Below are 57,671 nucleotides of genomic sequence, written 5' to 3' on the forward strand. Positions count from 1 at the left end.
CAGAGCAGTCTTCCTGTCCGAAGGACTCGGCCACGCCATCTTGTCCCTGGAGGACAACTCGACCGTCATGTACCTGTGCAGCCTCGAGTACACCCCGGCCTTGGACCGCGACATCAACCCCCTCGACCCCGCGCTGGGCATCGACTGGCCCACCACCGCACGCGACGGCACACCCCTGACCTACGAGCTCTCCGACAAGGACACAGCCGCCCCCACCCTCGCCGAAGCCCTCGAACGCGGAGACCTGCCGAACTTCTCATGAGCGGCGGGACGAGGCGGCGACGCCAGATCCGGGCAAACGCGCGCGACTCGGAGGCTCAGCGGATCTTGAAGATCACGAACCGCTGCACGAGGAAGTTGATGACCGTAGCCGTGCCCTGCGCGATGACGAAGGCCACGTTCGCGTACCAGAAGCCGTCGGGAAGGGCCTGGTAGAGCCAGGTGTAGATGCCCACCTGGACGGCGAAGGTAACTCCGTACAGCGCGACGACGGCAAAGAACCGCGCCCGTGACGGGGCCGCGTTGAACGTCCATCGACGATTGATCAGGTAGGCCGTCGTGGTTCCGAGGACGAAGCCGATGGCCTTGGCCAGGGTCACCCCCACGCCGAACACGAAATGCAGGATCAGGTTGACGCCCTGGTCGACGATGGCCGACAGCACACCCGTCGCCAAGAAGCGCAGCACCTGCGTCTTGAGATCGAGGGCCGCGTCGGCGATGTTCTCGGTCAGCGGCAGCTCGACGGGGAGCGGGACGTGATGCTGCAACTCGTCGTCCTCGGGCGACCAGTCGTCGCCCGTGGAGCCTTCTTCTGCGGAGCGGTCGGGGGTGGACACGAGGACTGACACTAGCCGCTGCTGCGGTGCGGGTACCCTCTTGAGCGATGTCCACGACAGCCGACGACGCACTCTTCCCCCTGGAACCACAGGCCGGGAACACTGCGCCGCTACCCACGCAGACCCGCACACTCACCGGTTGGGGCCGCACTGCGCCCTCCACTGGAGAGGTGCTCTCGACCTCCGACCCCGAGCTCATCGCGAACGCGGTCAAGCAGGTCGCCGAGCAGAACGACTCCAAGCCGGCCCACCTCCGACGCGGCGTCATCGCCCGCGGCCTCGGCCGCTCCTACGGTGACAACGCGCAGAACTCCGGCGGCCTCGTCATCGACATGAACGCCTTGAACGGCATTCACAGCATCGACGCATCGACGCGGATCGTCGACGTCGACGGTGGCGTCAACCTCGACCAGCTGATGCGTGCCGCGCTGCCGTTCGGCCTGTGGGTACCGGTGTTGCCGGGCACGCGCCAGGTCACCATCGGCGGTGCCATCGGAACGGACATCCACGGTAAGAACCATCACAGCGCAGGTAGCTTCGGCAACCACGTCCGCTCGATGGAACTGCTCACCGCGGACGGCCAGGTCCGCCACCTGACGCCGTCGGGCAAGAACGCCAAGCTCTTCTGGGCGACGGTCGGCGGCAACGGCCTGACCGGCATCATCCTGCGCGCGACGATCGAGATGACGCCGACGGAGACGGCCTATTTCATCGCCGACGGCGACGTCACAACGACCCTCGACGAGACCATCGCCCTGCACAGCGATGGCAGCGAGAACAACTACGACTACTCGAGCGCGTGGTTCGACGCGGTTGCTCCGCCGCCCAAGCTCGGCCGCGCGGCCCTCTCCCGCGGATCGCTCGCGACGTTGGACCAGTTGCCGGCCAAACTCCAGAAGGACCCGCTGCGGTTCAACGCCAAGCCGTTGGTGACGTTCCCGGACGTCTTCCCGAACGGTCTCGCGAACAAGTACACATTCTCCGCCGTCGGCGAGGTCTGGTATCGCAAGGCCGGCAACTACCGGAACAAGGTCCAGAGCCTGACGGCGTTCTATCACCCGCTGGACATGTTCGGTGAGTGGAACCGTGCCTACGGCTCCAAGGGATTCCTGCAGTACCAGTTCGTTGTGCCGCCGGAGGCCGTCGACGAGTTCAAGAAGATCATCGTCGACATCCAGAAGTCCGGGCACTACTCGTTCCTCAACGTGTTCAAGCTGTTCGGGCCCGGAAACAAAGCGCCACTGAGCTTTCCGATTCCGGGTTGGAACATCTGCGTCGACTTCCCGATCAAGCCGGGCCTGAACGAGTTCGTCCGTGAACTCGACAAGCGCGTGCTCGAATTCGGTGGCCGTCTCTACACCGCGAAGGACTCGCGCACCGATGCCGAGACCTTCCACTCGATGTACCCGCGGATCGACGAGTGGATCAAGGTCCGTCGATCTGTAGACCCCACAGGCGTTTTCGCCTCCGATATGGCTAGAAGGCTGGAACTGCTGTGACGATAGACGCCGTAGGTAACCCCCAGACGATTCTCGTTCTGGGTGGCACCAGCGAGATCGGTCTCGCGATCACCGAGGAGTACCTGTCGAAGTCCCCGGCACGTGTCATCCTCGCCGCGCTGCCGAACGACCCGCTGCGCGAGAGCGCCGTCGCCCAGCTGAACGCCAAGGGCGCGAAGTCCGTCGACGTCATCGACTTCGACGCACTCGACACCGCGTCGCACCCGAAGGTCATCGACGCGGCCTGGGCCAAGGGTGACGTCGACGTCGCCATCGTCGCCTTCGCCGTCGACTTCGATGCCGAGCAACTCTGGCAGGACCAGCGCAAGGCCGTCCTCGCCGCGAACATCAACTACACCGCGTCCGTGTCGGTCGGCGTGCTGCTGGGCGAGAAGATGAAGGCGCAGGCCTACGGCCGCATCATCGTCATGTCCTCGGTGGCGGGCGAGCGGGTACGTCGTTCCAACTTCGTCTACGGCTCCACCAAGGCCGGACTCGACGGGTTCTACCTCGGACTCGGAGAAGCGCTGCGCGAGTTCGGACCTCGGGTCACCGTCGTTCGCCCGGGCATGGTGCGCACCAAGTTCAGCGCGCACGTCAAGGAAGCCCCGATGACGGTCGACAAGGAGGTCATCGCGAAGCTCGCGGTGAACGCGTCACGCAAGGGCACTCCGCTCATCTGGACTCCCGCTCCCTGGCGTCTGGTGATGATGGTCCTGCGGCACGTACCGCGGCCCATCTTCCGCAAGCTGCCCATCTGATCTCGATGACACTTCTGCATTCGTGACAACGGGGCTCATGACACAGCAGGTTGCACCGGCTCGCAGGACCGCCTCTGCCGTCGGGGAAATCGTTCTCGGTGTGCTCGTTGCAGTCGTCGTGGCGACGGTCGGGTTGTACGCCTTCTCACTGGTTCAGTGGCCTGCGTTCAACTCGTCCAACGTCACCCGCGCCATCACGACGCTCGGTCAGGTGGTTGCGGCAGCACTGTTCGCCGTGTCGATCTACTTGTACCGGATTCACAAGTGGCCGTGGATCGCTCGGCTCGCGGCGTGGATCGGGCTGAGCGGATTCGTCACCGTCACCCTCGGGATGCCGCTGGCCGCAACCAAGCTCTACCTGTTCGGCATCTCCGTCGACCAGGAGTTCCGCACGGAATACCTGACTCGCCTGACCGATTCGGCGTCGTTGCGCGACATGACGTACGCCGACATTCCGCCGTTCTACCCCGCAGGCTGGTTCTGGCTCGGCGGACGCGTCGGCAACCTCCTGGGCATGGACGGCTGGGAAGTGTTCAAGCCCTACGCAATCGGGCTGCTCGCCGTGACTGCCGTCGTGTCGTTCGTACTGTGGAAGGCGTTGATCCGAGCCGACTGGGCCGTCGCTGTCAGCGCCGTCACCACCGCACTCGTCGTCGCCCACGCCTCCCCCGAGGCATACAGCGCCGTGATCGTGATGCTCTTCGCTCCCGCACTGGTCCTCGCCTGGGGTGCGCTGCACCGCTCCGCATCGGGCGGGTGGGGAGCGGTGGTCGGCACCGGACTCTTCCTCGGCTTGGCCGCGACGTTCTACACCCTGTATCTCGGTCTGGCGGCCTTCACCGTCGTACTCATGGCGTTGTTCGCCGCCGTCCTCGCATATCGCGAGCGGAAGTCCTGGAACGTACTGGTTCCCATCGCGATCAAGGTCGCCTCGATCGCCGCGATCTCGGGCCTCATCGCCGCGACCGTGTGGCTGCCGTACCTGATCGAGTTCTTGCGCGGCGCGCCGTCCACGTCGGGCACAGCGTTGCACTATCTACCGGAAGCCGGTGCGACACTTCCCTTCCCGATGTTCGAGTTCTCCCTGATGGGCGTGCTCTGTCTCATCGGCACCGTGTGGGTGGCTGTGCGGTTTTCGTCCTCACGCCGGGCACAGGCACTGGGCGTCGGCGTCGTCTCCATCTATCTGTGGACGCTGCTGTCCATGGCCGCCACGGCGGCGGGCACCACCCTGCTCTCGTTCCGCCTCGAAGCGGTGCTGATCGTATTACTGGGCAGCGCAGGCGTTTTCGGCTTTCTCGAAGGCAGTCACGCGATCTACCAGGCCATCAACGAGCCACCGAAGTTCCGTATCGCCGCTGTCGTCGTAGCGGCCATCGGTGCCATGACCTACGCGCAGAACATCCCCCAGGTACTGCAGACCGAGATCACCGTCGCGTACTCCGATACCGACGGCGACGGCAACCGCGCCGACATGCGTCCGCCGAGCGCGGTGTCGTACTACCGCGAGGTCGACGACGCACTCACCGAGCAGACCCAGCGTCCGCGCGACGAAACCGTCGTGCTGACGGCGGATACCTCGTTCCTCAGCTACTACCCGTACTTCGGCTTCCAAGGACTGACCTCGCACTACGCCAACCCACTGGCGCAGTTCGATCAGCGAGCCGACGCCATCGAGCAGTGGACCGAGCTCGAGACTCCCGATCAGTTGGTGGACGCGCTCGACAACAGCCAGTGGCGCGCGCCGGATGCGTTCCTGTTCCGCCGCGGTGCAGACGGCTACACCCTGCGCCTGGCCGAGGACGTCTACCCCAACGACCCGAACGTGCGCCGCTACACCGTCACCTTCCCCGAGGCACTGTTCGAGGATCCACGCTTCACCGTCACCGACATCGGACCCTTCGCACTGGTGGTGCGTACCGCTTAGCGAATTGGGTTGCCTTCCAGCCCGATTCGACTCACGCTCACGGGAACCGAAAGCGGCGCGCACCGTAGCTGCGCCACCGTGCGATCGGTCGGCCAGTGCACCGGATGGGTCGGTGTCGAATTGTTGTTTCGGCGGGTCAGGCGGGGAAATCCGCGCTACGAGAGAGCGTTTCGTTCGACCGAATGTCGCCCAGGTTCTGCTCCAGCGCATCGATCACGGCGTCGTATCCGTTGTTGCCCAGGATCAGCCGACGCGGCGGCGGGTCCTGGGCCATCGCTGCGATCACCGCACGGGCACCGCGATGCGGATCGCCCGGTTGCACCCCGTTCATGTCGATGAAAGCGGCACGGACCTCTTTCAGCATGTCGTGGTATTCCGGAATCGTCTCCGAGACGGTCTCGTCGGCGAATCCGGCGTATGCGTTCGTGCGGAAAGCCCCCGGTTCGACCGCCAACACGGATACGCCGTGCTCGGCAACTTCGTGGCGCAGAGCGTCGGTGACGGCCTCGATCGCGTATTTCGTGGCGCTGTAGTAACCGAATCCGACCGCCGCCAGAAGCCCGGCCACCGAGGACACGTTGACGATCCACCCGCTTCCGCGGGCGCGCATACCCGGCAGCACTGCGCGCGTGACGGTCAGTACGGCAAAGAAATTCAGCTCGAACATCGACCGTATCGAGGTCTCGTTCATTCCCTCGATCGATCCGTACCAGCCGCGGCCGGCGTTGTTGACCAGTACGTCGATACCGCCGAAGTGCTCCTCGGCTGTTCGTACCGCCTGCAGTACCTGCGCCGCGTCGGTGACATCCATGGGCACGACGAGAACGCGGTCACCGTATTTATCGACCCACGACGCCAGTTCCCCCGGACGCCTTGCCGTGAGTACCACGCGGTCCCCCGCCTCCAGCGCCACCTCGGCGTACGCCATGCCGAAGCCGCCGGGTGTGCCACCGGTGATGAACCATCGCTTGCTCATGGCTCGATCACCAACCGGTCGATCAGCGCGCCGTCCAGCGTGAAGCGGTAGTGCAGGTCGGCGACTCCCCCGGGGAAGTCGCCTTCCAAGTGCTGCTCGACGTCGACGGTCGTGCCGGTCGTGGTCGCTCCGGTGAACTCTGTTGTGTAGGTGTACTCGCTCTCACTGACCGAGGCGGCCAGCCAGGCCTCGATCTCGTCACGGCCCGAATGGTCGTGGCCCTCATCGGTCACCACGGCATCCGCGGTGAATACGGTGAGCGCTCGAGCGCCCTGTCGGGCGTCGAGTGCGGTCATGAACTTCTTCACGGTGTCCGGGAGTCCATCCCATTCTGTGGTCATGACCCCACCGTGATCCTTCCCCCAAGGGGAGTGTCAACACTCGGCCGAGATCGAGCCCCTCGGCACCGAAATCCGCCGGCCGGTGTGACCCAGGTCGTTCGAGTTTTCGCCCATCGTGATCTTTCTGTAACCTCGACGCGATGACCACCCACGACCAGAGAGTTCTCGAGCGGCAGCCGCTTACGGCACCGGCTCGACACTCCGGCGTCGGGCGTGGCGACGTCGTGGCGGCCGTCGGATTTCTGATCGCCGCCGTGTACGTCCTGCAGGGTCAGTGGCGCAATCCGAACGGCGGCTACCTCTACAACAGCGGCCAGGACCAGACGATGTGGGAGTGGTTCTTCTCCGTCGCCGCCCATTCTGTCGCGCATCTGGACAACCCACTGTGGAGTGACCTGCAGAATTACCCGCTCGGGGTGAATCTGATGGCGAACACGGCAATGTTCGGGATCTCCATTCCGCTTGCGCCGATCACCTTGCTCTTCGGACCCACCGTGACCTGGGCTATTGCCCTCACCGCAGGCCTGGCCGGCACCGCGTTCGCGTGGTTCTGGCTGTTCTCCCGCCAGCTCAACGCGTCCAAGGGTGCCGCTGCAATGGGCGGCGCGTTGTGCGGCTTCGCGCCCGGCGTGATTTCCCACGCCAACGGCCACCCCAACTTCGTGGTGCTGTTCCTGCTTCCGGTCATCGCCATGCTGGTCACCCGCAGCGCACGTGGCGGCGGGACCAAGAAGAACACCGTCGGACTCGGGTTGATCGTCGCGCTGCAGATTTTGCTCGGCGAAGAGCCGCTGCTGATCTTCGCGATGTCGTTCGCCATCTTCGCCGTCGTCTACTACGTGTCTCGGCCGCGGTCACTGTGGCCTGCCGTCCGCAACGCCGTTCCCCGACTCGCGGTGTCCGCCGGTATCGCGTTGACGCTCGTGGCATTTCCGCTGTGGTGGCAGTTCTTCGGCCCGCAGTCGTACTCGTTCCTCGAACACGGCGCGATGGGCAACGACGCCAAAGCACTGTTCCAATTCCCGACGCAATCGCTCGGCGGCGAGGCGACGCCGGGGCAAAACGTCCGCATCAACGCCACCGAGGAGAACGCGTACTTCGGCTGGCCGCTGCTGGTGCTGTGCCTCGTGGCAGCGGTCTGGATGTGGCGCGTCGCCTGCGCCCGCGCCGCCGCCGCGACCGCCATCGTCATGAGCGTGCTCTCGCTCGGTGCGACGCTGGTGATCGGCAAGGACGACACCGGCATCACGCTGCCGTGGACGAAGCTCGCCGAGTACCCCCTCGTCGAATCCGTGCTCGAGACCCGCTTCGCGTTGGGCGCGGTACCTGCCCTGGCACTGCTGCTCGTACTGGCCACCGATCGCACGTTCCGTAACGGGCTTCGCCCATTACCTGCGTTCTGGATCGCCGGCCTCGCCCTCGCTCTCGTACCGCTGATCCCCACGCCGCTGGTGACCGTCGACAAGTCCCCGACCCCGGAATTCTTCGCCGACGGTGAGTGGGAGAACTACGTCGACGACGGTTCCGTCGTCACCGTTCCCCTCCCACGGCCCGAGGACGCGCGCCCGCTGCGCTGGCAGATGGACGCCGACATGGGCTTCGAGCTGGCCGCCGGATACTTCGTGGGACCGAGCGACAAAGAAGAGAAGGTCGCCAAGTACGGAGCCGTCGACCGTCCGACGGCATTGCTGCTCGGCTCGGTCTACGACTCGGGCACCGTCCCCGAGATCACCGACGATCAGCGCAGCCAGGCTGCCGAGGACATGGCGTTCTGGGAGGCCGACGTCGTCGTCCTTCCGCCGGGCAAGAACACCCTCGCCCTGCGCACCACCGTCACCGACCTCGTCGGCGTCGAGCCTCGATACACCGGTGGCGTGTGGGTGTGGGACGTGCGGACGCTCGTCCCATAGCATCGTCGGCGTGCCCGAGACCGCTCCGAACATCGCGACCGCCCGGCTGATAGCGATCGTCACCGGCATCATCGGTGCCGTCCTGGCCATCGCCACGCCCCTGCTTCCGGTCCAGCAGGACGTCGCGACGCTGTCGTGGCCGCAGAGCTCGTTCGGCAGCGTCAACGCCCCGCTGGTGAGTTACTCGCCCGTCGACCTCGAGGCAACCGTTCCGTGCAGCGCAGCCACTGCTCTCACCGACGGCGGCACTCTGGTCTCCACCGCACCCATCGCGGCTGCGAAAACCGAGCAGAAGGCACTGATCGTGCGGGTCGACGACGGCCGACTGCAGGTGCTGCTGCGTGATCGCGTCCTCGCCGAGGCTCCCGTGTCCGAGCTGTCCGAAGACTGCGCACTGACGGTCTCCTCGAACGCCACCAGCACGGTCGTCGACCTCGACGGCGAGGCGAACACCGTGGACGGCGACATCCGGCCGCAGGTCGTCGGCATCTACACCGACCTCACCGCACCCGTCGACGGCCTGAACGTGCGTGCCGACATCGACTCGCGCTACTCCTCGAGCCCCACCACGTTCAAGTTGCTGGCCATGATCGTCGGCGCACTCGCCGTGATCGCCTCCCTGTTCGCGCTGCATCGCCTCGACAGCATGGACGGTCGACGCCACCGCCGATTCCTCCCCTCGCGCTGGAAGTCCATCACCGGCGTCGACGCCGTCGTGGTCGGCGTGCTGGTGCTGTGGCACTTCATCGGCGCGAACACTTCCGACGACGGCTACCTGCTCAACATGGCCCGGGTCTCCGAGAACGCCGGGTACATGGCCAACTACTTCCGCTGGTTCGGCGTCCCCGAGGCACCGTTCGGCATGCCGTACTACGACATGCTCGCCGCCCTCGCCAAGGTCAGCACCGCCAGCATCTGGATGCGCCTGCCCGCCACCATCGCGGCGTTGCTGTGCTGGCTGGTCATCAGCCGAGAAGTGATCCCCCGCCTCGGTCGCGCGGTCCTCACCAACCGTGTCGCACTGTGGACCGCCGGATTCGTGTTCCTCGCCTTCTGGCTGCCCTACGACAACGGACTGCGCCCCGAACCGATCATCGCCCTCGGCGCACTGCTCACGTGGTGCTCGATCGAACGCGCCATCGCCACCGGACGACTACTGCCCGCCGCCATCGGCACCCTGATCGCCGCGTTCTCCCTCGCCGCCGGACCCACCGGACTGATCGCCGTCGCCGCCCTGCTCGCCGGGCTGCGCCCGCTGGTGATGATCGTCGTCAAGCGGGCTCGCCAGGTGGGACTGCTCGCCGTTCTCGCGCCGCTGGTCGCGTCGGGACTGGCGGTGTTGATCGCGATCTTCGCCGACCAGACTCTGAGCACCGTGCTCGAAGCCACCCGGGTGCGCTCGGCCATCGGACCGAACGTGCCGTGGTTCGAAGAACGCGTCCGCTGGGACGCGCTGATGACCATCTCGCCCGACGGCTCGCTCGCCCGACGATTCGGCATGTTCGCGATGCTGCTGTGCATCGTCGTGTGCATCGCGGTGATGCTCCGCAAGAACGGACGCATCCCCGGTACGGCCACCGGCCCGTCGCGTCGGATCCTCGGAATCATCCTGGGCGCACTGGCTTTGATGATGTTCACCCCCACCAAGTGGACCCACCACTTCGGCGTGTACGCCGGTCTCGCGGCATCGTTGGCCGCGCTAACTGCCGTTGCCGTCACCGCTGCGACCGTCCGATCTCCGCGCAACAGAACACTGTTCACCGCCGCCGTGCTGTTCCTGACGGCGGTGGCGTTCACCAGCTCCAACGGCTGGTGGTACGTCTCTAGCTACGGGATTCCGTGGTTCGACAAGCCGCCGTCCGTTGCCGGCAAGGGCTTTTCGACGATCCTGCTCGGACTGACCGTTCTGACGCTGCTCTACGCCGCCTACCAACACGTCCGATTGCCCTATCGCAGAAAAGAACCCACCACGCGTCGTAGATTCGCGCCGTCCGCGCTGACCATCGTCGCCGGCGGTGTCGTCGCCTTCGAGGTGCTGTCCTTCGCCAAAGGCGCTGTGGCGCAATACCCGGCGTACTCCATCGCCCGCTCGAACTTCTCTGCCCTCGCCGGAAACTCGTGCGGACTCGCCGGCGACGTACAGGTGGAGACCGACGTCAACGGCTCGGTCCTGCAACCGATCGAACCCGGCGCGGACGCACTCGGAGCGGGTGGCAGCACCGGATTCACCCCCGACGGCGTTGCACAAGACCTGACGGCCGACTCCGAGGACACCGCACAGGGCAGCGCGAACTCCATCCGCCCCGAGGACTCCGAACAGAGCGCGGCCGCCACCTCGTCGAACTCCGCGGGCACCTCCGGTGGAACCAACGAGAACGTCGGAGTCAACGGCAGCACGGTCGCTCTGCCGTTCGGACTCGATCCGAGCATCACACCGGTACTCGGCAGCTTCGGGGCCACCGAGCCTGCGTCCCTGACCTCGGGTTGGTATTCGCTGCCTGAAGAGGGCGACCTCATCACCATCGCCGCCGCCGGCCGCATCCGATCGGTGGACAAGGACGGAATCGTCACCGAAGGCCAACGCGTCGAACTGGAATACGGTCGCCGCGACGGCGGTGACGTTCTCGCGCTGGGACGGATCACCCCGCTCGACATCGGTCCGTCGCCGTCGTGGCGCAACCTGCGCGTGCCGATGAACGAGCTGCCCGCCGACGCGGACGTCGTGCGCATCGTCGCCGAGGACAACGACCTGGCCGGCGATCAATGGCTCGCCGTCACCCCACCGCGCGTCCCGAAGACGCAGACTCTCAACTCGCTCGTCGGATCGACCGATCCGGTGTTGCTGGACTGGGCCGTCGGGCTGGCGTTTCCGTGCCAGCGTCCGTTCGATCACCGTGACGGCGTCGCCGAGGTGCCGGAGTACCGCATCCTGCCCGACCGCACCGGTGCCGAGTCCACCAATGCCTGGCAGGACTCGATCGGCGGCGGCCCGCTCGGCTGGACCGAACTGCTACTCGGTGCGCAGACGTTGCCGTCGTACCTCGCCGACGACTACGCCCGAGACTGGGGATCGATCGAGAGATACATGCCACTCGATCCCGACGCGGCGACGGCCGAGATCGCCGTCGAGCAGCGGTCTCGGTCCGGATTGGCCAGCGACGGACCGATGAAAACAGACTGATCCCCTGGTTCAGGAACTATTCCGGGGACGGTGCCTGTGTGACCTCTTCGTCACGCTCGCATAACATCGACTCTCGTGCCCGACGTCGTGACAGATTCATCAGCTGGTCCACCCGTTCCCGCTCCACTGCGAGCCTCGGACGAACTTCGTGCTCAGGTACGAATTCCCCGGCTGATCGCCATGGTGGCCGGCGTGCTCGGTGTGCTGTTCGCGCTGATCACTCCGTTCGCACCCGTCACTCAGACCACGGCCACCATCGAATGGCCGCAGAACGGCCTCCTGCAGGACGTGGACGCCCCGCTGGTGTCCCAGGCACCCCTGAGCCTCACTGCGACCCTCCCGTGCTCTGCCGTCGCAGCACTTCCCGCGTCGGGCGGGCTGTTGCTGGCGACTGCGCCCCCGCAGGGCGAAGGCGCGGCACTGAACAGTCTGTTCGTGCGCGTCGGCGAAACGAACGTCGACGTTCTCGACCGCAACGTGGTCGTCGCGACGGCACCTCGCGCCGACGTCGAGAGCACCCGCTGCGCGGCCATCGAGATCACCTCGAACGACCAGTACACCTCCGCGGCCTTCACCGGCCTGACCGATGATGACGGCCAGCCTCTGCAAGGCCGGCTCGACGGCGATCTGCGACCCCAGGTCGTCGGCATCTTCAGCGATCTCAGCGGCGCGGCCCCGGCCGACATGTCCGTCACCGTCGACGTCGACTCGCGGTTCTCGTCGTCGCCGACGTTGCTCAAGTCGCTGATCATGATCCTCGCGATCGCCTGCACCTTGCTGGCCATCGGCGCACTCGGTCGGCTCGACGGCACCGACGGCCGCGCGCACCGCCGCTTCTTCCCCTCCCACTGGTGGAAGTTCACCGGCGTCGACGTCACCGTCCTCGGAGTTCTGGTCGGTTGGCACTTCGTCGGTGCCAACACCTCGGACGATGGCTACCTGCTCACGATGGCCCGCGCCGCCGATCACTCCGGCTACATGGCCAACTACTTCCGCTGGTTCGGCGTACCCGAGGCCCCGTTCGGCTGGTACTACGACGTACTCGCCGTCTTCGCCAAGATCTCGACCGCCAGCCCGTGGATGCGTCTACCCGCCCTCATCGCAGGCGTCCTGTGCTGGATGGTGATCAGCCGTGAGGTGGTGCCACGCCTCGGCCGCGCAGTGCGCAAATCCAACGTCGCTCTGTGGACCGGCGGACTGGTGTTCCTCGCGTTCTGGCTGCCGTACAACAACGGACTGCGTCCCGAGCCGATCGTCGCCCTCGGCGCACTCCTCACCTGGTGCTCGGTGGAACGATCCATCGCCACCGGACGACTGCTCCCCGCAGCCGCAGCATGTCTCATCGGAGCCTTCACCCTGGCCGCAGCGCCGACCGGATTGATGTGTGTGGCAGCACTTCTCGCCGGGGCCCGGCCCATCGCGCGCATCGTCGTCCGACGCCACCGCCAGGTCGGCACCCTCGCGATGCTGGCACCGTTGGCCGCGGCAGGCGTACTGGTTCTCGTGGTCGTGTTTGCCGACCAGACGTACGCGACGGTCATCGAGTCCACCCGAGTCCGCACCATCATCGGCCCCAACGAGGCCTGGTACCAGGACTTCCTGCGCTACTACTACCTCTTCGTCCAGACCGTCGACGGCTCCGTCGCACGCCGCTTCGCGTTCCTGACGATGATCCTGTGCCTGTTCACCACTCTGTTCGTGCTGCTGCGTCGCCGACGCATCCCCGGCATCGCGAACGGGCCGGCCTGGCGGCTCCTCGGCGTCGTGCTCGGCACCATCTTCTTCATGATGTTCAACCCCACCAAGTGGACTCACCACTTCGGTTCCTACGCGGGAATCGCCGGTGGACTCGCCGCACTGACCGCCGTCGCCGTCTCGGCCAGCGCCCTGCGCTCGCGACGCAACCGATCGCTGTTCACCGCCGGACTGATGTTCGTTCTCGCACTGTCGTTCTCGGGCATCAACGGCTACTGGTACGTTTCGAGCTACGGCGTGCCGTGGTTCGACAAGACGGTATCGCTGAGCGGCAACGAATCGGGAACCCTGTTCCTCATCCTCTTCGGACTGGTCCTCGCCGTCGCCGCATTCCAGTACCTACGCGAGGGATACGCTCCCCCACAACCGAAACCGACGTCTGCGCGCGGCAAGCGCATCCGTAAGTTCGCCGCCGCACCGCTGACCGTCATCGCCGGAATCATGGTGCTCTTCGAGGTGCTCTCGCTCGTCAAGGGAGCCGTCTCGCAGTATCCCGCCTACTCGCTGGCACGCTCGAATGTGCAATCGGTTCTGGGCAATTCGTGCGGACTCGCCAACGACGTCCTCGTCGAATCGAACCCCAACGCAGGTGTACTGAGCCCGCTGCCGGAGGAATTCGACCCCGTCGCAGGACCCCTCGGCGGATCGAGCAGCACACTGCGCAACTTCACCGCCAACGGCGTCCCCAGCGACCTCAGCGCCGACGCCGTGGAAGTCAAACCAGGACAAGGCAATACCGACCAGCAGTCCGTCGGACCCGCCTTCGAGGAAGGCCAGAGCTCCGGAACTGCAGGAGGCACCGGCGAAGTGGGCGTCAACGGCTCCTCCGCCGCCCTCCCCTTCGGACTCGACCCGGCCACCACTCCCGTCCTCGGCTCGTACCAGGAAGGCGTCCAGGAGCCCGCGTCGGCCACCTCGAGCTGGTACCAACTGCCCGCCCGCAGCGACGACGCACCGCTGGTCGTCTTCTCCGCAGCCGGACGTATCTGGTCCTACGACGACACCGGAGCCCTCACCTACGGACAGTCGCTGCTGCTCGAATACGGCAAGCGCCAGCCCGACGGTAGCGTCCAGGCCCAGGGCACCTACCTGCCGCGCGACATCGGACCCGCACCCTCGTGGCGCAACCTCCGAATCCCGTTGGCAGACATCGCACCCGACGCCGATGCCGTCCGCATCGTCGCCAACGACCCCAACCTCACCGGCGACCAATGGCTCGCGTTCACCCCACCGCGAGTGCCCGTGATGGAAAACCTCAACACCATGATCGGCAGCGAACAACCCGTGCTGCTCGACTGGGCCGTCGGACTGCAGTTCCCGTGCCAGCGCCCCTTCGACCACCGATACGGCGTGGCCGAGGTACCCGGATACCGCATCCTGCCCGACCGCCCACTCGCCGTCAGCTCTACCGACACCTGGCAATCCGGCGAGAACGGCGGCCCCCTGGGCTGGTCCGAACTGCTCGCCAAGCCCGTCACCGTCCCCACCTACCTCGAGAACGACTGGGCCAGGGACTGGGGATCGTTGGAGCGCTACGAGCAGTACTACCCGAGCGCCGTGCCCGCTGAACTCGACACCGCCGACGTCACCCGATCGGGTTGGTACAAAGACGGAGAACTGCGAGTCTTCGAGGACTGACCGCCCGCCCGCCCCCGCTCCGCGTCAATGGACCCTTGCACACGTCTCGACCGTGCAGGGGTCCATTCACGTTTCGGCACGTCGTGGGTCAATGGACCATTGAATACGTCTGAGCGCGTGGATGGTCCATTCACCCTCCGGTGGGGCACAGACCGCGGACTTCATCGGACTCCATCTGCCGGCCTTATCATTCGAGTCCGACAGCGTCGTCCGGCTCGCGACCGGTAGCAGCCGATCCATCCACAGCCTCGTCGGGTATCCACAGACAATCGACGACAGCGTCTAAATGCGAAAAACGTGTCGGTGCCGAATTCGACTCTTCGGGCATGAAAAGACGACAGTGGAACGCAGGTTCGTTGTTCGACCTGAGCTCGACCGGCGTAGTGACGCGCCGACAGCTTCGCGAAGTGGGCGTGAGTGACGCAGCGATCGACGGCAGATGCGCGGCAGGCGGTCCGTGGCAGCGGTTGCTACCGGGTGTCGTACTGCTGCGCAACGGCCATCCCTCGACCCTCGAGCGCTCAGCCGCGGCGCTCGCGTACGGCGGCCCGACGAGCATGATCACCGGCTGCGTCGGACTCGATTCGTTCGGATACGGGACCAACGGATCCTCCGGGGAGGTTCATCTGCTGCTGCCCGCGGAGATGCGTCGGGCATCGGTGTCTTTCGTCCGAGCAGAGCGGACGTGGCGGCTTCCCGAGCCGATCACCAAGGGCAGCATCCGAGTTGCTCCTCTGGTGCGTTCATTGGTCGACGCCACGCGGGCCGCGAGATCCGAGGCACGGTGCGTCACCTTGCTGACCGAGGTGCTCCAAAGAGGCAGCGCGTCCATCGACGAAATCGCCACCGAATTGGCCGAAGGGCCGCGACGCTACAGCGCGCTCACCCGACGTGTGCTTCTCGAGTTGCGGGACAACGCGCACTCGGTGGCCGAACTCAAGGATCAACGTCTGTACCGAACCAGCGGGCTGCCCACGATGACGCACAACTGCGACATCTACGCCCGAAGCGGAGAGTTCATCGCCAACACGGACGGGTGGATCGACGCCGTGGCACTGGCACGGGAGATCGATTCCGTGACCCATCATCTGTCACCGGCCGACTACCAGCGGACACAAGCCCGACGCAACCGAATGCAGGCCCACGGTCTGATCGTCGTATCCCATTCACCGCAAGACATCCGCGATCGACCGCATCAGGTGCTCGACGACCTACGGATGAACTACCAGCACGCTCTCGCCCGACCTCGACCGGATGTAGTGATGGTTCCGCGTGAATCGACCGCGTGAATGGACCACAGAACACGTCTGACCGGTGCAGTGGTCCATTGACACCGGCCCGCCCGTCGCGTGAATGGACCATTGCATACGTCTGAACGGTGCAGTGGTCCATTGACGCGAACGGGAGCGAAGCGACCCCATGCGAGGGCAGGGGCACCACTTCAATCTCGCTAGATTGGAAGCAACGAGTGCTTACGTGGACTCTTGTGCACTTCCTTGTCCTTCAGGATGTGCAGGGCCTTACGAATTTCGAGGCGCGTCTGGGAGGGCTCGATGACCGCGTCGATGTAGCCACGCTCGGCGGCGATCCAGGGCGTTGCCACGTGTTCGTTGTAGAAGTTGATGAGCTGCTTGCGCAGCGCCGGTGCATTCTCTCCGGCCTCGGCGAGCTGTTTGCGACTCATGATGTTGATGGCACCTTCGGCACCCATGACGGCGATGCGGGCGGTCGGCCAGGCGAGGTTGATGTCGGATCCGAGCTGCTTCGAGCCCATCACCGCGTAGCCGCCGCCGTACGACTTACGAATCACCACAGTCAGTTTCGGCACTGTCGCTTCGACGAACGAGAAGATGAAGCGGCCACCGCGATGGATGACGCCGAGGGTCTCCTGGTCGACGCCGGGCAGGAAGCCGGGTGTGTCGACCAGGAAGATGATCGGAATGTTGTAGGCATCGCTGAGGCGGATGAACCGGGCGCATTTGTCCGCTGCCTTGGCGTCGAGCGCCCCGGACAGGTGCATCGGCTGATTGGCGACGATGCCCACCGGCCGGCCGTCGACGCGGGCGAAGCCGGTGATGACGTTCGGTGCCGTCTGGCCCGACAGCTCGTGGAATTCACCGTCGTCGAAAATACGCAGGATGATGTCGTGCATGTCGTAGCCGGCGTTGTCGGCGTCGGGCATGAACGAATCGAGCTTGCGATCGGAGTCGGTGAGCTCGGGCTCGAGCCCCGGGTTGATCACCGGCGACTCTTCCTGGCAGCTCGACGGCATGTAGCTCAGGTAGTTCCGGATCCACTCGAACGCGGCCTTCTCGTCCGCTGCCACGTGGTGCACGTTGCCGTTGACCGCCTGGACGCGAGCACTGCCCAGTTCGTCGAGGCTGACGTCCTCACCGGTGACGGACTTGATGACGTCCGGGCCGGTGACGAACATGTACGCCTCTTCGGTGGCGACGACGATATCGGTGTTGATGGGCGCGTACACGGCACCACCGGCACACTTGCCGAGGATCAGGGAGATCTGCGGGCACAGACCGGACAGCGCCTCGTGGCGTCGGCCCAGTTCGGCGTACCAGGCCAGCGACGTGACCGCGTCCTGCACACGTGCTCCACCGGAGTCGTTGATGCCGACGACGGGGCAGCCCATCTTGATCGCGAAGTCCATGATGCCGGCGACCTTGCGGCCGAACATCTCGCCGACGGTTCCGCCGAACACCGTCTGATCGTGCGAGAACACAGCGATCGGACGGCCGTCGACGGTTCCGTGACCGGTGACGACGCCGTCACTGTAGAGGGCGCCGGGATCGTTCGGGGCCTTCACCAGTGCGCCGATCTCGACGAAGCTACCGGGATCGAGCAACGAGTTCACGCGATCGCGGGCGCTGGGGATGCCCTTCTTCGCACGCTTCGCTACGCCGATGTCGCCGGCCGGCTCCTTGGCCTGTTCGAGCTTCGCCCGTAGTTCGGCCAGCTTCTCCGCAGTGGTGCCACTCAAGATCTACGCTCCGGTTCTTGCAGACTCGATGTTCTCGAGCGTCTTCGACAAATGGGCCGCAATTTTTCCAATGTACGGCTCGTCGACGACGGCGAGATGGTCGCCTCCGACGTACACGATCTCGAGGTCCTCGACCACAGGTCCCCAGCCACCGTGCTCTTCACGGCTGGCGTACGCGGGCTCGAGGGCGATGGCGTCGTCGTGGTACTTGTCGGCCATGTACAGCGTCACGTGTCCGCCGTACTTCTTGAGCTCGGCCGTCTGGATCGCCCGGTTGTCGAGCCACGACGTGCGCTGGTGCTCGATGATGCCGCCGGGGATCTTCGCGCCACTGAGCTTCACCAGATCGGTGATGATGCGGATCTGCCCCTCGTCGTCCGATTCGACCAACTTGTCGTACGGAATCGGGTAGTCGACGTTGTAGGTCTTCTTCGCGAAGGCCGCGTACCGCTCCCAGCGCTTGCGCACCTCGTCCTTGGTGTCCGGGATCTGCGTACCGGGCATGACGGTGTCGAGCAGCCCGACGTACGCCACCTCGATGCCCTCTTCCTCCATCTGACGCGCCACCTCGTAGGCGAGGATGCCGCCCAGCGACCAGCCGACGAACACGTACGGTCCTTCGGGCTGGATCGCCTTGATCAGCGGCACGTATTCCGCGGCTCGTACGGCGATGGGCCCTTCGACGCGTTCGAGTCCGTACATCGGCGTGCCTGCAGGCAGCTTCCGCAGCAGCGGCTCGTAGGCGACGGTGGAGCTACCGGCCGAGTGGAACGCGAACACCGGTGTGGCGGTGGAGCCTTCGGGGCGGGCACGCAGGTTGCGTACGACGCCGTCGATCTCACCGTCTTCGAGGTGCGGGCGTACCTTGTCGGCGAGCTGCTCGATGGTCTCCGAGTCCAGGACGTCGTCGAAAGTGATCTCGCCGCCTGCCCGCTCGGTCAGACGAGCGGCCAACTTCTCGGCCGTCTCGTCGTCGAGGATGGGCAGGGTGTTGAAGATGCCCTTGGCCGATTCCTTCGTCACCACAGCCCATGTCGCGAACGTCATCCGCTCGGCATTGTCGCGCGGAGGCACGTCGGATCCGGCGGCCTCGGCGAAGGCTTCCTTACCGCCGAGGTCGGTCTGCGCCGCGGCAGCAACAGCCGGGGCAGCCGTCTCGACGGGAGCGACATCCTCGGCAACGGGGGCAGGCTCGACCGGAGCAGGCGCAACAGCAGCCTGCTCGGCCGCCTTCTCCGCCGCCTGCTTGTCTGCGAGGGCCTGCACCTCGTCGCGGTTCTCGATCGCGTAGCGCAGGTACTTTTCCACCTCACGCAGATTCGCGTCGCGCACGGCCTGCAATTGCACTGTGGGGATGTCGAATTCGTACTCCACCCGGTTCTTGATCCGGACGGCGCTGAGCGAATCGAGACCCAGTTCGATCAGCGGAACCTCGGGCGGCAGATCCTCGGGCGCGTAGCCCATGGACTCCGCGACGATGATGGCCAGCCGGTCTTCGAGCTTCTGATTGCCGTTGGGATCCCAGCGATCACCGAACGTCTCGACGACCTCCGGCAGTTCCTCCATGGGAGAAGAGGAACGCTCTTCCAGAGCGACAACGGGTTCCGGACGCACGTCACCGGATGTGACGACGGCCTCGTGCAGCAGGGTGAACGCCGAGCCCTCGTGTGCGTGCACCTGAACCGACGCGCCACCGAGGTGCGAGGTCAGGGTCGTGACGACAGTGCCCACCTTCGGCACGCCGGCATGGGACACCGAAACACCCAGGGCCACATCGGAGAACACCTGCGACGCAGCAGCAGTGACGAGTGCATCGAAACCGTTGACGGCCGAGGCCTGAACTTCCCAGACGTGGCGGCCGTCGGGCAGTGCGACGCGTGCGCCGGGCACCCGCGTGTTACCACTGGAGCTGACCTGCGAGTTGAGCCAGAACTCCTTGCGCAGGTACGCAGTTCGCGGGATCGGCGCGTACGGACCGGACTCGAACAGCGTTGCCAGTTCCAGTGCGTGGCCGTGGACGTACAGCTGCGCGAGAGCGGCGAGGAAGGTCTCGGACTCGTCCTCCTTGCGCTTGAGCGTCGGGATCAGAGTCGAATCGGCGACGCCTGCAGCCCATGCCGTGGCGGCCACCGACATCAACGCGACCGGGTTGGGAGCGAGCTCGACGAACGTCGTGTGACCGTCTCCCACAGCGACATTGACGGCCTGAGTGAACCAGACCGGATGACGCATTCCCTTGGTCCAGTAGTCGACACCGTGGATCGCCGCATGCCCGACGCGATAGTGCGCCTCACGATCGACCGACGAGTAGACCCCGGCGGTGAGCTTGCTCGGTTCGATTCCGGCCAGTTCGGCGGCCAGCTCACCGAGCAGCACGTCGACTGCTGCGGTGTGTCCGGCACCCTTGACGTCGAGCAGGCGGGCCATCTTGCCTGCTGCCTCGGCCATGTCGACGAGAGCCTCGACCTCGGCGCGTGGTCCTCCGACAGTGGTGTGCGTCGGTGCTGCGTAGACGCAGGGTTCGACGTTGGGGAATTGATCGGTGAGGGTCTTGACCTCGTCCGGGGTGTATTCGACGAGAGCCATGGCACCCTGCGATGCAGCTCCGAGTCCGTCCTGCCCCTCGGCCAGCAGTCGCGAACGGGCGTAGATGATGCGCACCGCGTCTTCGAGGTTCAGGCCACCGGCGACGTAGGCGGCGGCGACCTCACCCATCGAGTGGCCGATGACGGCTGCCGGCTCGGCACCGTGCGCGCGAAGCGTTGCCGCCAAGGCGATCTGGATGACGAAGATGCCGACCTGGGAGTTCTCGAACTCGTAGGTCTGCGAGTCGTCGAGGATGATCTCGCGGATGGAGTAGCCGGCCTCGTCGACGAGCAGCTCGTCCACCTTGTCGACCTCGGCCGCGAACACCGCGTTGGTGCGGTACAGCCGCGATGCCATCTTGCGGTGCTGCGAACCGAAGCCGGAGAACACCCACACCGCTCCGTTGGACGCGGGTGAATCCGCGGAGAACACGCCCGGGCCAGGCTTGCCGGCGGCGATGGCGCGCAGGCCCGCGATGGCCTCGGCCGTGGTGGAGGCCAGAACCACTGCGCGCGAACGCCCGTGGTTGCGGCGGGCCAACGTGCGGCCGACGTCGACGAGAGGCGTCGTGCTGCCCTCTTCGGTCTCGAGCCAGTCGGCCAATTCCGATGCAGCCCGCTTACGACGCGACGGCAGGGCGGCGGACACCGCGAGAATCACTGTCTCCGAGCCGGTTTCAGTATCGGACACAGTGGACTCTGCCAGGATGGTCTCGGCCTCGGCGACCGGGCCGGTCGTCTCGGAATCGAGCTGCTCCTCGTAGACGCCCTCCACCACCGCGGCGTCCGGGTCCACGGCCGAGGGGTCGAATGCGCCGTCGGTCTCACCCGGGACGTACTCGCGCACGACGACGTGCGCGTTGGTGCCACCGAATCCGAACCCGGACACGCCCGCGACGGCCTTGCCGGTGTACCGCGGCCAGTCGGTGGCCTCCGGGATCACCTTCAGGTGCGCCTTGTCGAAGTCGATGTACGGGTTGGGGCCCGCGTAGTTCAGCGAGGCGGGCAGCTTGTTCTGCTGCATCGCGAGGACGACCTTGATCAAACCTGCTGCGCCTGCGGCAGATTCGAGGTGGCCGAAGTTCGTCTTCGCCGATCCCAACAGAGCCGGCTTGTCGGCGTCACGGCCACGACCGACCACACGACCGAGAGCGTCGGCCTCGATCGGGTCGCCCAGAATGGTTCCGGTGCCGTGCGCTTCGATGTAGTCCACGCCCGACGGGTTGATACCGGCGTCGCGGTATGCGAACCGAAGCGCATCGGCCTGTGCGTCCGGGCTCGGTGCGAGCAGTCCGTTGGAGCGGCCGTCCTGGTTGATCGCGGATCCGGCGATGACGGCGAGGATGTCGTCCCCGTCGCGTTCGGCGTCCTCGAGTCGCTTGAGCACGACGAGTCCGCCGCCTTCGGAACGGATCATGCCGTTCGCGTCGGAGGAGAAGGCCTTGATTCGGCCGTCGGGCGCAAGCACACCCGTCTGGCCGAATCCGACGGTGATGGGCGGCGCGAGCAGCATGTTGACGCCACCGGCAACGGCCAGATCGGATTCGCCGGTACGCAGACTGCGCACCGCCTGGTGCACGGCGACCAGCGACGACGAGCACGCGGTGTCGACGGCGATCGACGGCCCGCGGAAGTCGTAGAAGTACGACACTCGGTTGGCGACGATGGCGGTGGACGTGCCGGTGAGGGCATACGGGTGCACGGCCGGGTCGCTGACGGCGATGAGCTGGTAGTCGTTGGAGGAGCTGCCGATGAAGACGCCGACTTGGCTGCCCTTGATCGAGCTGGCCGGAATGTGCGCGTGCTCCAACGCTTCCCAGGTCAGTTCCAGCGCGAGCCGCTGCTGCGGATCGACGTTGACGACCTCGTTGGGCGACATCGCGAAGAACTCGGCGTCGAAGGTCTTGACGTCGTCGAGGTAACCGCCCTTGGTCACCGTCGCGGCCACCGCCGCAGCGATGACGGGATCGGAGGTGAATTCCTGCCAGCGGCCGTCGGGCAGATCGGTGATGCCGTCGCGGCCCTCGATCAGCAGCGACCACATCTCTTCCGGAGTGTGTCCGGTGCCAGGGAAGCGGGAGGACAGACCGACGATCGCGACGTCGTGCGCGTCGCCCGACTGGCCACCGCTGGTGTAGAACGCATCGTCGACGGTGCCGACCGGCTCGTCCGGCTCGCCCTCGATGATGATCTTGGCGAGCGAAGCGATGGTGGGGTGCTGATAGACGACGGTGGCGGTCAACGTGACCCCCACGAGTTCCTCGATCTCGCCGCTCAGTGCGACGGCATCGCGAGAGGACAGACCGAATTCCTCCATCGGGCGGTCGTCGGAGATGGCCGACGCCGGTTGCCCGGTCGCGTCCGCAACCCAGTTGCGCAGCCAGTCCCGCAGCTGCGCAACCGTGAGGTCTCCGCCGTCCACGCGCTCGATTTTGTCTGTCTCTAGTTCAGCCATTACTCACCAAGTCGTGTCGGAGGAAAAACGGAAGATGCGTCCGTCAGTCGGGCAGTTCTGCGTCCGGGAAGGCCGTCTGCTGGTAACCGCCACGCAGCGTGCCCTCGATGTACGCCGCCTTGCATGCGCGTCGAGCGATCTTGCCGCTCGACGTACGCGGAATGGAACCGGCCGGTACGAGGAGGACGTCGCGAACCGTGACGCCGTGCCGGGCGGACACTGCGGCACGCACCTCGTCGGCGATCGGAGCCGGGTCTGCCTTGCCGGAGCCGGGTGCGCGCTCGGCGACGATGACGAGCTGCTCGGAGCTGTCGTCGGAGTCCTTGGTCAGGGCTGCGCCACTGAACTCGAACACGACGTCCGGAAGCTGGTTGAGCGGGACGGCGAAGGCCGCGACGAAGCCGGGACGCAGGGCTTTGCTGGCTTCCTGAGCCGAGAACTCGAGGTCCTGCGGGTAGTGATTGCGGCCGTCGACGATGACGAGGTCCTTCACGCGGCCGGTGATGTAGAGCTCGCCGTCGTGGTAGACGCCGAAGTCGCCGGTACGCATCCAGTTGCCACCCTCGGGAGCGCCCTCTGCGTGCGAGCCCTCGGGATTGCGGTGGACGAGCTTGTTGTGGAAGGTCTCCGTGGTCTCGGTTTCGCGGCCCCAGTAGCCCTTGCCGATGTTCTCGCCGTGCAACCAGATCTCACCGACGTGCTCGTCGGCAACCTCGGCGACGGTCTCGGAATCGACGATGGCAGCCCACTGGCTGCGGGCGACGGTTCCGGTGGACACCTGCGGGATGGCACCGGGGGCGTCGGGGGCGACGACGACGAAGTTGCCCGCGTTGAGCTCGACGCGGTCGACGTAGACCACCTTCGCCTCGTCGGCGTGCTTGCTGGTGGAGACGAACAAAGTCGCCTCCGCCATGCCGTAGGACGGCTTGATCGCGGACTTCGGCAGACCGTACGGACCGAACGCCTCGTTGAACTTCTTCATCGACGACGTGGTGACGGGCTCACTGCCGTTGATCAGACCGATGACGTTGGACAGGTCGAGGCTCTCGCCGTTCTTCGGCAGACCGCGCTGGGCGGCGTGCTCGAACGCGAAGTTCGGTGCTGCTGCGAAGGTGCCTGCGCCGTCGGAGACTGCGGCGAGCTCCTTGATCCAGCGCCAGGGCCGCTGCACGAAGGCACGCGGGCTCATGATGGTGATGTACTTGCCGCCGAGCGCCGGGAGGATGACGGTGAGCAGGCCCATGTCGTGGAACATCGGCAGCCAGGTGACGCCGCGGGAGTCGTGGTTGATCTCCATGCTGTCGACCATCTGCAGCGCGTTCACGCCCACTGCCCGGTGCGTGATCTCGACGCCGGCCGGGGTACGCGTCGAGCCGGACGTGTACTGCAGGTAGGCGATGTCGTCGAGCCCGGCCTTGGGCTCGACCCACGTCTCGCCGACGCTGTCCGGGACGGCGTCCACCGCGATGATCCTGGGCCGCTCCGCAGCAGGCAGCGCGCGGAAGAACGCGCGCACGCCTGCAGCCGAATTGCTCGCGGTGAGGATGGCGCTGGGCTTGCAGTCACCGAGGACGGCATGCAGGCGGTCGGTGTGACCGGGCTCGTCGGGATCGAACAGCGGAACCGCGATGGTGCCCGCGTAGATCGCACCGAAGAAGGCGATGACGTACTCGAGTCCCTGCGGGGCCAGGATGGCCACGCGATCACCGGGCTGGGTGACCTGCTGCAGGCGAGCAGCGACAGCTTTGAGGCGAGTACCGAACTCGGCCCAGGTGAGCTCGTGAGCTTCACCGTCACGTTCCCGGGAGTAGTCGACGAACCGGTACGCGAGCGTGTCGGAATTCTCCTGCACGTTCACCTCGACGTGGCGGACGAGTGTCTGCCCTTCGCCGATGGTGATGTGGCCGTTCTCATCGATGAAATCATCGAACGTGTGGCTCATTACTTCAATCTCCTCCGACACGAATCCGCTGCCACACAGCCTGCGTGACCTGGGCCCACACGACCGGCTACGTGCATGCAGACACCGAACAGCGTTTTATGTTACTGACTAGTAGCTCTTACGGTGTCGGTTTGGCACCTGGTTTCGAGGCCAGCTACATCGTACCGACACGCGCCTACGTCACTCGCCTTTCAGCAAGTCGACAACCGGCGCGAATGCTTCCATTTGAGTAGGGAAAACCCCGACATAGGACATCGTCGTTCGCGCGCGAACGTTACGGATCTGATCGGCAATTTCCTCGTATGTCCCGAATGCGAGGTACGGAGACGACAGAATGTCCTCGACGGTGAGCTTGACGTCGACGTCCACGTTCGGTGGGTAGCCGTTGTCGAGTGCCGCCAGCGCCATCTCGGCCATCTGCTCCCGATCGTCGGTGACGACGATCGTGGTGATGGCCCAGTTCAGTTCGATGTCGTCGAACCGATCCCCCGCAGCGCTGCGAATGAGCTCGACTCGCTCGAGGGTCTTCTCGATGGTCATGCCCGAGAGCAACAGCTTGCCCTCCTTCGAGGTGCTCGGCACCACGGAGATGATGTCGGCGTGCTTGGCCGCGAGCGCGAGCATCTTCGGACCGCCACCGCCGATGCAGATCGGAGGACGCGGCCCCTGCCGTGGCCGAGGACTGCCCTTGAGTCCTGCGATCGTGTAGTGCTTGCCCTCGAAGTTGCATTCCTGACCGCGCAACAGGACGTCGAGAATTTCGAGCGTCTCTTCGAGCTTCTCGATGCGCACGCCCGGGCGGTCGTACGTGATACCCGCCTTGTCGTACTCCTCACGCATCCACCCGGCACCAAGACCGAGTTCGAGTCGACCGCCCGACAGCACGTCGATGGTGGCCGCATCCTTGGCCAGCACCGCGGGATGCCGGAAGCCGTTGGCCAGGACAGCAGTGCCGAGCCGAATCTTGTCGGTGGCGACGGCGAGTGCTCCGAGTGCCGCGATCGGACCGACCTGGTTACCCAGGTGGTCGGGAATCATGAAGCTGTCGTAGCCCAGTTCCTCGGCCTGTTGCGCCAGCTTGATGAACTTCCGAGCCCCGCCCTCCTCGGCGTTTCCCTCTCCGCCTGCAGCGAATCGGAATTTGCGCGGCCCTGCGGTCGCGGCCTCGGCGGAACTCATCTATTGCTCTCCTCGGAGTGTGCAGCGGTCTTGTTTCGGGTGGCGAGAGCAGCCCGGCCGAGGCCGATCTGCGCAGGTCCAAGGCGCCACTCTAGCTGCTGACCGGAGTCGATCACACCGGCTGGGGGGTTTCACGGCTCAGGTTTGTGCCTGGCAATAGATCGCCACGCATTGCGTTGTGACGTTTCCGTTATCAAGCGTCATCGCTCACGAATGCGCGGGCGTCGGGGCGTTCTCGATCAGTCCGGCGGCCCACGCAGCGGTCCACTGAGTGGCCGTCGTACCGGATTCGTCGACGACAAAACTGTTGTACGACGCATGAACGGGGTTGCCTGCAGCACCGATCAGAATCTGGATGCTCTGCGGAATGTTGCGGAGCGACAATCCATCCGACGGTGACGAGCAGATCAAGTCGCCGGGAGCGCAGATCTCGTTGGTCCGGTCGTCGAGAGCACCGAAGCCACCTTCTCGACGCCCCGTCATCGTGATGCCGGGCAGGTCGAGTCCGCCCAGAGCGACCTCTGCACCGACGCCGTCGAGCGGGGCCGGAACGTCGGTACCGGAGACGCCGTCGCGTCGACCGTCGGCGATGACGGTGACACCGAGAACCCGATCGGCGGAGATGGGACCGTTGCCCGCTCCGATGTCAGCCGCGATGTCGCCGGCGATGACCGCGCCCTGCGAGAAACCGGTGAGGACGAAGTTGGTCAACGGGCAACGCGCGCTGACATCGGTCATCTTCTGCACGGCGACGGCTTTGCCTTCGGTACGACTGTTGTTGTAGGACTGCTGGCCGTCCGGCGGCAGTGCGATGGGGTTCGAGAACTGAGCCACGTACGGCACGGTGTAGACGTCGGCTCGCGAGCCGGGGAACTGCTCCTGCAGCGGGCGAGTGACGTTGAGCATCAGCGAGGCCGGATTGGCCGTCGGGTTGTACGGATCGTCGGTGGCAGACGACTCCCAGGTACCGGGAATGGCGATGACCTGGACGTCGGGGCAGTCCGCCGGTTGCGACGTCGGCTCCTCGGGACCCGGCGGCACCGGGATACCCGGTTCCTTCGGCAGCCGTCCGGCCAGCAGGTACCACAGAGCGACGATGATCAGACCGATGATCGCCGCAACGGCGATCACCGGAAGAATTCTGCGCTTACGCTTGGCCATCACCGTGGATCTACGGCCTGCAGTAGGTCGCCTGCGCGGCGGCGATGTAGGTCTGGGCTGTTTGCTGAGCCTGCGTCTCGCTCACCTGAGTTCCGGCTGCGCTGGCCTCGACGCCGACGTTCGCAGTGACGAACGTCGAGATCTCCTCCGCCGCGACTCCCTGCGCCTGCGCGGCACAGATGTAATTGGCCGTCGACACCGCGATGTCGCCGTTGCCCGCCGGAGTGATGCCCTGCTTCTTCAACTCGTCCAGGAAACTCGTACCGCGGTCGTCGATCTGGCTTTCCGTCGGCCCCGGGAAATCGTCCGGGACGGGCTGCGGCTGCTCGGGCGGCGCGGTGGCCGCCTCACCCGGGCTTGTGGTGGGCGCAGCAGTGGTGGTCTCGGCAGCCGACGTCGTCGAACTCGCCTCGGTCGTCGTCTGAGCGGCCGAGGTGGTGCTCGTCGGCGCTCCGGTCGCCGTCGAGTCGTCACTCCCGCAGGCCACCAGCATCGCACTCGCCGCCACGGCGAACACGCCGAGCGACAGAGTCCTGGTGAGGGAATTACGCGTCATCGATCGAAATCCTTCGGTCGTCGGGTTCGCAGGCGACAGTACCGCCACGCTCTGAGAGGACTCTGAAGAGTCGTGCACCTCGCTACGGCGCGATCGTGGCAACGCCGTCCTTCAGCGTGATGATGCCGAACTGGAAGTTCTGCTGCTTACCGCCACCGTCGATGTCGAACTGATCGCTGGTGGGGTAACCCAACCGGCCGCCCTCGTAGCCGACCGATCCCCACGCGTCGAAGATCGGACCGTACGGGGTGGACCAGGCTCCGCTCAGAGGGCTCCAGTAGATGTTGCCCGTCTCGAACTGGTTGAAGCGTCCGCCGTCCCTGATCGGGCCCAGCTCGTTGGACTTGGGGAACCCGAGAGCTCCACCCTCCCAACCCAATTCGCCGTACTTGCCCAGAATCATGCCCTGCACCGAGTGCACCCCTGCGTCGGGCGAGGTGTAGATGGCACCGATCTCGAAGCCCTGCACCGATCCGGGCTTGTTCGGCGTCGCGACCTCGTCGAGCACGGGGTAGCCCAGCGGTCCGCCCTCGTAACCCTGGGCGGCCCACTCGTCGAGCACCGCGCCCTTGACCGCGTGCGCGCCGGTCTGCGGCGTGAAGTAGACCATGCCGTTCTGGAAGGCGTTGAACCGTCCACGACCGTCGGGAGTTCCGATCTCGCCGGTCGTCGGGAAGCCGAGAGCGCCCTCGGGGCCCCTGTTGCCCTGATAGATGCCACCGATGGCACCGGCAACGACCTGCGCGCCGGTATCGGGGGTGAAGAAGACCCGACCGAAGGTGAAGTCCTGAGCCCGTCCGCCTGCCACGTTGTATTCGGCGGTCAAGCACGGCCCGAGCCACGAATTGGCACCGCTCGCGTTGCCGATCAGTCCGGCAGCGCTGCACGCGGGCTTGTCCACCTCGACACCGAGTGCGGTGGCGAGCTGCGGCCACAGCTGATGCAGCTCGAACTGCCAATACGGCCACGAGTGCGTGCCCGACGGCCGGTAGTTGACCTGAGCGGGAATCCCGAGCTGATTGAGCTTGGTGGCGAACGTCTGCGAGGTCAGTCGCGACAGGATCTCGAGACCCATGCCGGCGTAGTTGGTGCTCACGCCGGGAATGGGCGACGGCTGATCGTACGGTCCGGCCGAGCCGTTGCCGCTGGAGATGTACAGACTGACGCCCTCGAGCTTGTCGGCCAACATGTACGGATCATGCTGTGCCCACAGCGAATTCGACGGCGGCCCCCACATGGCGCTCGAGTTGAACCCGCCGGCGTCGGTCATCGCGTACTGGATGGCCTGCGGCATGCCGAGCGAGGTGGTGCTCAGGATGCCCGAGAGCGATCCGGCGAACTTGAAGAAACCGGGATTACGCGCCGCGAGGAACATCGCGGACGTGCCGCCCATCGACAGCCCGACGACTCCGCGGTTGTCGGTGCTGCGCCAATCGCGTTCCAGAATGGGCGGAAGTTCCTTGGTCAGGAACGTCTCCCACTGGTAGTTCTTTCCGTTGTCCTGATCGACCCAGTCGGAGTAGAAGCTGGACTGGCCGCCGATGGGCAGGACCACGTTGACGTTCTTGTCGGCGAAGTACGACTCGGCATCGGTCTCGGCCGTCCAGCCGTTCTCCTGATCCGTGGCGCGCAGTCCGTCGAGCATGTACACCTGCGGGAACGTCGCCTGCGGGTTGATGTTCCAGTCACGTGCGAGCAGCAGCTGAACCTGGATGGGCGTGCCCATCGACGGAGATTCGATCCACAGGGCGACGCGACGGTCGGAGAGCCAATCCACCGAGGTCACCGTGGCACCGGACGTCTGCGTGTAGGCAGGCCCGGCAAGTGCGACAGGTGCCGTCCGCGCGACGGGGGCAGCGGAGGCAACGGTCGTCGTCGCGAAGGGGATCATCAGCGCGGAAGCGACGGTCAGCGCTGCTGCCGCTCGCCGAGCCCGTGTGCCGGCCGATGTAGTCCGACCGAACCGAACAAGCTCAGTGCGCATGATGGTGACTCTCTTTCGACGTGACTTTCGAAGGTCTCCTATCGAGACATGCTTCGTATGTCTTTCTACACGTGCCCGATGCCGACGAGCAGCAGACTCGCTGTGACTGGTGGTGCAATTGTGAACTGGGTCGACGGTGGCGATCACGGTCGAGACCGAAAAATGCCGCCCAGCGCACAGACGCGGGGCGGCATTTCTCGAAGAACAACTTGTCGATCGGTGTCAGGCGTTGAGCGCGTCCAGGATCTGGCCGCGAGCCTTCCACAGCTCGGCTCCCCAGTACGGCCATGCGTGAATGCCGTTGGACGGGAAGCTGTAGGTGGCCGGGATGCCGAGGGTGTTCATGCGGATCTGGAATGCACGGGTGTTGGCGAGCGAGAGGGCCTCGAGAGCCATGCCGTTGGCGGTGTTGTAGAAATCGATCGGCGCGGCCGGTCGATCGAACTCGCCGGGCAGACCACTGGCTGCCGAGATGTACAGGGACATGCCCTCCAGCCTCGGTGCGAAGACGAACGGGTCGTTACGCAGCCACGCCGGGTTCCAGGGCGGTCCCCACATGGAGTCGACGTTGAAGCGTCCGGCATCGAGCATGGCGACGCGGATGGCCTCGCGCATGCCGGGTGCCGAGATGTTCAGGTAGCCCGAGAGCGAACCGGCGAACTTGAACTGATCGCGGTGGTACGCGGCGAGCGTCAGAGCGGCCGAACCACCCATCGACAGTCCGAGAACACCGTTGTTGCTGCGCGAGACACCGTAGTTCTCGAGGAACGCAGGCAGTTCCTGGGTCAGGAACGTCTCCCACTTGTAGGTGACTTCCTGGCCGTTGAAGTTCGACGAGGTGTACCAGTCGCTGTAGAAGCTCGACTGACCACCGACGGGCATGACCAGGGTCACGTCGTCGTTTGCGAACTGATCCTGCGCGTTGGTCTCGAACGTCCAGGCGTTGCGGTCGTCGCGTGCGCGCAGTCCGTCGAGCAAGTAGAGAGCAGCGTTTCCGCCGCGGGCCGCCCACTGCACCTGAACCTTGATGGGGCCCATCTCGGACGGGACGATCAGGTCTTCACGGCCACCGGCAGGGGCCTGATGCGCGACAGGAGCGGGCGCTGCAACAGCCACTGCTCCACCGACGACACCGGCTGCGAGGGGAAGGACGAGCGCTGCAGCACCGACGCCGAGCAGGCGCTGACGCCAGCGTGAAGACGCCTTCGGTGTTCTGCTGAGGCCGGCAAATCGCATGAATCGTGCTCTCTCTCATCTACGCGGTCTCCGCGACATGCGGCCCCCGGCAATCGAACAGGGCTTACTGGTGGCCCCTCGAGGCCGAAGGACGACGTGGTCCCGAAAAATCTGAGGTTCTGCTGTGAAAACAGGCGAACCGCTCGATGGAGGTTATTCCATCGAGCGGTTCCAAGGCAAAACTGTGATCAGCGTCCCAGTTTCACCTCGACGTTTCCCTGAAACAGGAGACTATCCTGCCCGGTCCCCGCTGAACAGCCCTGAAAAGTCGTGAAGTTTCACGAAAGGCCGAAAAACGGGCGAAACAACCGAAATGACCGTTGACCGGGTCAGTTACCGATGTTGGCGCTCAGGTCCGGTGCCATGATGCGGATCTGCTCGCCCCAGTAACCCCACTGGTGGGTACCGACGGCCGGGAACGCATACGTGACGTTGTTGGCACCGATGCTGGCCATGCGGATCTGGAACGCACGACTGTTCGCCAGCGCGATGGCCTCGAGGCCCATGCCGTTGGCGGTGTTGTAGTAGTCGATGAAGCTCTGCGGGCGATCGAGTCCGCCGGGCAGACCGCTGCCTGCGAAGACCCACACGCGCGTTCCGTTGTCACGCAGGCGAGGTGCGAAGACGAACGGGTCGTTGCGCAGCCACGCCGGATCCCACGGCGGTCCCCACATCGCGTCGATGTTGTAGCGGCCGGAGTCGAGCAGGGCCAGACGCATCGCTTCACGCATGCCGGGAGCGGAGATGTTCAGGTAGCCGGACAGCGAGCCTGCGTAGCTGAACTGGTCCGGGTGGTACGCGGCGAGCGTCAGAGCAGCCGAGCCACCCATCGAGATGCCGATGACACCGTTGCGGTTCGGGTTGAAGCCCCAGTTCGCACGCAGGTTCTCACGCAGGTTCTGGGTCAGGAAGGTTTCCCACTTGTAGGTGGTCTGCTGCCCGTTGAAGTTCGAGGGTGCGTACCAGTCGGAGTAGAAGCTCGACTGTCCGCCGACCGGCTCGACGACGTTGATGTTCCAGGAGGCCAACACTGCACCGGCGTCGGTCTCGTGCTCCCAGCCGGAGATGTCGTTGGTGGCCCGCAGCCCGTCGAGCAGGTAGACGACACGGTTGGTGTTACCGTCCGCGGCGCGCCAGACGCGGCTCTTGATCGGACCCATGCTCGAGTCCGTCCATACGTCGATGGCATTGCCGTCGAAGGCCGCATTGGCAGTTGCGCCACCACCGGCTACAGCCAATCCCAGTGGTAGGACCACTGCCATCAGCATGGACGTGGCGGCGCGGCGTCCCCAGGACCCACCTCGCTTGTCCTCGGACCGGCTCTTCCTTCTACCCAGCATGCACTCGACCTCTCAGCTGCTTCGTCGTCACATCGGTTACGCAATCAACGCTTGATCTCGCAAGTTCACCATGTCTGTCGTCCGACCACACAGGTCGGACGCATACACATCCTCCGCACTTATCGCGCGAAGGACGACCCCCGTTACATGATCGAGATAGCTCATCTTGGCGTCGAGACCAATTCGGCGCAACCCGGTGACCCTTTCGTGTTCGGACACCTAATTGTCTGCCTTCAATATCGGGGCCGGAAGATCACATCGTTGTATTTCGTACTTCGGCACCCGATCGAACCGATATCCGGCGTAGAAGAGCGAACGCTTGAAATTCCGGACGAACAATTCCTTCGTCAACGGAGCCCGATACGAGGTCAGCAGCTCCTGGGTGTCGGGGCAGGTCAGTGCCACCTGAGCCTCGGTGACCCAGTCCTCGTCCATGTACCAGGGCAGGTACGGATGGACGGCGACGAGCCCGAGATCGGCCACCACCCAGTCCGGATACAGGTTCTTGTCGTGCCCGATCCGACCGTTCTCGAGCCGCTCGGTGTGTGACGCCAACGGGTAGGCCAGCCCCATCTGGTCGATCACCCGCACGTCGAGGCCGACGTTCATGCTGGTCATTCCGAGGTTCAGGAAGAAGACGGTGTGACCGAACCCACCCTCGGGGATGGGCAGCGGTGGTGGCACGACATCCCAGTACGTGAACTGCGCCGACGGCAACAACAGGCCGCCGTCGGGAGTGTCCTCGATCGCCTCGACCATCCCTCGCATCCGCGGGTAGTCGAGGTAGTCCGAGGCCAGGATCGGATGAGCGTGCCCGGTGTTGAGCGAGTAGAACGCTCGCTCGTCGACGATGCCGCTCCGGCCGACGATCGAGCCCTGCGGCATACCCGTCGTATTGGCAGCCACCACGGCCCAGACGACGATGCCACCCCAGACGAAAAGATCGGCGGCGAAAACCGCAGTGGCGCGGTCTGCAGACCAGCGTTCGGGGAGGGCAACCGGCAGCACCGAAATGGGCAACAAAAGCGTGAACAATGCCGGCAACAATGTTCGACCGTGCATGAAATCGCCGCCGACGCGAATCGCGTACAAAGCCAGCAGAAGTCCACTGATCAATACGAAGACGACCACGGCGGTCGGCGTCCGTAGTGCGGCGAGCCAGCCGCCGACGGTGCGGGGCAGGGACAACCGCACTCGGGAGGCCGACAGAACGGCACCGACGACGAGCAGTACGAGCGGCAGCCACAGCAGGTAGGGGCCCACGAGGTTGGACAGGTACTCGAAACCCTGCGACCACTTGGCTCCGCCTGCATCCTTCGAGACGGCGGTGTTGGGGTACGGCAGGCCGTAGTAGCCCATGCGCCAGATCTGATAGAACACCGGCACTGCTCCGGCGAAAACGAAGACTCGGAGCCTGGACAACCAACTCTGCGGGGCCAGGAAGATCATCGCCAGCGCCAGCACCGCCACGATGGACAGTTCCGGACGCACCAGCGGGCCGAGCCCGGCGAAGAAGGCCAGCAGCAGCAGCTCGACGCCACCGGCGCGGCGCTGACCCCACCGAACCATCAGCAGCCACAGCATCGCCAACCAGAAGATGACCAGGCAGGTCTCGAGGCCGGACGTCGCGAAGTCGCGGGCGGGCGGAACCGCGATGTAGACCAGTACACCGGCAGGCAGGAACAGAGTTTTCGTCGCGGTGCGGCCGCGCAGCGCGAACGTGCCGATCATCGCGATGACGACGGCCGCCGTGGACAGAACCAGTGCGATCGTCAGAACGACGTACTCGAGCCTGCCCTCGCTCAGCCAACTGCCCGCATAGACGAGGTAGGTCCAGATGGTGCTGGTGTTGGTCTCCACCCGTTCGCCCGCATTGAACACCGGTCCGTTACCTGCCAGCAGGTTACGGACGGTTCGGAGAACGATCAGGCCGTCGTCGGCGATCCAGCGGCGCTCCCACGCACCCCAGAGGAACAACGCCCCGGTGACCACGGTCCCGATCCAGAAGACGGGCCGGGTGATCGGTGCCCGAGCGGAGTTCTCTTCTCGCGCGTCTCGCTGGTCAGGCGAGGTAGACAGCGACACCAACCACTCCGATCCACGCTATGGCGAGTAGCTGCAGAACCCTGTCTCCCAACGCGATCTCTTCGGGTTCGCCTGCCTCGCCGCCATCGACATCCACTGCATATCGCAGGATTGCGATAGTAAACGGAATCATCGAGATGGCGAACCAGTTGGCACCCGTCCCGGCGTCTTCCTGGAACGCCCACAGGCCGTAACAGATGACGACGGCAGTCGCGGACAGTGTCCAGACGAATCGCAGGTACGTGGTGGTGTAGTTCTCGAGCGATTTGCGAATCTTCGCTCCGGTGCGTTCGGCGAGCTGCAGCTCCGCGTAGCGCTTACCGGCCGCCATGAACAGCGAGCCGAACGCCATGATCAGCAGGAACCACTGCGACAGCGGGATCGACGCAGCAACTCCACCGGCGATCGCGCGGAGCAGGAAGCCCGAGGAGACGATGCAGATATCGAGCACGGCCTGGTGCTTGAGACCGAAGCAGTACGCCAGCTGGATGACGATGTAGACGCCGATGACCAGCGCCAGCTTCCAGTTCGCGATGAACGAGAGGCCGATGGCGAGTCCGAGGGACACCACCGCCATCGCGTAGGCGATGTTGACGGGCAGCACGCCCGCGGCGATCGGCCGGAAGCGCTTGGTGGGGTGCGCGCGGTCGGCTTCGACGTCCATGGCGTCGTTGACCAGGTAGACCCCGGAGGCGGCGAAGCAGAACACGACGAACGCCAGCGCAACGGACAGCAGCACGTCGCGATCGGTGACCGACCCGGCCGCCAGCGGCGCAGCCAGCACCAGAACGTTCTTGACCCACTGACGCGGACGAAGCGCCTTGACGATGCCGTCCGCCAGGTTCTTCGGCGGTGCGCCTACGGGTGCGGCATCCTCGCTCATTTGTCTCCTTCGAACTTCACGACGGCCGCAGCCGTCAACGCGCCGAGTGCCGATCCTGCCAGCACGTCGGTGGGGTAGTGGACTCCGAGCACCAAGCGCGAGAGCAGCATGGGTGGGACGAGGACCGCCGGTAACGGTAGCCCGGTCACCCGGCCGAGGAGAACCGCGGCGGCTGTGGTGGATGTCGCATGCGAGGACGGGAAGCTCAGCTTGCTGGGCGTCGAGACGTTGATGCGCACGGCCGGATCGTGCGGGCGTGGCCTGCGCACGATGCGCTTGATGACGATCGACGCGGCGTGGGAGCCGACTGCCCCGACGGCCACCGAGGCCCACTGACGCCGACGCGGCTTGTCCAGTGCGGCTCCGATACCGGCGATCGCGACCCAGCCGAGTGCGTGTTCGCCGAAGTGCGACATGCCACGGGCGACGGTGATCGCGCCGGGGGCACTGCCGACGGTGCTCTGCACCTTCTCGAGGATCCTGACTTCCGTCGGGGCCTCGGTCTGGCCCTTACGCCTGGTAACGAAAGACACGTTCCCACGTTTCCTTACTGGTCAGGTGCGGCACGGCATCGCGGTACCGAGCCTTGAGGGCGGGGAATTCGGCTGCCAACTGCTTGCGCAGCGACAGGGCTTCCTTGAGCAACGCCGCGGCCTGCTGGCGATCCCGCTTGCGGTAGACGACGCCACGACCGTCGGCGGTGGTGACGGTGACGCCGTCGACCTGAGAGAGCAGGAACCAGCGCGCGTCGAGAGTAGGGACGTTGAGCTGCGGACGCTCGTGGTGCTGGGTGTGCGCGGGCTTTGCGTTGTGCAGCAAGCCTTTTGCCAGACGGCGGACCTTGGAGATCGGGTTGGTCGGCAGGCCGACGGCTCCGACTTCCTCACCGGACGCGAGCGGCAGCTCGGTGGAACTGCCGACGACGACCGCGTCGGGAAATTCCTTGCGCAGTGCGTGCACGGTCGGCAGCGCGGTGGGCAGGATCTCGAGGATGTGCTCGGGGCCCGCCAGGAAATCGCGGATCGCGAGGTTCTGAATGGCGACCGTCGAGTATTCGAGGCACAGCAGGTGCTTGACCGTGGCCTTGATCGTGTCGAGCACCAGGCCCTTGCCGTCGCCCGGCATGTGCAGCGATGCCACCACGAGGCGGTTGCGCAGATGGAAGTACGCCTGCCAGTCGATGGCGTCGTCCTTGTCGCTCCACGCCATGTGCCAGATGGCCGCGCCCGGCAGTGTCACCGTCGGGTAGCCGGCTTCCCGTGCGCGCAAGCCGTATTCGGCGTCGTCCCACTTGATGAACAGGGGCAGCGGCTGCCCGAGTTCTTCGGCGACGACGCGCGGAATCATGCACATCCACCAGCCGTTGTAGTCGACGTCGATGCGGCGGTGCAGCAGTTTGCTGGTGCGCAGTGGGTCCTCGGAGAAGTCGTGGTCGTATTCGACGTTCTGCGCGCCGGTCCACATGAAGTTGCTGCGGTCGATCACTTCGCCCATGACGTGCAGGTGACTGCGCGCCTGCAGGTTGAGCATCTGGCCACCGACCAGCGTGGGGACCTTGGCGAACCGAGACATGGCCAGCGCCCGCAGGATCGAATCGGGCTCGATCTCGATGTCGTCGTCCATGAACAGGATGTGTTGGCACGAGGTGTTGTTCAGTGCCTCGTACATGATGCGGCTGTATCCGCCGGATCCGCCGAGGTTGGCCTGATCGTGGATGGCGAGTCGGCCGCCGAGTGCCGCTGCGGCCTCGTCGAATCCGGGCTCGTCCTTGGCCTTGCGGGAGCCCTGATCGGGCATGATGACGGCCTCGATCACGTCGAGAACCAACGGATCCGAGCCAAGGGCCACAAGGGCTTTGACGGCGTCGGTCGGGCGATTGAAGGTAGGGATACCGACCGCGACGGTGGCCTCGCCCGGAGCCTCGATCGGCGCATACCAGCCCGCGCTCTCGAGCACCACCTCGGAGTCGGAGGTGATGTCGAACCAGATCCAGCCGCCGTCCTCGAACGGACCGAGGTCGATCAGAAACTCCTGCGCTGCATCGCCGTCCACCGCCTCGCGGCCCTCGACGTGAATGCGCGACGCGTCGGCCTTGGACCGGTAGACGTCGATCCGGCAGTGTCCGGAGACCTCGACGCGCAGCACCACGGACTTCAGGACGCTGTAGCGCCGCCAGTAGCTCGCCGGGAACGCGTTGAAGTAGGTGCAGAACGACACCTCGGACTCGGAGCCGATCGTGACCGAGGTCCGCGAGAGCGAGTGTGCGCGTTTGGCGTTGGTGAGCGCCTCTTCGAGGTACAGCGTGCGCACGTCGAGCGGTTCACCCGAGCGCGGCAGCAGCACCCGCTGCAGCAACGACTTTCCGAGAATCGGGGCGACGTCCGCAGCCCCGTCCTCGAGCAGGTGCTTGGCGGTCACTTGTCGCCCGCCAGGGGTGCGCCGGTCTCGAAGTGCGGAACCAGGGTGTTCTCGTACATGTTCAGTGCGCTCGCGATGGCCATGTGCATGTCCAGGTACTGGTAGGTGCCGAGGCGTCCACCGAACAGCACTCCGTTGGAGGCCGCTTCGGCCTTGGCGCGGTCGCGGTAGGCCTCGAGCTTGCTCCGGTCGTCCGGAGTGTTGATCGGGTAGTACGGCTCGTCACCGCTCTTGGCGAAGCGGGAGAACTCGCGCATGATGACCGTCTTGTCGGTCGGGTACTGGCGCTCGGGGTGGAAATGACGGAACTCGTGGATCCGAATGAACGGCACGTCGCCGTCGTTGTAGTTCATCACCGGGGTGCCCTGGAAGTCACCGGTCGGCAGCACTTCGGTCTCGAAGTCGATTGTGCGCCAACCTAGTTCGCCCTCGGAGTAGTCGAAGTAGCGGTCCAGTGGGCCGGTGTAGACGATGGGAGCGTCGGGGCTCTCGGCCACGAGCTCGGCCTTGACGTCGAACCAGTCCTTGTTCAACCGGACCTCGATCTTCTCGTCGGCTGCCATCTTCTCGAGCCACGCGGTGTAGCCGTCGACCGGCAGTCCCTCGTAGGTGTCGTTGAAGTAGCGGTTGTCGAAGGTGTACCGCACCGGCAACCGGGTGATGTTGCCCGCGGGCAGATTCTTCGGATCGGTCTGCCACTGCTTGGCGGTGTAGTCCTTGATGAACGCCTCGTACAGCGGACGCCCGATCAGTGAGATCGCCTTCTCCTCGAAGTTCTGCGCGTCCTTCGAGTCGAACTCACTGGACTGCTCTTCGATGAGAGCCCGCGCCTCGGCAGGCGAGAAGTACTTGCCGAAGAACTGCGAGATCAGGCCGAGGCCCATCGGGAACTGATACGACTGACCCTTGTGCAGCGCGAAGACACGGTGCTGGTAGCCGGTGAAGTCGGTGAACTGGTTGACGTACTCCCAGACCCGCTTGTTCGAGGTGTGGAACAGATGCGCGCCGTACTTGTGGATCTCGATACCCGTTTCGGGCTCGGCCTCGGAATACGCGTTGCCGCCCAGGTGGTGCCGCCGATCCAGCACGAGGACACGCTTGCCCAACTGGGACGCCGCCCGCTCCGCCACGGTCAGTCCGAAGAACCCGGATCCGACGACGATGAGGTCGTATCGGCCGGTCACGGAGGCGTCGGAAGAGGTGGTCTCGGGGCTTACAGCAGTCACGGGCAACCAGGGTATCCGACGATCGTGACCGCTCTCCCCCGCCAGGCGTCCAGCGGCGGGCCCGATGTATTCGGTCGGACGTCGAAGCAGGTAGGTGTCCATCACCCAGCCGTGCCGGGACTTGACCTCCTCGCGGGCGCGGCGGATCTCGCTCAACACGTCGTCGAGTGGACCCGCCACCAGCTTCTCGTCCGCCGTCCCCAGGTTGGCACCCCAGTGGATGCCCCACCCTGCGCCGGTCAGCGCGCTGCAGGCCAGGTTGCCGTCGAGCATCACCACCAGGTTGTCGAGGCCGGCAGCGACGTCGCCCGCCAAGTTCCTGCCGGTGGTGATGACGATCGGTCCGCCGATGCGATTGAGCACGAGTCGGTGACTCGCCGCCAGCATCGACACACTGGAGATACCGGGTGTGACATCGAACTCGATGTCGTCGCGCAACGCGGCCAGCCGCTCGGCGACGCGGATCGTGCTGTCGTACAACGCGGGGTCTCCCCAGACGAGGAATCCGACGACCGTGCCTTCGGCGAGGCCGTCGAGCACATCGGCGTAGGCGCGGGCGCGGGCGTCGTGCCAGTCGAGGACCGCGGTCTCGTACTGCCGGGGCGACCGGTCGCGTGGCGGGTCGGGTACCTCGATCACCCGGTAGCTGCCACCGTGGTGGCGCTCGAGAATGCCCTGCCTGGCCGCTCCGAGATCGCCGACGGACGCGCCCTTGTCGGCCACGATGAACACGTCGACGGCCCGGAGTTTCTCGATGGCCTGCACGGTCACCTGATCCGGGTGCCCACCGCCGATGCCGATCAGATGGATCCTCACGAGCGGTCCCGGCAGGCGTCGTACAGGTGGGATTCGGTGACGACGCGTCGCGCCAGGGCGGGACCGACCAGAATCACCGCCGCCTGTCGCAGGTCGGCGGCCTCGACCTGATCTGCGATGTCTGCCAGGGTGCCGCGCAGAATCAGCTCGTCCGGCTTGCTGGCGTGGAATACGACCGTGGCGGGGCACTCCGGACCGTAGAACTCCGTCAGTTCGTCGGCGATGATGCGGGTGCGGGTGATCGCCAGGTGCAGCGCAAGCGTTGCCCGGGTGGCGGCGAAGTTCTTCAGCGCCTCGGTATCGGGCATCGCCGTCGAGCGGGCCTGCGCGCGGGTGAGCACCACCGACTGCGTCACCTCGGGAACCGTCAGCTCGACGCCCAGTGCGGCGGCTGCGGCCGCGTAGGCCGGAACGCCGGGGGTGACGTCCCAGGGCACGCCTGCGGCGTCGAGTCGAGCGGACATCTCCGCCAGCGCGGAGTAGAGGGACGGATCCCCCGAACACAGACGAGCGACGTCCTCCCCACGCTCGTGGGCGGCGACCAGCTCTTCCGTGATGGCGTCCAGGTCGAGTTTCGCGGTGTCGACCAGTCGGGTGCCTGCAGAGCAATGTTCGAGGATGGCGTCGTCGATGTAGGTACCGGCGTAGACGCAGACCGGGCTCGACCGCAGAAACTCGACGGCCCGCAGCGTGAGCAGGTCTGCAGCCCCGGGTCCGGCTCCGATGAAGTGCACAGTCACAGCTGAAAAGCGTATGCGACGCGCCCGACGCGCCGCGCCACTGGAACTTCCCGGCTGTGGCTAACTGTCAAGCTAAGGTTTAGCCTTGTGTCTGATGGGACTCATGTTGCTGATGTGATTCATGTTGTTCAGCAATTGGAGATCCTACGACGCGTACCTACCAACAACCAGGGAGTACCGCCTTGCCGAACCGTCGAACGAAGCCGTCGATCGTTCTCGGTGCTGTCGCACTGCTGGCCGTCGCGACCCCCTTTGCGGTCGCAGGCCTCACCGACAGCACGACCACCGGAGTTCGACCGGCCAACGAGACAACCCCCGTCACTGTGCCGACCAAGATCGTCGAGACCGCGCTGAGCGCTGCACCGGACATCGTGATCCCGCTGCAGGAGCTCACCGGACTGCCGTTGCCAGATCTTCGGCTCTCCGATCTGAAGTACCTGCCGCTGCCGGATTCCATCGTGATCCCGCCGATCGAGATTCCCGACATCCCGGGTCTCACCACGCCCGCGCCGAGCAACGCGACCGCGCAGGCACCCGTTCCCCGGGTGGACGCGTCGGCACCGGTGAACCCCGAGGCTGCCGATCCGACCGGCCCGCCGCTCGGTGCCGCCGTCAAGGAGATCAAGCAGGACACCCCGTTCAGCATGGTCGCCCTGACCTCCGAGCAGCTCGACGGTGCGACCGCTCAGGTTCGCCGCCAGCTCGAGGACGGATCCTGGGGCCCGTGGCTGCAGACCGCTCCGGTGGACAGCACGGCCGACGACGCTGCTCCCGCCCCTGCCAAGCAGGGCACCGAACCGATCTTCGTCGGACTGACCAACGCAGTGCAGGTTCTGCTGACGCCACTGACGAGCAGTGCAGCTCCCGAAAGCTTCGCGACTGCACCGGTTCCCGAGGTTCCGGTCGTCGAGCTGCCTGCTGCCGACGCGCCTGCCGAGGCCCCCGCCGCTGCGGAACAGCCACTGGGCTACACCCCGGCATCGTCGAGCAAGCCACTGCGCCAACAGGATCCGGCCCCGGTCGATCCCGCGGCCCCGGCACCTGCAGTCGAAGCGCCTGCAGCAGATCCCGCCCAGCCCGAAGCCGCGCCGGAAGGCACGGCCGAGCAGTTGGCTGCTGCGGTCAGTGACATCAGCGCCGTGCTCATCACGCCCGGCACGTCGCCGGTCGACTCGGCATTGAGCGACATCGCCACTCCCGTCGCCGGTGACGCAGGCCCGAAGGTCATCACCCGCGCGCAGTGGGGTGCCGACGAGTCGATCCGTTGCGCCACACCGACGATCGACGACTTCCTCGGTGGTGCCACCGTGCACCACACCGCAGGCAGCAACGACTACTCCAAGTCCGAATCGGCCGAGATCGTCCGAGCCATCTACGCGTACCACGCGCAGACGCTCGGTTGGTGCGACATCGGCTACAACGTCCTCGTCGACAAGTACGGTCAGATCTTCGAAGGTCGCGCCGGTGGACTCGACAAGCCGGTTCAGGGCGCACACGCAGGCGGATTCAACGAGAACACGATGGGCATCGCCATGATGGGCGACTACTCCAGCGAGGATCCCTCGCAGGAGACCATCGATTCGGTCGGCAAGTTCCTCGGATGGCGACTCGGCAAGGCCGGTCTCGATCCCGAGGGCACCACCACGATGACCTCGGAGGGAACGGATTTCACGTTCGTCGGCAAGGGCAAGAGCGTCGACCTGCCGGTGATCTTCGGTCACCGCGACGTCGGCAACACCGAATGCCCGGGTGACTCCGGATACGCACGGCTCGGGGAGATCCGCGACATCGCGGCGGCCAACCTCGGCGGCGGAGATGCCACTCCGGCCTCGCCCGACGCGACCGACCCCGCTCCCGACACCGCAGTGACCGACGCGACACCGTCGCGGCCGGGCACCGATGCCAGTTCCACTCTGGGAGAGAACATCCCGGCCCTGGTCGCGGAGTTGCAGCGACTGGCGTCGACCAGCCCGGTTGCACAGAAATGGTTGGCCTCGGGGGCCGAAACCGGGTCACTCGGCGTACCGGTGAGCGGTCTGGTGCAGGTGAGCGGCGGCCGTGAGAAGGCGCAGTTCGCCAACGGCGAGATCATCACCAACATGGCCGGCCAGGCCGTGGCCGTCATCGGTAAGATCTTCCAGCAGTACGCGCAGCAGGGTGGCGTCGACGGCGTCCTCGGTCTGCCGCTCACCGACGAGTTCAGGGTGCCGGAGGGCTTCCGGACCGACTTCGAGAACGGTTCGCTCATCTTCAACGAGGTCACCGGAATCGTCACCACGGTGATCAAGACGTACAACGACACCTACAACGCGGAAATGCAGAACCCCGTCGCAGCACCGGTGGAGCCGGCTCCCGTGCCCGAGCCTGCTCCCGCACCGGAGCCCGCACCCGCGGGCTGAGATCGACCAGCCAGAAGGGCCGAGTCACCGTGGTGACTCGGCCCTTCTCGTGTTCGAAACGCCCCTGGACCGACGCGTCACCACCAGCGTTCGAGAACCTGCGCCACTCCGTCTTCTGCGTTGGTGACGGTCACTTCGTTCGCTGCAGCGACGGCAGCGGGATGCGCGTTGCCCATCGCGACGCCCAGTCCCACCATCGACAGCATCGGCACGTCGTTGGGCATGTCGCCGAAGGCCACGATGTCCTCGACATCCACCGACAATGTCTCGGCGACCTTGGCCAGGCCCGACGCCTTGGTGATGCCCGGTGCCGACAGCTCGATCAGTCCGTTGTCGGTGGAGAACGTCAGGTCGGCTCGACCGGAGATCAGCGGTGACAGGATGTCGGCCATGTGTCCGCTGGTGGATCCCGAGAGCCGGATCAGCAGCTTGACGGCCGGAACGTCGACCACGTCGTCCTCGGTCATCTCGACGTTGTCCGGGTTCAGCCAGGCGTGCTCGTATCCCGGCGAGCTGACGAACTGCGGCGTGGCCGAGTCGTGTGCCGTCTGCCCCACTCGCTCGGCGGCGAGTCCGCAGCCCGGGAGCGCGCGATACGCGACGTCGGCCAACCACTGCAGCGTCTCGACCGACAGCGTCTCGGCGCTGAGCACGCGATCGTTGGCGGCGTCGTAGATGACCGCACCGTTGGCGCACACCGACATCGGCGCGTATCCCAGCTGATCGACGACGGGGTGGATCCACCGCGGCGGTCGACCGGTGGACAGCACGAACGGGACGCCGTCGGCCACGACGGCCGAAATGGCACGCTTGGTGCGTTCGGTGACACGCTCGTGCTGGTCGAGCAGGGTGCCGTCGACGTCGCTTGCGACGAGTCGGGGGGCGAGGCGGGTGGTGTTCGGCGCGTTGGTCATCGTGACGTCATTCTGCCCTAGTGTCGAGGTGCCCTGTTTTCGACGTGGAAGAAACGGCAGCGGACATCCGTGAACCGTGGGATCCGATTTCCTCCGCGACCGGTGGCACGTCTCGACGACGAATTCTTCACCGGGGAAGCCGATTCCCGTTCCAGGATGTCGAGGTCGATGCGTCGATCGCCCCTACACCCACGTGACTCGGGCTCTCGGCTTCCCCGGTTCACGGTCACGGTGTCAGGCGGGATTCCTCTGCGAAACGATCGCGCAGGGGACCCTTGACGAGCTTGCCGGTAGGCGTGCGCGGCACCGTCTCGACGAACCGAACGTCCCGCGGAACCTTGTATCCAGCCAGGTGTTGGCGGACGAATTCCTGCAGCCGTCGAGTCATATCCTCGTCACCCGCGACACCGACGACGAGCTGGACCGCGGCCAACACTCGCTCGCCGAACTCGTCGTCGGGAACCCCGATCACGGCAACGTCCTCGACCTCGGGGTGGAGTGCAAGGCAGTTCTCGATTTCCTGAGGGTAGATGTTGACTCCGCCGGAAATGATGGTGAACGCCTTGCGATCGTTGAGAAAGAGGAACCCATCTTCGTCCAGGTAGCCGATGTCACCACACGTCGTCCAGTTCGGATGATCGCGATGCTGCGCTTCCACGGTCTTCTCCGGGTCGTTGTGGTACTCGAACGGACGGGCGTCGCGCTCGAAGTACACCACTCCCGACTCTCCTGCCGGAAGCTCGGCTCCGTCGTCGCCGCAGACCCGGATCACACCCAATTTGGCTCTGCCGACCGTGCCGTGCTTTTCGCTCCATTCCGCCGGGTCGACCATGGTGATGCCGTTGGCCTCGGTGGACGAGTAGTACTCGTGCAGTATGGGCCCGAACCACTCCATCATTCGACTCTTGACTTCCGTGGGGCACGGAGCGGCGGCATGCACGGCGTACTGCAGACTGCTCACGTCGTACGAGTCGCGCACCCTCTGCGGCAGTCGAAGCATCCGCACGAAGTGTGTCGGCACCCACTGACTGTGTGTGACGCGGTAGCGATCGATGATGCGCATGCTCTCTTCTGCGTCGAAATGCTCCGCGGTGATGACGGTGCCACCCAAACTGTGCGTGATCATGCCGAAACGCAGCGGTGCGGCGTGATAAAGCGGTGCCGGCGAGAAGTAGACGGTGTCGGCACTCATCTTGTAGGTGCCGCCGAACACTGCCACGTAGGGATCTCCCACGTCTCCGACCTGCCGTGCAGGCAGCGGTGGCTTCACGCCCTTGGGTCGACCCGTCGTACCCGAGCTGTAGAGCATGTCGGCACCACGGGGCTGTTCTGCAGGTGCGACGTCCGAACCGGTGTGTAGGAACCTTTCGTAGTCCTCGAAACCCGGGACCGATTCTCCGCCGTACGCGAGCGCGATGCCGACGCCACGGCTGGCCTGGCGGGCAACATCGGCCACACCTGCGAGATCGTCGGAGACAACCAACGCCTTGGCACCGCAGTCGTCGACGATATACGCGATCTCGCTGGACGACAGATGAGTGTTGACCGGTGTCAGATAGAGACCACTACGCAGGCACGCCCAATAGACGACGAACATCTCGGTACTGTTCGTGGACAGCAATGCCACCACATCGCCCAACTGTAAACCCCTGTCGCGCAGCGCATTCGACAACTTGACCGAACGATTCTCGAGCTGCGAATACGTCAGAACGTCGTTGGTTCCCGCCACTATCACCGCAGGTCGATCGGGAGCAGAGCTGGCATGAATTCCGGGATACATCATGATCTCCTTGACTGGGAATTGTATGATCTAGCTAACAAGCCGGTACGCTTTATGCCGTGCATCACATGGTCCGTAAGGCGGTACCGTCGAGCGCCCGCTCGACGGCGAATATTCGTCCGATCCTGGACAGCCTCGACCGAGAGGCCGGCGTCTCGTCCACAGATCGCGTTCGCTCCGATTCGCAGATCGATGTCCTCGCGCAGGACGCCTGGGCCGACATCGCCGATGCGCTCGAAGCAGGCAGCGACAACCTCCCGCCCGAGTTGCGGGCCGCTCTCGCTCGACTCAGAGTCGTCGATCAGCAGTTGCTGCAACGACTGACCATGCGAACATCGACAGAGCGCTTGTCCAGCGTCGTCGAAGCTCTCGAATTGCTGCCGTGTGTGACCGACGACTTGATCACCGCTGCACCGCGTTTGATCTGCGACCTCGGATTCGACCGCGCCATCATCTCCCGAGTGGAGAACGGTCTGTGGACCTCGGAGGCCGTGTACATCCCCGACAGTGCAGAGTGGGCAACCGAGATCAACAAAGTCGGTCAGGAAATGCCGCAGAAGCTCGGTCCGGACATCCTCGAAACCGAAATCGTCCGTAGACGTGAGGGGCTGTTGGTGACCGATGTGCAGTCCGACGGTCGGGTGAACCGGCCCATCGCCGACGCGTCCAAGTCGCGTTCCTACGTCGCCGCCCCGATCATCTCCGACGGTCGCGTCGTCGGATTGCTGCACGCCGACAAATATCGCCAGTCCATCGATGTCGATGCCGACGACTGCCAACTGCTCATCGGTTTTGCCCAGAGCTTCCGACTGGCTCTGGGCAGGGCAAAGCTCGCCGAAGAAGTCCTTTCGGTCAAAGGCACACTCGACTCGATGCGCTCGATGCTCGATTACAGCACCGACACCGTTCACCACGTGTCCGTGCGCCGCACGTCCGACGACGCCCAGCCGGCCCCCGCTGCCGAGCCGGGCCGATCTGCTCGGCCCGACCGGACAGCGCCTGCAAGTCGCGTGCCGCTCACTCAGCGTGAGCACGAGGTTCTCGCGTTGATGGCACGGGGTAGCACCAACAGCGCAATTGCCCGTGAACTGGTGATCGCCGAGGGGACGGTCAAGCAGCATGTGAAGCATGTCTTGCGAAAGCTTCAGGTCGCCAACCGATCCGAGGCCGTTGCAGTGTGGTTCAACGAATTCACACCCACATGATCCTTCAACGACATTGATCTGCACCGTAATTCACCCCTGATACCCACGAGTCAGGTGCAGTGACGAACCGCCGGTACTTCATGATCAAGTCGGGGCGGCCGATGGTGAGAACTCCGGCGACGCGCCCGCCCGATCGATAGAGCACCACGGTGCCGCCGGTCTTGTCGCGCCGCTGTTGCACCAGCAATTCGTCGGCCTGCGACGTACCGACGAACTGGATCCGCGTTCCGTACCAATCCGACCAGAAATACGGGACCGTGGTGAATGGCATCGGAGAGTTACCCGACACCGCATTGCGGGCGGCGGCCGCACCCTGCTCGGACGCACTTGCCCAGTGTTCGAGGCGCATCCTCTTGTCGAACAGTGCATTCGGCCAGTGCGCAACGTCACCCGCTGCCCAGACCCCATCGACCGGTAGTCCAGCACTGGACAACACGGCCAACGTGGCATCGCACTCGATCCCCCCGTCCCGAGCGTCGAGGCCGATGTCGGTATCGGACAACCACTCCGTGGACGGAGCCGCGCCGATTCCGACCACCACAAGGTCACCGTCCACCACACGTCCGTCTGTCAGCTTCACGCCGGCGACGGTGGTTCCTGTCGAATCGGTGATCATCGACTCGACGCCGACACCGAGGACGAGTTCGGTACCGTTCGCCGCGTGGAGTTCGGTCACCAATGCGCCGCCCTCCGCTCCGAGCGAGCGAGTCAGAGGGGCCGGTGCGGCCTCGACGATCGTCACCGGATGGCCGTAGTTGCGGGCCGCCGACGCCACCTCCGCACCGATGAAGCCGGCACCGATCACTACCACCCGAACGGGAGACTGCAGACGCTTCCATACCGCTTCGACATCGGAATGCGTTCGTAGGGTGTGTATTCCAGAGATACCGGAAGTTCCGGGCAGCTCTCTCGACCTCGCACCACACGCAATCACCAGATGCTGATACGGCACATCACCCTTCCCGGTCCCGACCACACGCGCGCGGGTGTCCAGGCCGACGGCAGGCGCATCGGTCATCACGTCGATGTCGAGCTCGGTGAACCTGCCGCGCTCGCGCAACAGCGGAACGGCAGGGGACGCCTCGCCGACGAGAAGTTCTTTCGACAGAGGAGGCCGGTCGTAGGGCAGATGAGATTCCGCGCCGATCAAGGTGATCGGCCCGGAGAAGCCCTCGCGGCGAGCGGACTCGCAGGCAGCCACACCTGCGAGTCCCGCGCCGACGACAACGAGTCCCCGGTTACGCATCGCCGCCGACCTCTTCGACGACGATCGCCTGCGTCGGGCATGCTCGTGCCGCTACTTCGACCTCCGCGCGACGTTCGGGCGAGACCTCGTAGCTCAGGACCATCAGCTGGCCATCTGCTCCGATCTCGAAGAAATCGGGAGCTTCGGCTTCGCAGATTCCAAGACCCGAGCATTTGCCCATATCGACTACCACTCGGCATGCTCCGGACATGACTACTCGACTCCTGTGTTGGGGTAGAAGGGCATGCTGACGACTCCACGCATGAAGTTCGTTCGCATCAATTTCGGCTCGCCTGCAATGAAATTGGGCATCTGACGGTGCAGTTCACGAAAGAGTGATCGCATCATCGACTTGGCCAACTGATTGCCCAGGCAGAAGTGAACGCCACCACCGCCGAACGTCACGTGCGGGTTCGGGCTGCGGTTCAGATCGAACTTGTCGGGGTCGGTGAATATCTCACGGTCCCAGTTTCCGGACCCGTACATCATGACCACCTTGTCGCCCGGCAGAATGGTCTGTCCGCCCAACTGGTATTCACTGACGGCAGTTCGACGGAACGTCACCACCACCGAACCCCAGCGGAGGAATTCCTCGATCGAGCTGTTGATCCGAGCGTCGAAATCCTGCCACAGCCAGGCACGCTGCTCGGGAAAATCCGTCAATGCCTTCACCGCGAAACTGGACGTGTGGCGCGTGGTATCCGTTGCGGCGACCGCCATCAACGTCATGACGGCACCGATCTCGAAATCGGTGAGCGACTCGCCGTCGACCTCGGCCTGAACCAGGTTGGTGAGCAGGTCGTTCTGCGGTTCGCGCTTACGCTCGGCAATCAATTCCTCGGCCAGCGCGTGGATGGCCATTGCGGCGTCGCTCTGCACCGCGATCGGATCGCGCCCGGCCAGCAACTCCGGATCGGCCCACGCGACGATCTCGTCCGCCGCGTGACCGACCTCGGCCCGGCGGTCCTCCGGAATTCCGAACATGTCGCCGAACATCTCGATCGGCAGATGCTTGGAAATATCGGCCACGAAGTCGATCTCTTCCCGATCGGCGACGGCGGAGACGATTCGACGCGCACGCATGGCTATGTCGTCATCGATCTTCTTGATCTGCTTCGGGGTGAAGGACACGCTGACGAGCTTGCGGATCTTGTCGTGCTGCGGATTGTCCATAGCGAGGAAGGACATGGCCATCTCGAGGAACATGGCGGGCAGCAAGTCGAACATGACGCCGTAACCGGACACGAAAACATCCGGGTTGTGGCTGATCTCGGCGATGTGCTCGTGCTTGACCACGGCCCAGAATCCAGGGTCGTGGGGATCGGGAACGACCGATGTCTCGATCGGCCGCTGCCAGGTGACGGGCGCACTCTCCCGCAATCGGCGGAACACGGTCTCGCGCTGTGGAGCGTCCTCACCCCAGAAGTCGTCGCTCCACACGTCGATCTCGTGGAACTGCCGCGTCGCAGCGACGTCGTTCCTGGGGATTTCGGGTTCGTTGTCGTCATCGTCGTCGAAGCGGAGTTCAGGACCGTCATCGAAACTGGTTGTAGTCATAGTGTCTTCCTGAGGTCGCAATCAGTCGTCTGCATGGCTGAGCAGAATGTCGTAGGGCTTGTTCTCACGTCCACCGGACAGATCGAGGTGCACGGTCTTCGCTTGGGTGTATTCGTCGAGCGCGTCGGGGCCGAGTTCGCGGCCGACGCCACTTTGCTTGTAGCCGCCGAACGGTGCTTCGGCGTTGATCTGGTGAGCGTCGTTGATCCACACGCTGCCGGCCTCGACGCGGGCAGCGACAGCCAGTCCGCGAGAGTTGTCGGTCGTCCAGACGCTGGCAGCGAGGCCGTAGTCACTGTCGTTCGCGATCGAGACTGCGTCGTCGTCATCGTCGTACGCAATGACGACGAGGACCGGGCCGAATACTTCCTCGCGCGCGATCGCCATGGAGTTGTCCACGTTCGTCACGATGGTCGGCTCGATCCAGAAGCCGCGCTCGAACGTATCCCCTTGGGGCTTACCGCCGCCGGTGACCACGGTTGCACCCGACTGCACTGCTTCGCCGACGTACTGCAGGATTCGAGCCTGCTGCTTCCCGTCGATGACGGGCCCCATGTCGGTATCCCAGTCGCGGGTCTCGCCCATCACGATCGTGCGTGCGCGGTCGACCAACCGCTCGACGAACTCGTCGTGCAGGCTGCGCGGTACGAGTGCGCGGGTACCGGATTCGCACACCTGGCCGGAGTAGACGAAGCAGCCGTAGAGAACTCCGTCCACCGCCATGTCCAGATCGGCATCGTCGAGAACGATCGACGGTCCTTTGCCGCCCAGCTCGAGCGTGACCTCTTTGACGGTTCCCGACGCGAGCTTCATGATTTCGCGACCGACCGCTGTGGAGCCGGTGAATGCGATCTTGCCGATGTCGGGGTGAGATGCCAAGCGCGCGCCCGCATCTCGCCCATCTCCGGGCACTACGTTGAGCACTCCCTTGGGCAGACCGTTCGCCTCGGCGATCTCGGCGAACTTGAGAATCGACAGTGGTGTGTGCTCGTCGGGCTTGACGACCACGGAGTTACCGGCGGCCAACGCGGGCCCGACCTTCCACAACGTCAGCAGCAGCGGGAAGTTCCACGGCGCGATCGCACCGACGACTCCGATGGGCTCACGGTGTACGACGCTCTGCGCGAGGGTCGGGAAGCTCGAGATCGGGCCCGGACGTGCGAAGGCATACGTATCGGCGAGATCTGCGAAGTAAGTGAAGTGCGCCAACGCATATCCGACGTGGAAGCCGGTTGCTTGCCGGACGGTTGCCCCGTTCGCGGCCATCTCGAGCTCGACGAGTTCTTCGATGCGGTCGTTGGCCGCGTCCGCAATCGCGCGCATGATCGACGCGCGTTCCTGTGGCGTCTTACCCGCCCACACACCACTGCGAAACGCAGCCTTGCCTGCCGCCACAGCAGCATCGATGTGGGTGGCGTCGCCCTTGGCTGTGGTTGCGACGACGCTCTCGTCCGACGGATCGACGATGGTCATCGTATCGTCGGTGTCGACTGCCTCACCACCGATGAGCATCGGATAGTGCTGTACGTCAATGCTTGTCATAGTGTCACCTCGTCGGATCGAGAAGGATCTTCATGGCTTCGCGAGCCTCGAAGAGTTTGTAGGCGTCGGCGGCCTCGGACAGACCCATGCGGTGCGAGATCATCGCGCTCGGATGCAGCTTGCCTGCGCCCATGAGCCCGATCACTTCGTCCATGTATTCGGTGATGTGGCTGACTCCCATTTCGATTCGCACACCTTTGAGATACAGATCGGCGAACGGAATTGTCATCGATTCTTCGGTGTAGACACCCGGAATGGACAGCACACCACCTGCGCGCAGAAGCGGAATGGCCGCGAGAAGTGCGGACGGGTGGCCTACCGCGTCGACCACGACATCCGCGCCGCGCCAATCGGTGAGATCCAAAACCGCATCGGTAGCGTCGGTTTCACTGGCATCGATGCCTATCGCACCGAAGCGTTCGGCTTCCTTCAGGCGGGCGGCGACTCTGTCCACGACCATGACCTGTGACGCGCCGAGCGCGACGGCCGACATCGCCGCGCAGAGGCCGACGGGTCCGGCACCGACGACGGCAACGCTGTCTCCAGGCCGCATGGCGCGCGCGACTGCTTCGTGGCCCGTGGTCATGATGTCGCCCGCGAAAAGGATGTCCTCGTCGTCGACAGTGCTTCCCGTCGGGATCGCACGAGCAGTGAGGTCTGCAGACGGGACCACCACGTACTCGGCCTGTCCACCGTCGAGGTCTCCCAGAGCCAGACCGAGTCCGAAGATGCGGCTGCCGGCGCAGTTGCCGGGCTGGTGTCGTCGGCACTGGTAACAGGAACCGCAGCTGACGACGCAGGATGCGACCGCCCGGTCACCCTCGGAGAACTGAGTGACTGCGCTGCCGACATCGACTACGGTGCCGAGGAATTCGTGACCGAGGATGATGTCGGCCTCGAGTTCGAGCCTCCCCTCGTAGGGATGTAAGTCGGTTCCGCAGATGGCCGTTTTCTCGACTCGGAGCAGAATGTCGGTGGGTTCGGAGATGTGGGGAATGGGCACGTCGGCGATTTCGACGACGTGCGGCGCCCGCAGGACCGCGGCCTTCATCGTCTCGCTCACGCCGTGACCTCGGCGTCCTTCGGAGCGATCTTGTCGCGGTACATCGGAAAGAGCGGCTTGGTGAGCGGAACCAACTTCAGGATCTTGTTGGTCGGCCCCTTGGCCTTGACCTGGCCCTTCGCCAAGCCCACAGCCAGGTTGTACTCGCCGCGCCAGAACTTGTCTGCAGTGTCACCGCGCATCAGCAGTGTGATGTCGGGCTTGAGGTCGGTCGGTCCGGCGATGACCTGGTAGTCCTCGCGGAACGCGATCGTCACCTCGCACTCGGGATCTGCGTACTGCACGCGCATCACGATGTTGGCTGCTTTGAGCTTCGGGCCCGACTCGGGGTGCTCGCCCGCGTCACGGAAAACGCCACCGATGTACTGATCGAGTTCTGCTGCATCTTTGAAAAAGCCCATTGGAATGTGTACTCCTCGAGAAGTGACCGTCAGCCGGATTGGCCGGTAAGGACATACAACCAACGAAACGTGAGCTGGGTAACTCTCGATAGTGATATCTCTACCCCCCCTTCGGGGGTGTGATACACAACTCATTCCACGGCGGTCCTGATTGGCCTCATCCTGACGACACTCCGGAGATCGACACTCCGGCACTTCGGGGAAACCACGATCCTCGCCTCCGAATGGCAGCGAATCCACAGGGGCACAGGGCAACCCGTACCCAGCCGCCGCATCAGACGTAGTCGAAGCTCTCCTGGATGGCGACCTGCGCACTGTGCGGCAGCGTGTGCATGATCTGGCGCACGCGTTCCTGCCTGCGTCCGACGGCCTGGCGCACCGGAGTACCGGGAGTGGCCTTCATCTGCGGGACGATGCCCTCGACGTCGTCGACGCCACCGGCGTGGTGCCCGGCGTCGACCATGGCCTGCTCCTGCGCCATCTGCGCCTCGTCCTTCTCCTCCGACATCCCGATCGGACCGATCATCGTTCCGTTGAGGAACTGTTTGACCACCGGCTCGTCACTGGTGAGCAGCACCTCACGCGGGCCGAACATGACCAGCTGGCGACGGAAGAGCATGCCGATGTTGTCGGGCACCGTGCGAGCGAGGTTGATGTTGTGCGAGACGATCAGGATCGTGGCGTCGATCTCGGCGTTGATGTCGATCAGGGTCTGCGAAATGTAGGTGGTACGAACGGGATCGAGGCCGGAGTCGGGCTCGTCGACGAGGATGATCTCGGGATCGAGAACCAGAGCACGGGCGAGGCCTGCGCGCTTGCGCATACCGCCGGAGATCTCGCCGGGCAGCTTGTCCTCGGCACCGAGCAGACCCGTCAGTTCCAACTTCTCCATGACGATCTTGCGGATGTCGCACTCGGACTTCTTCGTGTGCTCGCGCAGCGGGAACGCGACATTGTCGTAGAGGTTCATCGAGCCGAACAGTGCGCCGTCCTGGAACAGCACACCGAACAGCTTGCGGATCTCGTAGAGCTCACGCGAGGAGCACTGCAGGATGTCGGTTCCGTCGATGAAGATCTTGCCCTGCTCGGGCCGCAGCAGACCGATCAAAGACTTCAGGAAGACCGACTTACCGGTACCGGACGGACCGAGGAGAGCACTGACTTCACCCTTCGGCAGCGTCAACGACACATCTCTCCAGATCCGCTGCGAACCAAATGATTTGGTCAATCCCTCGACCGAGACCTCAACGCCCATCTGCTCCACCTTTCTGTGCGCCGGCACTCATACCGGTGTCAACTCTGTGATCAGCCATGTGCCGTTCGCCTGTTCGACGCGAACCCGTACCCGACTTCCGTCGAGTTTCGTGTCGGGTGCGTCGGTACTCGTCGTGCTCTGATTGATGAAGAGCAACAATTCCGCGCTGTCGATATCGGACTCGACAACTGCGGATTCGAGGACCGTCGCACTTGTGACAACCTGACGTTCACGGGCCGAGGGGACGATCACTGCCGACCCGACTTCCTGAAACTGACCGGCGAAATCCCCACCGAGGCTTGACTGTAACTCTGAAAAATGCTGCTCGACGGTATCGAAGTCGTACGACAGAAGCTCCGGAACCACCTCGACTGCGAAGGCCCGCCCCTCCGCCGCCGAGTCCGCACGCGCGTCCCCGTGTACATCGCCGCGGACGACGAACACCGCACCGATCGACGCGACGGTGGCGAGCCCACACAGCGCGGCGGTGAACAGTCGTCTCGCCCGCCTCGACGCCGGCCGCACTCGGACCATCACCCCACTCATGCGACGAACTCCACGTTCGAGACGAGCCAGCGACCGTCGATCTTGTCGAGCGTGATCTTCATTCGGTACACGCGAACCTCTCCGTCCGGAGCCTCGTTGTTCTTGACGGTCGACGTCACGGCCGCCAGCACAGTCGACTGCTCGTCGCTCGCGTCGACTATGCCGACCGACCTGACCTCACCGGTCGACTCGACTCCCCCATCTGACAACAGAGAACCGAATCCATCTGCAGCAGAAACGAATTGCTCCCGAAAATCGCCGGTTGTACCGTCGATGACCCGACCCAGATCGGCATCGGCGGTCTGGCTCCCGAGCGTGACCAAGTTGACGGCCATCGTCGACGCGACATCGAGAACATCTCGATTCCGCCTCTCGTCGTCGACTGTCGAACGCCAGGACAGCGAGGCCACGACACATACGACGATCGACACCAGCGCCACGACCGCGACGAGGATCGTCCCACCGACTCCGATCCACCGCGTGGACGCTCGCTCCTCGACCGCTGCCGTATCGACGGCAACATCGTTGTCGACAACATCGTTGTCGGCAACGGTATCGTCGCCGATGGCGTCCTCGGCCGTACCGCTCACGTCGTCGTCGGGTGTGCACTTGCTTTCGTCTATGCGAACAGTGCTTGCCATGTCGGGTCCTCCTGATCGTTGTTCACCGAGTCGGTGTTGCCCAGCCGATACACCTCACCGTCCGGAGCCCTGAAGCGTCCCGTGAACGGGTCGTAGGGCACCGATGCAACGGCAGGGCCGGTCTGTGTGAACGACGCTGGTGTCGCTTCCGGGTCGGACCCGTCGGGTGCACCGGGCTCCGTCGCCGGGACATCGGCGGCCGGCGGCGATCCCGCGGACGGGATGTAGGGCGCTCCTGGCCTTGCCAACATCTGCGGCCACGTAGACGGAAGTCCTGCCGGGCATTCGGACAGTTCGCCGGTGCGTACCGAAGGATCGGTGGCGCAGGGAGCATTGCGTGCACCGCGAACAACGCGGGCGTCGTCCTGCGGCAGCTTGCAGTAGGAATCGGCCGCGGGTTCGGCGGGCGACAGGTCGCCTGGATCACGACGCGCAGTGTCGTACCCTTCGGTGCACGGCAGGGGGTTCGCCGTGTTACCGAGCTTGATATCGAGCGGCCCCTGGCCGTAAACCAAGTCATCGCCTTGGAAGCCTTGGTGCATATGGTTGATCGACGCAGAGACCGCCGGATACACCACGAGCAATTGGCGTATTCCAGGGATGTTCACGCGCGCGACCTCACCGACGGACTGGAGGTTGGCCAGAAGTACCGGAAGGGGCGATTCGAGGTCCGACAGCGTTCCGTTGACGGCATCGAAGAACGCCGGCCCCTGGTCCAGTACGGCTCGAATCTGCCCGTCGTCCATGGCCAGTTGCTGGGTGAACGAGCTGAGATTCGAGCTGAACGAGGAGATGTCGGCACCGGATTCGTTGATCTGGCCCAGGACCGGCTCGGCGTCGGCGATCAATCTCTCGGTGGGCCCGATGTTCGCCTGGGCCAAGGAGATCAAAGGCCGTGAGGAGTCGATCAGCGTGCCCAGCGACGGACCGAGTCCGTCGAATGCAGCGAAGGACTCGTCGACCGTCGTGCGCAGGTCGTCCTTCGGTAGTGAATCGAGCAGGGTGTGCACCTCCTCCACGACCTCCGAGGACGGGGTCGGAACAGACGTGCGGGACATGCCGATCGAATCGCCGTCGGAGAGGTAGGGCCCCTCGCTCGTCGCAGGCACCAGGTCGATGTACTGCTCGCCGATAGCGGAGATGCTCTTGACGATTGCCTCGGTGTCGGACGGGACATCGATTCCGGACTGCAGCTGCAACGTCGCGACGGCCTCGTCGAGGTTCACCTTCAGCTCGGTCACCACGCCGATGTCCACACCGCGGTATGTGACAAGCGAATTGACGTACAACCCACCCGCACTCTCCATCTCCGCTTGGACCGTGTAACGCCCGATTCCGGAGTACCGCTGAAGACCCATGTAGGAGAACACCGCATATCCGACAGCCAGCAGGCCTACGACACCGAACACCAACAGCTGGACACGTACCGTGCGTGTTCTCATCGCCTGCCTCCCTGAATTTGGCGAAGGATGTCGTCGACAGTCGGTACGACCGGTCCCGCGACCACCGGAACCATCGGTGACAGCAGCGGATCGGCCGCCTGTCGAGCAGGATTGAGGTTGATCAACTCGTCGACAGGGATACTCCCGAGGACCTTCCCACCGATGGTCTCCGCCGACACATCCAAGGTGAGGAACAGGTTCATGTAATCTCCTCGCAGCGCCTTGTCCGCCGTCATCACCGGGAACGGGATAGTGGTAGCGATCTTCAGTGCCTCGGGCACAGAATCCGCCGAGGCCGACAATTGCGCCAACGTGGGCTCGAGTGCAGCGATGTTCGCACTCAGATCGGCACGAGAATCCTCCAGTACCTGCGTCGCCGCAGTTCCGAAATCTCCGAGCCGAGTCAGCATCGTCGTGAGCTGAACTCGCTGTTTCTCGACGATGTCGAATGCAGGTCCGAGCGAATCGATTCCTGCCTCGAGGGTCGCGGACTGCCCTGCCAGGCTCCCACCCAGCCGATCCAGACCGTCGATGGCCGCGACGATGTCCGCCCGCTGGTCGTCGAGACCGGTGACGAATGTGGCCAGCGTGTTGGTCAAGGACCTGAGCGAAGTCTCCCTACCGCCGATCACACGATTGAGTTCGGTTGTGACCGTCTGGATCTGCTGCAATCCGGATCCGTTGAGCACCAAGGACAACGCTGACAGAACCTCCTCGGTGGAGGGGTACTGACTGGTTCGGGACAGCGGAATGACATCCCCGTCCGACAACCGGCCGTTCGGGGCTTCGTCGACCGGAGCTGTCAACTCCAGATACTGCGAACCCAATACGCTGGTTTGAGCGAGCTTCGCCGTGACGTTGGCTGGGAGCTCGACGTCACTGTTGATGTCGAGTGTCAGTATCGCAGTCCAGTTCTCACTCGCGATGCCGCCGATGTTTCCGACCACGACATTGTCCGCTTTCACCGGAGAGTTTCCGACGAGGTTCTGGATGTCCGCCAATTCGACCGTCACCTCGTACGTGTCTCCGCTGACACCGTTGCCCGGCAACGCGATCGAGTTGACGCCGTCGAAACGACACCCGCTCACCATCGCGGCCACGACGGTCGCCGAGAACAGACTTGCAGCCACTCGGCTCGAACGACCGCGCTTCATCGCGTGCCCGCCTCGGTGCCAGCGCCGGCGAGTCCACGGCCGATGGAATCGGTGGCTTTCGTGCATTCGTCCGCCGGTGCATTCGCCGTCGTGAGAAGTGC

At 64.8% G+C, this 57,671-nt stretch carries 42 protein-coding genes and 1 pseudogene (1 of these 43 running past the window's edge); 10 read left to right on the forward strand and 33 right to left on the reverse strand.

The genetic code is table 11. The features are described 5' to 3' along the window. Positions 1-262 (forward strand): dTDP-4-dehydrorhamnose 3,5-epimerase family protein (locus tag CH271_RS09665; RefSeq protein ID WP_143546028.1); only part of this gene is annotated, 262 nt, incomplete at its 5' end. A 55-nt stretch (positions 263-317) separates the two neighbouring features. On the opposite strand, the gene CH271_RS09670 is transcribed toward CH271_RS09665, so the two are convergent. Next, positions 318-836, reverse strand: a complete 519-nt coding sequence (locus CH271_RS09670; RefSeq protein WP_082323528.1) for a GtrA family protein — start codon at positions 834-836, stop codon at positions 318-320. Between the two features lie 47 nt (positions 837-883). Here CH271_RS09670 and CH271_RS09675 point away from each other — a divergent pair, with 47 nt between their 5' ends. From CH271_RS09675 to CH271_RS09685, 3 genes are read left to right on the forward strand one after another with little or no spacing between them, the layout of a single operon-like run. Beyond that, on the forward strand, positions 884-2,335 hold the full coding sequence (locus CH271_RS09675) for an FAD-binding oxidoreductase (RefSeq protein ID WP_037187223.1): 1,452 nt from the start codon (positions 884-886) through the stop codon (positions 2,333-2,335). Then, positions 2,332-3,096 (forward strand): decaprenylphospho-beta-D-erythro-pentofuranosid-2-ulose 2-reductase, encoded by a 765-nt coding sequence (locus CH271_RS09680; RefSeq protein WP_037187221.1) that lies wholly within the window; start codon positions 2,332-2,334, stop codon positions 3,094-3,096. Before CH271_RS09675 ends, CH271_RS09680 begins: the two co-directional genes overlap by 4 nt. Positions 3,097-3,133: 37 nt before the next feature. Then, complete coding sequence (locus CH271_RS09685) at positions 3,134-5,023, forward strand: galactan 5-O-arabinofuranosyltransferase (protein WP_094633420.1); 1,890 nt, start codon at positions 3,134-3,136, stop codon at positions 5,021-5,023. A 136-nt stretch (positions 5,024-5,159) separates the two neighbouring features. Here the strand turns inward: CH271_RS09685 and CH271_RS09690 are convergent, their stop codons facing one another. Together CH271_RS09690 and CH271_RS09695 are read right to left on the reverse strand one after the other, a co-directional pair. Continuing rightward, a complete protein-coding gene (locus CH271_RS09690; protein ID WP_094633421.1) occupies positions 5,160-5,999 on the reverse strand; it encodes an SDR family NAD(P)-dependent oxidoreductase in 840 nt (279 codons plus the stop codon). Continuing rightward, positions 5,996-6,340, reverse strand: coding sequence for a nuclear transport factor 2 family protein (locus CH271_RS09695; RefSeq protein ID WP_037187209.1), 345 nt, complete (start codon positions 6,338-6,340; stop codon positions 5,996-5,998). Before CH271_RS09695 ends, CH271_RS09690 begins: the two co-directional genes overlap by 4 nt. Positions 6,341-6,480: 140 nt before the next feature. On the opposite strand from CH271_RS09695, the gene CH271_RS09700 reads away from it, so the two are divergent. The 4 genes from CH271_RS09700 to CH271_RS09715 all read left to right on the forward strand — a co-directional run bounded on the left by CH271_RS09700 (position 6,481) and on the right by CH271_RS09715 (position 16,113). Continuing rightward, a complete protein-coding gene (locus tag CH271_RS09700) occupies positions 6,481-8,250 on the forward strand; it encodes a glycosyl transferase (protein ID WP_094633422.1) in 1,770 nt (589 codons plus the stop codon). Positions 8,251-8,260: 10 nt separating this feature from the next. Beyond that, a complete protein-coding gene (locus tag CH271_RS09705; protein ID WP_256986336.1) occupies positions 8,261-11,431 on the forward strand; it encodes an arabinosyltransferase domain-containing protein in 3,171 nt (1,056 codons plus the stop codon). A gap of 75 nt (positions 11,432-11,506) precedes the next feature. Continuing rightward, on the forward strand, positions 11,507-14,824 hold the full coding sequence (locus CH271_RS09710; RefSeq protein WP_037187206.1) for an arabinosyltransferase domain-containing protein: 3,318 nt from the start codon (positions 11,507-11,509) through the stop codon (positions 14,822-14,824). Positions 14,825-15,150: 326 nt separating this feature from the next. Continuing rightward, positions 15,151-16,113 carry a hypothetical protein gene (locus CH271_RS09715; RefSeq protein ID WP_094633423.1) on the forward strand — a complete coding sequence of 321 codons (963 nt, stop codon included), beginning with the start codon at positions 15,151-15,153 and terminating at the stop codon, positions 16,111-16,113. A 161-nt stretch (positions 16,114-16,274) separates the two neighbouring features. Here the strand turns inward: CH271_RS09715 and CH271_RS09720 are convergent, their stop codons facing one another. The 16 genes and pseudogenes from CH271_RS09720 to cobM all read right to left on the reverse strand — a co-directional run bounded on the left by CH271_RS09720 (position 16,275) and on the right by cobM (position 40,425). Then, positions 16,275-17,819 carry an acyl-CoA carboxylase subunit beta gene (locus CH271_RS09720; RefSeq protein ID WP_037187200.1) on the reverse strand — a complete coding sequence of 515 codons (1,545 nt, stop codon included), beginning with the start codon at positions 17,817-17,819 and terminating at the stop codon, positions 16,275-16,277. A gap of 3 nt (positions 17,820-17,822) precedes the next feature. Next, the gene (gene pks13 / locus CH271_RS09725) at positions 17,823-22,859 is read right to left on the reverse strand and encodes a polyketide synthase Pks13 (RefSeq protein ID WP_094633424.1); all 5,037 of its coding nucleotides are present in this window, start codon (positions 22,857-22,859) and stop codon (positions 17,823-17,825) included. A gap of 43 nt (positions 22,860-22,902) precedes the next feature. Then, positions 22,903-24,801: a long-chain-fatty-acid--AMP ligase FadD32 gene (gene fadD32 / locus CH271_RS09730; RefSeq protein WP_094633425.1), complete on the reverse strand. Its 1,899-nt coding sequence runs from the start codon at positions 24,799-24,801 to the stop codon at positions 22,903-22,905. Between the two features lie 180 nt (positions 24,802-24,981). Further along, positions 24,982-25,980, reverse strand: a complete 999-nt coding sequence (locus tag CH271_RS09735) for an LLM class F420-dependent oxidoreductase (protein WP_037187193.1) — start codon at positions 25,978-25,980, stop codon at positions 24,982-24,984. A gap of 207 nt (positions 25,981-26,187) precedes the next feature. Further along, on the reverse strand, positions 26,188-27,141 hold the full coding sequence (locus tag CH271_RS09740) for a cutinase family protein (RefSeq protein ID WP_037187191.1): 954 nt from the start codon (positions 27,139-27,141) through the stop codon (positions 26,188-26,190). A 10-nt stretch (positions 27,142-27,151) separates the two neighbouring features. Next, the gene (locus CH271_RS09745; RefSeq protein ID WP_094633508.1) at positions 27,152-27,697 is read right to left on the reverse strand and encodes a DUF732 domain-containing protein; all 546 of its coding nucleotides are present in this window, start codon (positions 27,695-27,697) and stop codon (positions 27,152-27,154) included. Positions 27,698-27,779: 82 nt separating this feature from the next. Beyond that, on the reverse strand, positions 27,780-29,681 hold the full coding sequence (locus CH271_RS09750; protein WP_094633426.1) for an alpha/beta hydrolase-fold protein: 1,902 nt from the start codon (positions 29,679-29,681) through the stop codon (positions 27,780-27,782). Between the two features lie 222 nt (positions 29,682-29,903). Then, a complete protein-coding gene (locus tag CH271_RS09755) occupies positions 29,904-30,917 on the reverse strand; it encodes an alpha/beta hydrolase (RefSeq protein WP_052047297.1) in 1,014 nt (337 codons plus the stop codon). 329 nt (positions 30,918-31,246) lie between these two features. Then, on the reverse strand, positions 31,247-32,257 hold the full coding sequence (locus CH271_RS09760) for an alpha/beta hydrolase (RefSeq protein WP_170945858.1): 1,011 nt from the start codon (positions 32,255-32,257) through the stop codon (positions 31,247-31,249). Positions 32,258-32,476: 219 nt separating this feature from the next. After that, positions 32,477-34,342 carry a flagellar motor control protein ZomB gene (gene zomB, locus CH271_RS09770; protein ID WP_094633427.1) on the reverse strand — a complete coding sequence of 622 codons (1,866 nt, stop codon included), beginning with the start codon at positions 34,340-34,342 and terminating at the stop codon, positions 32,477-32,479. Continuing rightward, a complete protein-coding gene (locus tag CH271_RS09775; protein ID WP_037187181.1) occupies positions 34,320-35,225 on the reverse strand; it encodes a decaprenyl-phosphate phosphoribosyltransferase in 906 nt (301 codons plus the stop codon). Before CH271_RS09775 ends, zomB begins: the two co-directional genes overlap by 23 nt. Next, complete coding sequence (locus CH271_RS09780; protein WP_052047296.1) at positions 35,222-35,758, reverse strand: phosphatase PAP2 family protein; 537 nt, start codon at positions 35,756-35,758, stop codon at positions 35,222-35,224. The genes CH271_RS09775 and CH271_RS09780 overlap by 4 nt, the downstream gene beginning before the upstream one ends. Then, positions 35,736-37,643 (reverse strand): glycosyltransferase, encoded by a 1,908-nt coding sequence (locus CH271_RS09785; protein ID WP_094633428.1) that lies wholly within the window; start codon positions 37,641-37,643, stop codon positions 35,736-35,738. The genes CH271_RS09780 and CH271_RS09785 overlap by 23 nt, the downstream gene beginning before the upstream one ends. Next, positions 37,640-38,869 carry a UDP-galactopyranose mutase gene (gene glf / locus CH271_RS29255; protein WP_256986348.1) on the reverse strand — a complete coding sequence of 410 codons (1,230 nt, stop codon included), beginning with the start codon at positions 38,867-38,869 and terminating at the stop codon, positions 37,640-37,642. The genes CH271_RS09785 and glf overlap by 4 nt, the downstream gene beginning before the upstream one ends. Before the next feature lie 90 nt (positions 38,870-38,959). Next, a pseudogene (gene cobF, locus CH271_RS29260) lies at positions 38,960-39,685 on the reverse strand (precorrin-6A synthase (deacetylating)); the annotation flags it as partial. Beyond that, complete coding sequence (cobM, locus tag CH271_RS09795) at positions 39,682-40,425, reverse strand: precorrin-4 C(11)-methyltransferase (RefSeq protein ID WP_037187168.1); 744 nt, start codon at positions 40,423-40,425, stop codon at positions 39,682-39,684. The pseudogene cobF and the gene cobM, both read right to left, overlap by 4 nt. Before the next feature lie 182 nt (positions 40,426-40,607). Here cobM and CH271_RS09800 point away from each other — a divergent pair, with 182 nt between their 5' ends. Next, positions 40,608-42,824: an N-acetylmuramoyl-L-alanine amidase gene (locus tag CH271_RS09800; RefSeq protein WP_094633430.1), complete on the forward strand. Its 2,217-nt coding sequence runs from the start codon at positions 40,608-40,610 to the stop codon at positions 42,822-42,824. Between the two features lie 77 nt (positions 42,825-42,901). On the opposite strand, the gene CH271_RS09805 is transcribed toward CH271_RS09800, so the two are convergent. After that, complete coding sequence (locus tag CH271_RS09805) at positions 42,902-43,738, reverse strand: HAD family hydrolase (RefSeq protein ID WP_094633431.1); 837 nt, start codon at positions 43,736-43,738, stop codon at positions 42,902-42,904. A gap of 226 nt (positions 43,739-43,964) precedes the next feature. Then, a complete protein-coding gene (locus CH271_RS09810; protein WP_094633510.1) occupies positions 43,965-45,518 on the reverse strand; it encodes an acyl-CoA synthetase in 1,554 nt (517 codons plus the stop codon). 68 nt (positions 45,519-45,586) lie between these two features. Here CH271_RS09810 and CH271_RS09815 point away from each other — a divergent pair, with 68 nt between their 5' ends. Further along, entirely contained in the window at positions 45,587-46,723 is a 1,137-nt protein-coding gene (locus tag CH271_RS09815) for a LuxR C-terminal-related transcriptional regulator (protein ID WP_082323459.1), read from the forward strand. Between the two features lie 4 nt (positions 46,724-46,727). On the opposite strand, the gene CH271_RS09820 is transcribed toward CH271_RS09815, so the two are convergent. The 12 genes from CH271_RS09820 to CH271_RS09875 all read right to left on the reverse strand — a co-directional run. Next, the gene (locus CH271_RS09820) at positions 46,728-47,969 is read right to left on the reverse strand and encodes an NAD(P)/FAD-dependent oxidoreductase (RefSeq protein WP_094633432.1); all 1,242 of its coding nucleotides are present in this window, start codon (positions 47,967-47,969) and stop codon (positions 46,728-46,730) included. Next, positions 47,962-48,180, reverse strand: a complete 219-nt coding sequence (locus CH271_RS09825; protein WP_094633433.1) for a ferredoxin — start codon at positions 48,178-48,180, stop codon at positions 47,962-47,964. Before CH271_RS09825 ends, CH271_RS09820 begins: the two co-directional genes overlap by 8 nt. Before the next feature lie 2 nt (positions 48,181-48,182). Then, a complete protein-coding gene (locus CH271_RS09830) occupies positions 48,183-49,526 on the reverse strand; it encodes a cytochrome P450 (protein ID WP_094633434.1) in 1,344 nt (447 codons plus the stop codon). 21 nt (positions 49,527-49,547) lie between these two features. Then, positions 49,548-51,068, reverse strand: coding sequence for an aldehyde dehydrogenase family protein (locus tag CH271_RS09835; RefSeq protein WP_037187155.1), 1,521 nt, complete (start codon positions 51,066-51,068; stop codon positions 49,548-49,550). 4 nt (positions 51,069-51,072) lie between these two features. Continuing rightward, positions 51,073-52,131, reverse strand: a complete 1,059-nt coding sequence (locus tag CH271_RS09840) for an alcohol dehydrogenase catalytic domain-containing protein (protein WP_230596138.1) — start codon at positions 52,129-52,131, stop codon at positions 51,073-51,075. Beyond that, positions 52,128-52,532: an SCP2 sterol-binding domain-containing protein gene (locus CH271_RS09845; protein ID WP_037187153.1), complete on the reverse strand. Its 405-nt coding sequence runs from the start codon at positions 52,530-52,532 to the stop codon at positions 52,128-52,130. The genes CH271_RS09840 and CH271_RS09845 overlap by 4 nt, the downstream gene beginning before the upstream one ends. 274 nt (positions 52,533-52,806) lie before the next feature. Beyond that, a complete protein-coding gene (locus CH271_RS09850) occupies positions 52,807-53,787 on the reverse strand; it encodes an ABC transporter ATP-binding protein (protein ID WP_094633511.1) in 981 nt (326 codons plus the stop codon). Positions 53,788-53,814: 27 nt separating this feature from the next. After that, entirely contained in the window at positions 53,815-54,333 is a 519-nt protein-coding gene (locus CH271_RS09855) for a hypothetical protein (RefSeq protein ID WP_141216995.1), read from the reverse strand. Beyond that, a complete protein-coding gene (locus tag CH271_RS09860) occupies positions 54,330-54,974 on the reverse strand; it encodes a hypothetical protein (protein WP_094633436.1) in 645 nt (214 codons plus the stop codon). The genes CH271_RS09855 and CH271_RS09860 overlap by 4 nt, the downstream gene beginning before the upstream one ends. Further along, positions 54,953-56,416: an MCE family protein gene (locus tag CH271_RS09865; protein WP_094633437.1), complete on the reverse strand. Its 1,464-nt coding sequence runs from the start codon at positions 56,414-56,416 to the stop codon at positions 54,953-54,955. The genes CH271_RS09860 and CH271_RS09865 overlap by 22 nt, the downstream gene beginning before the upstream one ends. After that, positions 56,413-57,570, reverse strand: a complete 1,158-nt coding sequence (locus CH271_RS09870) for an MCE family protein (RefSeq protein ID WP_094633438.1) — start codon at positions 57,568-57,570, stop codon at positions 56,413-56,415. The genes CH271_RS09865 and CH271_RS09870 overlap by 4 nt, the downstream gene beginning before the upstream one ends. Further along, a protein-coding gene (locus CH271_RS09875) for an MCE family protein (protein WP_094633439.1) crosses the window boundary here: on the reverse strand, positions 57,567-57,671 show its 3' end. 996 nt of this gene lie beyond the right edge of the window; the window shows 105 of its 1,101 coding nt (coding positions 997-1,101); the start codon falls outside the window, past its right edge — the gene reads right to left on this strand; its stop codon occupies positions 57,567-57,569. Before CH271_RS09875 ends, CH271_RS09870 begins: the two co-directional genes overlap by 4 nt.

The sequence above is a fragment of the Rhodococcus sp. 05-340-2 genome, assembly GCF_002258915.1.
Taxonomy (GTDB): Bacteria; Actinomycetota; Actinomycetes; order Mycobacteriales; family Mycobacteriaceae; genus Rhodococcoides.

What these genes read in the sequence shown, in the direction of transcription:
- CH271_RS09675 (WP_037187223.1), top strand. Translation starts at nt 884, where the DNA reads ATGTCCACGACAGCCGACGACGCACTCTTCCCCCTGGAACCACAGGCC.
- CH271_RS09685 (WP_094633420.1), top strand. Translation starts at nt 3,134, where the DNA reads ATGACACAGCAGGTTGCACCGGCTCGCAGGACCGCCTCTGCCGTCGGG.
- CH271_RS09690 (WP_094633421.1), bottom strand. Translation starts at nt 5,999, where the DNA reads ATGAGCAAGCGATGGTTCATCACCGGTGGCACACCCGGCGGCTTCGGC.
- CH271_RS09695 (WP_037187209.1), bottom strand. Translation starts at nt 6,340, where the DNA reads ATGACCACAGAATGGGATGGACTCCCGGACACCGTGAAGAAGTTCATG.
- CH271_RS09700 (WP_094633422.1), top strand. Translation starts at nt 6,481, where the DNA reads ATGACCACCCACGACCAGAGAGTTCTCGAGCGGCAGCCGCTTACGGCA.
- CH271_RS09715 (WP_094633423.1), top strand. Translation starts at nt 15,151, where the DNA reads ATGAAAAGACGACAGTGGAACGCAGGTTCGTTGTTCGACCTGAGCTCG.
- pks13 (WP_094633424.1), bottom strand. Translation starts at nt 22,859, where the DNA reads ATGGCTGAACTAGAGACAGACAAAATCGAGCGCGTGGACGGCGGAGAC.
- fadD32 (WP_094633425.1), bottom strand. Translation starts at nt 24,801, where the DNA reads ATGAGCCACACGTTCGATGATTTCATCGATGAGAACGGCCACATCACC.
- CH271_RS09735 (WP_037187193.1), bottom strand. Translation starts at nt 25,980, where the DNA reads ATGAGTTCCGCCGAGGCCGCGACCGCAGGGCCGCGCAAATTCCGATTC.
- CH271_RS09740 (WP_037187191.1), bottom strand. Translation starts at nt 27,141, where the DNA reads ATGGCCAAGCGTAAGCGCAGAATTCTTCCGGTGATCGCCGTTGCGGCG.
- CH271_RS09745 (WP_094633508.1), bottom strand. Translation starts at nt 27,697, where the DNA reads ATGACGCGTAATTCCCTCACCAGGACTCTGTCGCTCGGCGTGTTCGCC.
- CH271_RS09750 (WP_094633426.1), bottom strand. Translation starts at nt 29,681, where the DNA reads ATGCGCACTGAGCTTGTTCGGTTCGGTCGGACTACATCGGCCGGCACA.
- CH271_RS09755 (WP_052047297.1), bottom strand. Translation starts at nt 30,917, where the DNA reads ATGCGATTTGCCGGCCTCAGCAGAACACCGAAGGCGTCTTCACGCTGG.
- CH271_RS09760 (WP_170945858.1), bottom strand. Translation starts at nt 32,257, where the DNA reads ATGCTGGGTAGAAGGAAGAGCCGGTCCGAGGACAAGCGAGGTGGGTCC.
- CH271_RS09775 (WP_037187181.1), bottom strand. Translation starts at nt 35,225, where the DNA reads ATGAGCGAGGATGCCGCACCCGTAGGCGCACCGCCGAAGAACCTGGCG.
- CH271_RS09805 (WP_094633431.1), bottom strand. Translation starts at nt 43,738, where the DNA reads ATGACCAACGCGCCGAACACCACCCGCCTCGCCCCCCGACTCGTCGCA.
- CH271_RS09810 (WP_094633510.1), bottom strand. Translation starts at nt 45,518, where the DNA reads ATGTATCCCGGAATTCATGCCAGCTCTGCTCCCGATCGACCTGCGGTG.
- CH271_RS09815 (WP_082323459.1), top strand. Translation starts at nt 45,587, where the DNA reads ATGGTCCGTAAGGCGGTACCGTCGAGCGCCCGCTCGACGGCGAATATT.
- CH271_RS09820 (WP_094633432.1), bottom strand. Translation starts at nt 47,969, where the DNA reads ATGCGTAACCGGGGACTCGTTGTCGTCGGCGCGGGACTCGCAGGTGTG.
- CH271_RS09825 (WP_094633433.1), bottom strand. Translation starts at nt 48,180, where the DNA reads ATGTCCGGAGCATGCCGAGTGGTAGTCGATATGGGCAAATGCTCGGGT.
- CH271_RS09830 (WP_094633434.1), bottom strand. Translation starts at nt 49,526, where the DNA reads ATGACTACAACCAGTTTCGATGACGGTCCTGAACTCCGCTTCGACGAC.
- CH271_RS09835 (WP_037187155.1), bottom strand. Translation starts at nt 51,068, where the DNA reads ATGACAAGCATTGACGTACAGCACTATCCGATGCTCATCGGTGGTGAG.
- CH271_RS09845 (WP_037187153.1), bottom strand. Translation starts at nt 52,532, where the DNA reads ATGGGCTTTTTCAAAGATGCAGCAGAACTCGATCAGTACATCGGTGGC.
- CH271_RS09850 (WP_094633511.1), bottom strand. Translation starts at nt 53,787, where the DNA reads ATGGGCGTTGAGGTCTCGGTCGAGGGATTGACCAAATCATTTGGTTCG.
- CH271_RS09855 (WP_141216995.1), bottom strand. Translation starts at nt 54,333, where the DNA reads ATGAGTGGGGTGATGGTCCGAGTGCGGCCGGCGTCGAGGCGGGCGAGA.
- CH271_RS09860 (WP_094633436.1), bottom strand. Translation starts at nt 54,974, where the DNA reads ATGGCAAGCACTGTTCGCATAGACGAAAGCAAGTGCACACCCGACGAC.
- CH271_RS09865 (WP_094633437.1), bottom strand. Translation starts at nt 56,416, where the DNA reads ATGAGAACACGCACGGTACGTGTCCAGCTGTTGGTGTTCGGTGTCGTA.
- CH271_RS09870 (WP_094633438.1), bottom strand. Translation starts at nt 57,570, where the DNA reads ATGAAGCGCGGTCGTTCGAGCCGAGTGGCTGCAAGTCTGTTCTCGGCG.